The organism is Ruegeria sp. BC8 (genome assembly GCF_056535705.1).
Map to the genome: position 1 here is coordinate 229,781 of NZ_JBQFIV010000002.1, position 57,671 is coordinate 287,451.

Below are 57,671 nucleotides of genomic sequence, written 5' to 3' on the forward strand. Positions count from 1 at the left end.
TGATCATCGTACGGCCCAGCCGGTGCAGGGTCAGGCCCAGAAAGCCGAGGATCGACATGGTGTCGCGCCCGGCGCCCACCGTTGATTGGCCCAGGCTCTCAAGCCAAGGCATGAAGCCTTTTGGTGGGGCTTCGGCGGGAATGTCCTTGGGAATGTTGTCCGAGACGGTTTCCAGCAGCGCGGAATGTGCCGGTTTCAACCCGTCGAAAGCCACGGTCGCCCCCATGGCTGCGCAGCGGTTTTTCAGGTCCGCGATCAGCCACGCGCCGCCGGTGTCCAGCGCATCGATTTCGGACATGTCGACCGTCACATGCGCCGCATCCGGGCGGGTGGCGCGAAAGGCGTCTTCGACGGCGCTCAACGACTGTGTCAGCATTTCGCCAGACACAATCACGCGCGCTGTACCGCCTTCCTGTTCGACTGCGATCGAGGGTTTCGTCATGCCGGTATCAGACGGGAAACCGTTCCGGGCCGCAATGGCTTTGTTCAACCGGGCGGCGATTTGGGTGCGGGGGTTACCGGTTTGCACGGCCCGGGTCGCCCAAGGGGCGAGAATTGGCGCAAAACCGGTTGCCTGCCCGAGGGAACCCCGACACAGTCCGCACCGTCGAACACCAGTTTTTCAATGGGAATCACGGCATGAGCCAAGCAGGAAACGTTCTTTTCATCATCATCGACCAATTGCGGGCCGATTGTCTGCGCGGTGCTCTGGCTGATCATGTCAACCTGCCCAATCTGCGCGCCTTCATGGACGAGGCCGTTTCGTTCGACCGGCATTTTTCCGTAACCAATCCCTGCGGGCCGTCCCGGGCCTCGATCCTGACCGGGCAATATGCGATGAACCATCGTTCGGTCCGCAATGGCACGCCGCTGCGCCATGACACGCCAAACATCGCGACCGAGATGCGAAAAGCCGGCTATCTGCCGATGCTGTTCGGCTATACGGACACCTCGGCCGATCCACGGGTTCATCATCCGAATGATCCGTCGGTGAAGACCTACGAAAACCCGATGCACGGGTTTCACGAAGTGCTCGAAATGCGCCTTGAGGAGTCCTATCCTTGGCGGTCCTACTTGATGCGCCGGGGATACGAGTTTGAAGACTACTGGGATCTCTACAAGCCGGTTTCGCCGGATGGGTCGGCCCCAAAATTGAACGACCCGGCCCTCTACAAGGCCGAGGACAGCGACACCGCATTTCTGACCAACGGTTTTCTGGACGGAATTGCCGCCTATCGGAACTCGGGATGGTTCGCGCATTTGACGTATATCCGTCCGCATCCGCCACTGGTGGCCCCCGCGCCCTACAACCGGATGTACGATCCCAACGCGTTGCCTTTGCCAACCCGTCTGCCCGGCCCCGAGGACGAAAAGGCCATACACCCGTTCTTTGGACCCGCTCTGGACTCGAATACTCCAAACGACTGCGTGCAAGGTTTTGCCGAGGTGGAGCCGAGGGATGAGAACACGCAGACCCTGCGGGCCGTCTATCTTGGATTGGCAACTGAGGTTGACCATCATATCGGCCGGGTCATCCGCTTTCTCAAGGACAGTGGCCAGTACGATGACACACTGTTGGTGATCACCGCGGATCATGGCGAGATGCTGGGCGATCATTTTTCCTGGGGCAAAATGTCGGTATATGACGCGGCTTACCACACGCCGCTGATCATTCGCATGCCTGGCAACGCTCAGATGGCCGGCCAGCGTGTCGAAGTGCCGACCGAGTCAATTGATGTCGCACCCACGATCCTGGACTGGGTTGGGAAAGAGATCCCGAACTCGATGGATGGTCGATCCTTGTTGCCGCTGCTGCGTGGTGCCGTGCCACAGGACTGGCGCCGGTATTCCTTCAGTGAGCTGGACTTTGCCGATCCGCTGACGCCCACTCAGTTTCAGAGGGAACTAGGGACGGGTAACAGCGACTCGTGTCTGGGCATCCTGCGTGACGAACGCTTTACCCTGGTCGAGTTTGCAGCCGACCTGCCGCCGTTGTTGTTCGACCACCATGGTCGGGGCGAGGCCGAGAATGTCGCCGCAAACCCTGAATACGCAGCTGATTTGGCGCGGCTTGGTCGTGAAATGCTGCGCCACCGGATGCGGAACATGGATCATTCCCTGTCCCTGCATTCCGTGACATCGCAGGGGCCGAAATCAGTGCGGAGGTTCGATTGATCCAGGCGGTTGCCGACGATTTTACTAACCTGTGCCGCCGCTGGCGGACACAGTTCCGCGCGGCTCGGACGCCAAACAAATTCAGATAATTCAATGGACAAACGGTTTCCGTGGGGTATCGTGACCTTGGAAATTCCCGCGCTGATCGCACTCGTCCGGGCCTCCGGACAACTGACGTTCAGGGTGGACTGAGCGACGCAACAAACCCGAAAGGCGCAGTATGGTCGATTGGCTGGTGAATATCCTGCAAACCTATCCGGAACTGGCTGTCTTCCTCGCCATCGGCATCGGGTTTTTGGTCGGACCAATCAAGGTCATGGGGTTCAGTCTGGGTTCGGTAACGGGCACCCTGTTGGCGGCCGTCGTGATCGGGCAGGCACAGATCAGTATTGATTCAGCGGTGAAGTCCACCTTCTTCATCCTGTTCATCTTCGCAGTTGGTTACGGCGTTGGGCCGCAGTTCATTCGCGGTCTCCAGGTCGACGGCGCGCGCGAGGTGCTTTTTGCGCTGAGCGTCCTCGCCCTGTGTCTGATCGTGCCGGTCGTGTCGGCCAAGATCGCCGGGCTCGAGCTTGGCTACGCCGCGGGCCTGTATGCCGGCTCGCAAACGATTTCGGCGGCGATCGGAGTGGCGACCGACCAGATCAACCAGTTGGGTTTGTCGGCCGAGCAGGCCAAAACCTATTCCAACCAGATCCCAGTCGCCTATGCGGTGACTTATATCTACGGCACGATCGGGTCGGCGATCATTCTGGCCAAGATCGGCCCGCGCCTGATCGGTGTCGATCTGGTGGCAGCTTGCAAGGAATACGAGGCCAAGCTGAGTGGCGGCGAGGATGTCGAGACCGGAGGCGGCATCGTTTCGGCCTATCGCGCGATCGAGGCGCGCGCCTTTGAAATTCCCGAAGGCAGCGAATTGCTCGGCCAGCCGGTCAAGGACCTGTTGCCCGGCGTCCGCGTCTATGCCGAACGCCTCAGCCGCGGCGGCAAGATCGTCGAGGTTGACGCGGACACGGTGCTGCAAGCGGGTGATGTCGTGATGTTCTCAGGCCGGCGCGGTGATCTTGTCGGAGCACTGGAACCCAGCCTCAAAGAAGCGGATGCACCCGAGCTGCTGAGTATCCCATCGGAAAAACTGGATGTTTTGATCACAAGCAAGGACGTGCACGGCAAGACATTGGATGACCTCAGCAAGATGCCTCAGGCCCGTGGCGTGTATGTGTCGAAGCTGACGCGCAACATGATTGATCTGCCGCTGCTGCCGGGCACGGTTCTGCATCGCGGTGACATTCTGACCATTCTGGGCAGCAAGCGACATGTCGAGGCGGCCATCGCCGAAATCGGGTACGCCGACCGGCCCGTTGACACGACCGATCTGGCCTTTGTGGGATGGGGGATTTTCATCGGGGGTGTCATCGGCACGCTTGCAATTACAATGGGCGGTTTTCCGATCAGCCTGTCGACCACTGGTGGCGCGTTGCTGGCCGGGCTGCTGCTGGGGTGGTTGCGCACCGTTCACCCGACCTTCGGTCGCATTCCCGCACCGTCGCTGTGGTTGATGAATACGCTGGGCTTGAATGTCTTCATCGCGGTCATCGGGATATCGGCCGGGCCCGGTTTCGTGGCCGGTTTGCAGCAGGCAGGCATCGCGCTGTTGTTATGGGGTATCGTGGCCACGTCTTTGCCGATGATTTTCTCGGTTTATGTCGGGCATTACATATTCAAGTTTCACCCCGCCATCCTGTTTGGCGCCTGCGCGGGCGCCCGCACCACGACGGCTGCGCTCGGCATGATCCAGGAGGCCGCGCAAAGCCGGATTCCGGCCCTGGGCTACGGCATGCCCTACGCGATCGGAAACACCCTGCTGACGATATTCGGGATGGTCGTCGTTTTGATCCTGAGTTGATTTGGAAAGGTCTTGAGACATGGACAGATTGAAGCTGCACGATTACGAAGCCCTCAGCCCCTTTCAGATCAAGGACGAGCTGATCAAGCTGGCCTCGGTCGAGGCGCGCAAATCCAACAGCGCCTTTTTGAATGCCGGCCGGGGCAATCCCAATTGGGTCGCCACCCGCCCGCGTGAAGCGTTCTTTGCGCTTGGCCAGTTTGCGGTGACCGAGTCGCGCCGCGTCATGAATCATCCGGCGGGTCTGGGGGGGATGCCGGCAATGGCAGGTTGCCATGACCGTCTGTTGGAGTGGGGCCGGGCCAATTCCGAGATGCCGGGCGCCGACACGCTTTTGGATGTGGTCGACCACGCCATCCGGGCCTTTGGTTTCGACGCTGACGAATTCGTGCACGAACTGACGGACTCGATCATCGGCGACAACTACCCTGTTCCCGACCGTATTCTTAAGCACAACGCCGCCATCGCCCATGAATACCTGATGTGGGCCATGTGTGCCGGGCACCGTCCCGATGCGCAGTTCGACCTGTTTGCGGTGGAAGGCGGCACGGCGGCCATGTGCTATATCTTCAAATCGCTCAAGGCCAACCGGCTGTTGAACCCGGGCGACACGATCGCCCTGTGCACGCCGATCTTCACGCCCTACCTCGAAATGCCCGAACTTGAGGATTACAGCCTCGAGTCCGTTCACGTGGAAACAGACGAGGAAGATGGGTTCCAACTGACCGATGCTGCAGTCGAAAAGCTGAAGGACCCCAAGGTCAAGGCCTTCTTTCTGGTCAATCCGGGCAATCCGTCGTCGGTGGCCCTTAACGATGCTTGTCTGCGCAAACTCGCGGATTTGGTCGAGAACCACAGGCCGGACCTGATTATCCTGACCGATGATGTGTACGGCACTTTCGTACATGATTTCACCTCGGTCATGGGCTACATGCCCCGCAACACGATCGGTGTTTATTCCTATTCGAAATATTTCGGCTGCACCGGTTGGCGGCTCGGCGTGATCGCCGTCGCGCAGGATAATATCTTTGACGAAAAGCTCGCCGCGCACCCGGCCGAGATCAAGCAGAAGCTCGAGAAGCGTTACGGCACGCTCAGCCTGCACCCCAGCGAGATCAAATTCGTCGACAGGCTGGTGGCCGACAGCCGGGATGTGGCTCTGAACCACACTGCCGGATTGTCCCTGCCGCAGCAGGTCATGATGACGTTGTTCTCGCTCTGCGAGCTGGTCGACACAAAGAAAGCCTATCAGACCGCCTGTATCGAACTGGTGCATCGACGGTTCCACCTGCTGACCGAAGCATTGGGGATCGAGGTCCAGCCGGGCGATCACTACGATGCCTACTACGGCATCATCGACTTCGAATTCTGGCTGCGCAAATACGTCGGCGAAGAGGTCGTGGACTGGATCAAGAAGAACGTCCACCCGTTGGACATCGCGTTCAAACTGGCCGAGGACTACGGGATCGTGCTGCTGAACGGCAGCGGTTTCGATGCGCCGAACTGGTCCGCGCGGGTATCGTTCGCCAATTTGCCGGACGAGGCGTACACCCAGATCGGCCGCGCTGTCCGTTCGGTCGCGCGCGGTTATGTGCAGGCCTATCGGGCAGCGAACAACAAGCCACTTCACGGTTGAATCACCGTTAGCGGTCACGGTCATTTTCTGCGCCTGTGACATCGCGGATGTTGCGTTTTTCGGCTTTATTGATAAACCCGGGTAAATCTGAATCATCGGGAAAAATTATCTATAAAATGTCGGCTACATCGAACACCTGGACCCGCGAAACCGCTCAGGCCATCTATGACCTGCCGCTGATGGATCTTCTGTATCGGGCGCAGACCGTACATCGCGAGAATTTTGACCCCAACAAGGTGCAGATGTCGCGGCTTCTGTCGATCAAGACCGGCGGCTGCGCCGAGGATTGCGCCTATTGCTCGCAATCCGCGCGCAACGGCTCCAAGCTGAGCGCCTCGAAACTGATTGAGGTCGAGCGCGTTCTGGCCGAGGCCCGCAAGGCGCGCGAGTCCGGCTCGACCCGGTTCTGCATGGGCGCCGCCTGGCGTGAGCCGAAGGCGCGCGACATGGATGCGCTGGTGGCGATGATTCAGGGCGTCAAGGCGATGGGCATGGAAACCTGCATGACGCTGGGCATGCTGGACGACACCCAGGTGGTGCAGCTGCGTGATGCCGGGCTGGATTATTACAACCACAACATCGACACGTCCGAGCGTTACTACCCCGAGGTCATCACGACACGTACCTTCGCTGACCGGATCGACACGCTGAACCGCGTGCGCGAGGCGGGGATGAAGGTCTGCTCGGGCGGGATTCTGGGCATGGGCGAAAACGGCGAGGACCGGATCGACATGCTGGTGACGCTGGCCAACCTGCCCGAGGCGCCGGACTCGGTTCCGATCAACATGCTGATGCCGCAGGCCGACACCCCGCTGGCTGACGCCAAGCCGATCGACCCGATCGATTTCGTGCGCATCATCGCGCTGGCTCGGATCATGATGCCGAAATCCCATGTCCGCCTGTCCGCTGGCCGCAGCGACATGAGCGACGAGATGCAGGCCATGTGCTTCTTTGCCGGTGCCAACTCGATCTTTGCTGGCGACACGCTGCTGACCGCCGAGAACCCCGAGGAAAGCAAGGACGCGATCCTGTTCGCCAAGCTGGGCATCCAGCCGATGGAGGCGGAGTCCGAGGCCCGCGTGGACGCGGCCGAATGACAGCGACCGCAAGGCTGGGCAATGCGCTGAAGGTGCTGGAAACGCGCCATCGGCTGCGCAGGCTTGCGCCCCGCACGGGGCTGGATTTCGCGTCCAACGACTATCTGGGTCTGGCCGGGTCCGACGTTCTGAAACGTGCGGCGCAGGACGCGCTGGACCGGGGCGTTCCGCTGGGCTCGGGCGGGTCGCGCTTGCTGCGCGGCAACCACCCCGAGCACGAGGCGCTGGAAGCCGAGGCCGCCGCCTTTTTCGGCGCCGAGGCGGCGCTGTACATGGGCGGCGGGTTTCAGGCCAATCAAGCCATTTTCTCGGCTCTTCCCGCGGCCGGGGATCTGATCCTGCATGACGAGTTGGTCCACGCCAGCGCGCATGAAGGGATGCGCCTGGGTCGGGCCGAGACCCGTGGTTTTGCGCATAACGACATTTCGACGGCGCGCGCGGTGCTGGCCGACTGGCGCGCGCAAGGCGGCACGGGCCAGGTCTGGATCGCGGTCGAAAGCGTCTATTCAATGGAGGGCGATCTGGCCCCGTTGACCGCCCTGGCCGAACTGGCCCGAGCCGAGCAGGCAGTACTGGTGGTGGACGAGGCCCACGCCACGGGCGTCTTCGGCCCGAACGGGCAGGGACTGGCCCATGGGTTGGACGCCGAGACGTTGACCCTGCACACCTGCGGCAAGGGGCTGGGCGCCAGCGGCGGGCTGATCTGCGGACCGCGTGAAATGATCGACACCCTGATCAACCGGGCACGGCCGTTCATCTTTGCGACGGCCCCGTCGCCGTTGGACGCCGCAATCGTGCGGGGCGCGCTGCGGGCCGTCGGACAGGACCCAGGCCTGACTTTGGCCGCGCGCGACCGGATGGCTCATGCCCACGCCGAGGCCGCGCGCCTGTGCGGTCTGACCGGATTTCTCAGCCAGATCATGCCCGTCATCGTGGGCGAGGACGCGGCCACGATGGATCGCGCGGCGAAGCTCCAACAGATGGGGTTTGACGTGCGCGGCATCCGCCCGCCCACCGTGCCGCGCGGCAGCTCGCGGCTGCGGGTCTCGATCACCGGCAACGTGGACGCACAGGACATCACGGCGGTGTTTCAGGCCATCGCCGAACAACAGGCAGGACCCGCATGACCACAGTGATCGTGACCGGAACCGACACCGGCGTCGGCAAAACCGTGTTTTCCGCCGGGCTGACCGCGGCCCTTGGGGCGCAGTACTGGAAACCCGTGCAATCGGGGCTTGAGGAGGAGACCGACAGCCAGATCGTGGCGCGCCTGTCCGGCCAACCGGTCCTGCCCGAGGCCTATCTGCTGGATCTGCCCGCCTCGCCGCACCTGTCGGCCGAGGCCGAGGGGGTCGAGATCGACCTCGATCGGCTGACCCTGCCGCAGACCGATGGCCCGCTGGTGGTCGAAGGGGCAGGGGGCGTCATGGTGCCTTTGACCCGGCAGGCCTATTACCTTGACCTGTTTGCCCGCTGGCAGGCGCCGGTGATCCTGGTGGCCCGGACGGCCCTGGGCACGATCAACCACACGACCCTGTCTCTGATGGCGCTGCGCGGCGCCGGTTGCCCGGTGGTGGGCGTGGCGTTCATCGGAGACGCGGAATCCGATGTTGAACAGACCATCATCCAAATGTCGGACGTTCCCCATCTGGGTCGTTTGGGTCGGATAGAAGACCTAAATCGCGACACCCTGCGCCACGCCTTCAAAGAGATCGACATGGACACGATCCGAGGTGCCCTGTGACCCCGCTGGAATTTGACGCCCGCCACCTGTGGCACCCCTACACGAACGTGGCCGATCCGGGCCCGATGCACCTGATCGACCGGGCCGAGGGCGTGTATCTGTACCGCGAGGACGGGGTGGAGATGATCGACGCCATGTCCTCGTGGTGGTGCGCCATCCATGGACACCGTCACCCGGCGATCACCGCCGCCATGCAGCAACAGCTGGACCGGATGCCCCATGTCATGTTCGGCGGTCTGACCCACCGGCCCGCCATTGATTTGGGCCGCAAGATGGTGGCCCTGCTGCCCGACGGGCTGGACCGGATCTTCTATTGCGACAGCGGCTCGGTCTCGATCGAGGTGGCGATGAAGATGGCGGTGCAGTTCCAGATGGCCCATGGCCGCACCGACAAGGTCGAGTTCGCCACGATCCGCGGTGGCTATCACGGCGACACCTGGAAGGCGATGAGCGTCTGCGACCCCGTCAACGGCATGCACGGGCTGTTCCGCGGCGCGCTGTCGATCCAGCACTTTCTGTCGCGCCCGTCCGTTCGCCTGAGCTGCGATTGGTCCGAAAACCCGGCGCAGAACGGGCTCGACGCTCTGGAACAGTTGCTGCGGGACAAAGCGCACCGGCTGGCTGCGCTGGTGCTTGAACCGGTCGTGCAGGGCGCGGGCGGCATGTATTTCTATCACCCCGAGTGGCTGCGCCGGGCCAAAGCTCTGTGTCAGGCCCATGACGTTCTGGTGATCTTCGATGAAATCGCCACCGGATTCGGCCGTACCGGAGAGCTGTTTGCCACCACCCATGCGGGCGTGACGCCGGACATCATCTGCCTGGGCAAGGCGTTGACGGGGGGGCACATCTCGTTCGCCGCAACGGTAACCACCGAACAGGTCGCCCATGGCATCGGCAACAGCGAGGCTGGCGTGTTCATGCATGGGCCCACCTACATGGCCAATCCGCTGGCCTGCGCTGCCGGCATCGCCAGCCTGGGGCTGCTGGAAGACGGCGGCTGGCAGGCTCGAGTGCGGGCCATCGAGGCGCAGATGAAGGCCGAGCTGGCACCGGCGCGCGGCCTGCCCGGCGTCGCCGATGTGCGGGTGCTGGGCGCCATAGGCGTGATCGAGATGGAGCACACGGTCGATCCGCGCATCGCGCATCGGCGGGCGCCGGAAACCGGTGTCTGGCTGCGTCCCTTCGCGCGCAACATCTACTGTATGCCGCCCTATGTGATCTCGGGCGACGAGCTGAGCCGGGTGACGGCGGCCATGGTCGAACTGGCGCGGGGCGACGCATGAGGCGGCACTGGTTAACCCGTGACGGTGGAGCGCAGTTGACGCTGGTCTTCGGCGGGTGGGCGCTGGGGCCTGCGCCGTTTGCGCGCCTGATCGGGGCGGCGGATGTTCTTGTGGTTGACGACTATCGCAGCCTTGACGATGCGCTGCCCGAAACCGGCGGCTATGATGCGGTCCGATTGCTGGCCTATTCCTTCGGGGTCGCGTCGGCGGCGCATTGGCTGGCGGGTCATGGGCTGACCTGCGTCCGCAAGGTTGCGGTCAACGGCACGCTGTTTCCGGCGGATGCCGACCGGGGCATCGCACCCGAGACGGTGGCAGCCACGGCAGATGGCCTGAGCGCGGCCAGCTTTGCCCGGTTCTGCCGCCGGGCCGGGTTGCAAGGCCCCGCGCCCGGGATCGATTTTGCCGCCGCGGCCGAGGAACTGCGGGCCATCGCCGCGCGCGGGCCTGCGCCCGATCCCGGGTTCGACCGTGTCTGGATTTCCGCCTCGGACCGCGTGGTGCCGACGGCTGCGCAGGAAATGGCCTGGGGCCAATCGGACACCGTGCGCCGCATCCCTGGCCCGCACCAGCCTTTCGCGGCGGAGCAGACCTGGGCGGAGTGGTTCGCATGAACGCCATGCCCACCGACCGCATCCGGCGCAGTTTCAGCCGCAGCTTCGGCAGCTATCACTGCGCCGCTGGCCCGCAGGCCCGGATCGCCCGCGCATTGGCGCAGCGGCTGGTCGATCTCGGGGCGCCCAGCCATTTTGGCACCCTGTTCGAAATCGGCTGCGGCACCGGCCATCTGACCGAGGCGCTGCACCAGCAGTTTTCGTTCACCCGGTCCACGCTCAACGACCTGATGGCCGAGGCCCAGGAAACTGCGCGGCGATGGGGCGCGGATTTCCTGCAAGGCGATATCCGAAATGTGACATGGCCCGCGCGGCCCGACCTGATCGCCTCGGCCTCGACGGTCCAATGGCTGGATGATCCGGCGGCCGTGGTCCGCCGCGCCATGCATCAGGTCGCACCCGGTGGCTGGGTGACCATTTCGGGATTCGGCCCCGACCAGTACGCCGAGCTTTCCGCGCTGGGGTCGGCGGCCCGCGCGCCCGGCTTGCGCGCCCCCGATGATCTGGCCGCAGGCATCGGCCCCGATGTTGAAATCCTTGACCTGTGGCAGGACCGGCAACCGCTGTGGTTCGACACGCCTTTGGACGTGCTGCGCCACCTGCGTCAGACCGGGGTGAACGGCCGCGCGGCGCAGGTCTGGACCCGCGCCGATCTGACCGACTTCAGCACGCGCTATCGCGCCGCGTTTTCCGGCCCCGAAGGCGTGCGCCTGACCTATCACCCCGTCTGGATCATCGCCCGCAAACCTGGCTAGGGGCCAACCGGTCGCATCCGGCCCCCCTACACCTGCCCGAAAACTGGTGATAGGCCTGTGCCCAGGGGAGGATCGGCGTGGACATATCCGAACAGCGCATCAAAGAGATGACCACCGCAGGGCTGAACCTGATTGGTCAGGCCCTGTCGATCTATGACGACCAGTTGCGCCTTGTGGTCAGCAACAAGCGTTTTCAGGAAATGTTCGACCTGCCCGAACGCCTGGTGCAGCCGGGCGCGCTGTTCAGCGACACGATCCATTTTCTGGCCAGCCGCGGGGAATATGGTCACGACCAATCGGTCGAGGATCTGGTCAGTGTCCGGGTCGAACAGGCCTTGGCGTTCGAGCCGCACTACATGGAACGCGTGCGCCCCAACGGGCAGGTGATCGCGATCGAGGGTGCACCCCTGCCCACCGGTGGCTGGGTTGCCGTCTATACCGACATAACCAGCACCAAACGGGTCGAAGAGCTTCTGCGCAGCCGGTCCGAAGAACTGTCGGACCAGTTGCTGAGCCATGCCGAAGAGCTTTCGGCCACTAACCGGCAACTGGCCGCCACGATCAGCGCGCTGGAAGAGGCCAAGCGCCAGCTGACCGAGATCGAAGCGCGCACCCGCATGACAACCGAGATGATGCCTGCCCATATCGCGCATCTGGATGCCGAAGGGCGGTACGACTATTCCAACCGGCGGCTCAGTTCGGTCCTGCCGGGGCGGCCGTCGGACATCCTGGGTCTGCACATCTCGCAGGCGCTCGGCGCGCACGCCTACGAGCGGGTCCGGCCGCATCTGCAACAGGCCTATGACGGTCAGGCCTCGGTGTTCGAATTCACCGAGGATCAAGATTCGCGCCGTATCCGTGTCTCGTTCACGCCCGATGGCACGGGCGGCGTCTATATCATGTCGGTGGACATCACCGAGGAAACACAGGCCCGCGTGGCCCTGCAGCAGACCCGACGCCGGGCGATGGCCGCGCAGATGACCAGCGGGCTGGCGCATGATTTCTCGAACCTGTTGACCATCATCCTGGGCATGCAGGCCAAACTGGAAAAGATGGACCTACCCGAAGACGCCGCCGAGCTTGTTGCAGCAACCCAGCAGACCGCGCGGCGCGGCGGGCAACTTCTGAACCGCATCGCGGACATGACTGGCAACCGCACCCCGCAACCACAGGCCACCGACATGCGCGGCCTGCTCGAGGATCTGCGGGTGCTGGCCTCGCCTTCCTTGCCGCGTGGGGTGGGGCTGTCGGTGGTCAACACCCTGCCGGACGAGGCGCTGATGCTGGACCCGGGCATGGTTCAGGACGCGTTGTTGAACCTTGTGCTGAACGCCCGCGACGCCTGCGGCAGCAGCGGTCAGATCACCATCAGTGCTCATGCGATCGGCCGGATCTGGGTGGAAATCACCGTATCCGATACCGGTCCGGGGTTTTCGCCGGATGCGCTGGACAAGGCGTTGAACCCGTTCTTCACCACCAAGGGCAGCAAGGGGTCGGGGCTGGGCCTGCCGATGGTCTATGACACGGTGAAGCTGGCTGGCGGAGACCTGCAACTGCGCAACACGCCCTCGGGCGCATCCGTAATGCTGCGGCTGCCTTACCGGCCCGCTCCGCCTGTCCAGTCGGGCCTGGCGCTGCTGGTCGAAGACAGCGACGATCTGCGCCACCAGTTCCGCGACATGCTGGTTGATCTGGGTCTGTCGGTGATCGAGGCGACCTCGGCGGATGAGGCGCTGGTCCTGGCCACCAGCCTGGACGGCATCTCGCTGATCCTGTCGGACATCCGGCTGGAGGGAGCTGCCACCGGCATTGATCTGATCGAACGTCTTGCACTACCAATTCCGGTGATTCTGATGACCTCGTTGCCCTATGATGATCCGCTGCACCGTCAGGCTCTTGCCAAGGCGCCGGTCCTGCGCAAACCCTTCACCCGCGCGCAATTGTCCGCGCTGATCCGAACCGAGGCCGCCTGATGACCCAACCCCTGGTGACCATTCTGGACGACGAACCCGAAATCCGCCGGATTCTGACTGAGGCCTTGGAGGATGCCGGGTTTAGAACGCAGAGCTTTGCCCGCGCTCGCGAATTCGAGGCGTCGCTGAAACGGGTCACGCCCGATGTCTGCCTGGTGGACCTGTCACTGCCCGATACAGACGGGCTGGCGCTGGTGCATCGGCTGGCGCTGGAACAAGGGGCGGCGGTCATCATCATTTCGGGTCGGGCGCAGGTGCAGGACCGGGTGACGGGGCTGGAGTTGGGGGCCGATGACTACATCACCAAACCCTTTGACCCGGCTGAGGTGGTGGCCCGCATCCGCGCCCGTCTGCGTGCGCCCAAGGCGCAGCACCACCATTCGGATGTGGCTCGGTTCAACGGCTGGACTGCCTATTTCGATCGCTATGTGTTGCTGTCCGATACCGGCGCTGAAACACCGTTTAGCCATGCCGAAGGCGAAGTGTTGCGGTTGTTCCTGGAAAGCCCCAAACGCCTGATCAGCCGCGCGCAGATGCAGGAAACACTGGGTGGCGCAGCCGGTGAAAGCTTTGACAGGGCGATGGACGTGCGTATTTCGCGCCTGCGCACGAAGCTTGGTGAAGACCCGAAAAACCCGCGCCTTATCAAGACGATATACGGCGCGGGGTATATTTTTCTGGGGGATGTCGCATGGGATTGACCAATTCCGCCGGTTGAATTCGACTTGCACGACGCCGAACCAGACCACTGGTGACGCGGTCTGGTTTCTTGGGCTGCCTCTGGAAATCCGGCTGAAGTGACCTTAATTTCTGCCGGCTACACTTTGCGGTGCGGTATTGAAGCGCGTAACTATGGCAGCTTGCAAACTCTGCGCTGACGCGCAAGAAAGCGTCAGCTTGATTTGGAGACCCTTATGATCAGGAAAACCTGGGCCAAGTGGCGATCCGGCCATATCGGTCGGCTGGTGGGCGACAGCCTGCGGGCACAAGGCAAGAAATATGCGGTTGCCATGTTTGCCATGATGATCGTCGCCGCGACCACCGCAGGGACGGCTTGGATGATGGAAAACATCGTCGATGCCATGACGTCGCCTGACATGCGGTCTCAGGTTCATATCATCGCGTCGGCAGTAATCGTGCTGTTCCTGGTCAAGGCGCTGGCATCTTACGTCCAGTCCGTGTTTCTGGCTCGCGCTGGCAACCGCATCATCGCCGAGCAGCAGGAGAAGCTGTACAAAAAACTGCTTCGGCGTGGGGTGGATTTCTTTTCCAAAAGCGAGTCTTCGGACCTTCTGATGCGTGTGACCCGGGGCGCGGGGGCAGCGCGGACGCTGGTCGACGTGATCGTGACCACGTTCGTTCGGGATGCGCTGACGCTCGTGGGTCTCATTTTTGTGATGGTCTACCAGCAGCCTGTGCTTTCGGGGCTGTTTTTCATTGTTGGGCCGGTCGCGCTGCTGAGCGTGCGCTATCTTTTGAAAAGCGTCCGCTCGATCATGCAATCCGAGCTCAAATCACTGGCCGAAATCATCCGGGTTCTGCAGGAAACATCGGCCGGGATTAAAATCATCAAGGTCTTCGCACTAGAAGATCGAATGACCGAGCGGATGAACTCTGCCATAAGAAGCGTTGAAAAACGCTCGAACGAAATTGCCAAGCTGCAGTCCATCGCCAGCCCAATGATGGAATTTCTGGCCGGTGTAGCAGTTGCCGGCGTGTTGGTCGTCAGCACAATGGGAATTGCCGGAACTGAACCGCCGACCGCGGGTCAGCTGATGTCCTTCATCACGGCGCTTCTGATGGCCTATGAACCGGCCAAGCGGCTGTCCCGGATGCGGGTGACCATCGAATCCACGTTGGTTCCGATCGAGATGATGTTCGAACTGCTGGATCAGGAAGACCCAATGCGCGAAAGCCCGCAACCGCAAGAGCTGCGGTCCGGTCCGGGCGAGGTACGCCTTCGGAACGTCACCTTTGGCTACAGCGGTGGTATGCCGGTGATCAATGGAATGAACCTGACCTTCGAGGCTGGAAAGACAACCGCTCTGGTGGGGCAGTCGGGTGGCGGCAAGTCCACGATCTTTGGCCTCATCATGCGGTTCTACGATCCTGACCAAGGCTATGTCGAGATCGACGGACAGAATTTGCAGGATGTCAGCTTTGCCTCCCTACGGCGCAAGATTTCTTATGTTGGCCAGGATACGTTTTTGTTCTCCGCGACGGTCATGGAAAATCTGCGATATGCCCGTCCCGATGCGACCGAAGACGAGATTCGCGATGCGGCCAAAGCCGCGCACGCGCATGACTTCATTATGTCGCTGCCCAAGGGATACGACACCGAAGTCGGAGAGAACGGTGCGTTTCTGTCAGGAGGGCAGAAACAGCGTCTGGCCATTGCCCGCGCCATTCTTCGGAAGGCTGAAATTCTGCTGCTCGACGAAGCGACCAGCGCGCTGGATGCCGAGTCCGAGGCTCTGGTGAAGCAGGCGTTGGATAAGCTGACGGAGAACGTGACCACGATCGTCATCGCTCACCGGCTGTCGACCGTGCTTGAGGCAGACAAGATCATGGTTGTCCAGGATGGTCAGGTGATCGAACAGGGCAAGTTGGATGAGTTGATGGAACAGAATGGCAGCTTCCGCCGCCTGTTCGATCAGCAATTCAAGACACCGGCTGCATAATCAATCCCGCAAAGCCTGGTTCTTTACCTTGAGAACAGGCTGGATGAGATAGTCGAGAATGGTCTTCCTGCCGGCCAGAATGTCAACTTGTGCGATCATCCCCGGAATGATCTCTACCGCCAAGCCATCGGCGTCCAACAAGGTTCCGCTGGTTCGGATTTCGACGACGAAGACTTCCTCGTCCTGCCGCTCTGACCTTGTAATCGTATCCGCACCGATGCGAACAATTTCGCCATCCAGCGCGCCGTATCTGGCAAAATCATAGGCGGTGATCTTGACCTTGACCTGCTGACCCGCGCGCAGGAATGCGATGTCGTCAGGGCGGACATAGGCTTCGACCAGCAGGTTGTCGTCCAGCGGAACGATTTCGACAAGATCCTCGCCGCTGCGGGCCAAACCGCCCAAGGTCGTGCGGTGGATTCGGTTTACGATGCCTCGGACTGGCGCACGAACCTGCGCGCGCGCCGCGCGGTTCTCCAACGCGGGCAGGGCGGGCTCAAGCGCCGCAAGCTGCGCAGTGGCAATGGCAAGATCGGTCAGTGCCGCGCTGCGAAACCGGCTTTTGGTAGCCGTGATGCGGTCATCGATTTCACTCAGCCCGGTTTCCAGACGGTTTGCAGCGGCCTCGGCTCTTACCTTGCGCCCCTTCCATTCCGCCTCGCTGCGTCGCAGGGCCAGCAGAGTTGTCGCAGGTTCCATCTTGCGGCGGACCAGAGGCTCTATCAAAGCGCGCTCTTCGGACAGGACCTTGAGTGTTTCTTCTGCAGTGACCCGGTTCACCAACCCCTCTTCCAATTCGCGCTGCCTCTGCTCACGTTGGCGTTCCAGAATGGCGATCTCGTCGGCCAACTCCGATCTTCGGCCGAGATAAAGAGCCGTTTCCGAGCGAACGACGTCCGGTGCTTGTTGCACAAGCTCGGGCTCGAACCGCAAATCGGATCCGTCAATTTCGGCCTGCAATCGCTTAATACGCGCCCTTAGTCCCAATGCCCTTTGCCGCTCGGCGTCCAACTCGCTGCCGACTTGTGTCGCGTCCAATTCCATCAGCAAAGCGTTTTTGTCGACGATCTGACCCTCTTGAACATGAACAGCCTGAAGAACCCCGGGTTCGGTTGCTTCGATCACCTGAACGTCGCCAGACGGCACAACACGACCGTCCGCGCGAACCACATCGTCCAGTTCGGTGACGTAAGCCCATACGCCGGCGGTCAGCATGCAGCCCAACACGGCCAGCAGCAATACCGAACCGTGAAACCCCGAGCCGCCGTTAATCTCGCGGGCCAATTTTTCAAGGTCAGGATGCTGCGACATTCATGTGCCTCCGCGCGTCTTTGGCTCGTTTGGTGAGAACTGACTTGACGGCGTCAACGCCCACTTTGCCGTTTTCGATCACGATGACCCGGTCGACCAGTTCCAGCAGACTGGCCCGATGGGTAACGATGACCATAGTCGTATCCGCGGCCGCTGCCTTCAGCCGCTGAATGATGATTGCCTCGTTCTTGAGATCCGTCGCGCTGGTGGGTTCGTCCAGCAACAGGACGGGCGGCTGCCCGATCAGTGCCCGGGCTAGGGCGATGGTCTGACGTTGCCCGCCCGAGAGCCCCTCGCCACGTTCGGCCAGCATCAGATCGTACCCGCTGGGATGCCGCGATACAAAGTCTTCGACGCCCGAAATGCGCCCGGCCCGGATTAGATCTTCGTCGCGCGGGCGGACCGCACCGGCCATAATGTTTTCGCGGACCGAGCCCGAAAACAGCCAAATATCCTGCAGGACCGACCCAATGTTGCGCCGAAGGTCCCCCGGATCAATCTGGCGGATGTCAATCCCATCCAAAAGAACCGAACCGATACGGGGCTGGTACAATCCCAGAAGCAGTCTTGCGATGGTGCTTTTTCCTGATCCGATCCGCCCGAGAATCGCTACTTTTTCCCCCGGTTTGATGTCGAAGGACACGCCTTTCAGTGTGTCCTCATCCTGGTCTGGGTAGGCGAAATACACGTTGTTGAACGTGATACGCCCTTTGAAGTTGGAGCGGCTGATCCAGGTGCGCCCCGACGGCCGCTCACTGTCGGCTTGCATCAACGCGTCTAGGTTCCGGTATGCACTGCGCGCCTGGTTGAACCGAGTCAGTGTTTGAGACAGCTGACCAAGAGGTGCCAAAGCCCGTCCGGTCAGCATCACTGAGGCGACCAAAGCGCCCATGCTGGTCAGGCCGTCCGCTATCAGAAAAACACCATAAAATACGATCAGGACCTGGGCCGCCTGCTGAGTGAAACCGGTCAGGTTCAATGCGAATTGAGTGATGGCACGCGACCGAACACTGTTGCCGGATTGTCGTTCGATCGCCTCTTCCCAGCGTCGCCGCATCGTGCCGGCCGCAGTGGTCGTCTTGATCGTTTCCAGACCGGCCAGAGTTTCGATCAGCACGGATTGCTTTGACTGGCCATCCAAAAAACTGCGTTCCGCCAAGCGGGACAAAAGCGGCTGAATGGCGAGCCCGGCGATCAGCACGACTGGTACGGCGAGAGCTGGGATCAGAACCAGCGGTCCGCCGACCATGTAGATCGTAAGCAAAAACAGACCGATGAACGGCAAATCAACCACCATGACCAGCGTAGCCGACGTGAAGAACTCGCGGAGTGTTTCGAACTCACGCACCGTGTTCGCCATGGCGCCGGTTGATCCGGTTCGGGACTTCATCTGGATATTCAAAAGTTGATCGAAAACACGCCGACCCATCAACATGTCCGCATTCTGTCCTGCCCTGTCGATGAAACTGGCGCGCAGGATCTTCAGCACAAAATCAAAAAACAGCGCGATGCCGACACCGATGGTCAATGCGACCAGAGATTCCACGGCTTCATTTGGCAGAACCCGGTCATAAACGGTCATGATGAAAACCGAGGTTGAAAGCCCCAGAATATTCGTCAGAGCCGCGGCCAGAGCAACCTGCAAGTACGACCACCGATTGGCCACAAGCGCTGATCGGAACCAGTGACGGCTTGGTTGGCTTGGGTTGTTTTTGATTTCCTCGGAGTATGCTCGACGAAACAACATCGCATAGCCGGAATAGACGGCGTCGAGCTGGCATTCATCCATCTCACCAATGCTGTCTCCAAGCTCTGGGTCGTGGATCAACAGACGGCCAGACTTCGAACGGCCATGGTAGACCACGGCCCGCTGGTCCTCGAGCAACAGTATCGCCGGTGCGAGGCTGGGATCAAACTCCGACAGCCGGCGCGGCCCGAAGCCCGCCTGCAATCCATGGTCATGGGCCAGTGCGATCGCGTCCTGCACCTTCAACCCACCAGAGACCGAGGATTGGGCCGCCAAAAGGCTGGCTTTGGTCAATGGCCGGCCAAGCTCTGCCGCCACATGCAGCAGACATTCCTCAAAGTTGGTGAGGGGCAGGGATGTAGGAGGCTGGCTGCGTTGGGTCATGGTCAGTTGCCCCATGTTCTGAGCTGGATGCCGAGCAGATCAATGATGTCGCCCGTAAGGCTGAGCGCGGCGTAGTTCGTTAGGAAGAAATTCTGCTCCGCCAGGATCAGTCGCTCTTGGGCGTTCACAAAATCGCGCTGCGCATCCAGTATTTCGATTAGGCTGCTGCGCCCGATCTGGAATTGCTCTTGAGTGGCGGCAACGCTGTCGGCATTTGCGGCAACTGCGATGCGGGCCTCGCGCAGACGCTGGGCGCCGGCCTTTTGGTCGGATCGAATGAAACCTAGCTCGCGCTGGATTTCCCGAACAAGAACCTCACGGGCATATTCCGCTTGTTTGACCCGCGCTTCGGCGGCGGCAATTGCAGCCCGCCGTTGACCGGTGCTGTCCAGCTCGTAGTTGACCGAGAGGTCTACGCCGAAATTAGCGTCCCTGCTGTCGTCCTGGTTGGCAAATGCCGAAACCCGCACGTCCGGCTGACGCCTCGCAGTTGCGGCAGAGCGGTCTGCCTGTGCCGCCAGAACCGCAGCGTCTGCGCGTCGAACCTGCGGGCTGTCCATCACGATGACGGCGTCGCTTCTCGACAGGTTGGGCGCTGGGACAGGGGGATCCAGTTTGCCTGGTGGGATACCGAACACCTCTTGGAATCGCGCATTGGCACGATCAGCCTGAGCCCGGGCATCCGCCAACTTGGTCCTGGCATCCGCGACCCGAGAACGCGCCGTCAGAACGTCGGCAGCGGAACCGGCCCCTTGCGCGGCGCGGTCGGAGATCTGCTTCTCGATCTCCTCATGGCGGCGGACGTTTTCCCAAGCGATTTCAACGATTTTCCGCCGGTCGATGACCAACACATAGGTTTCAATTGCGGCAAGGGCCGTCGCGGCTGCGGTTTGAAGCTGATCGCCGCGGCTTTCGAGGACACGGGCCCGCGCCGCTGCCAAGTCTCCGGCGGCAGCTCCCCCGTCGTATACAAGCTGTGAAACCCGCAGATATGGCGATACATCCGCAATATCCGAGTCCACCCGTTCCGATCGGGCATTTACGCCAAGTGACACCTGCGGAAGAAAGGCTCCTTTTGCCGCGTCCATATCGGCAAAGGCGGCGTCAACGCCGGTCTCGCTCTGCGCCAGGTTCGGGCTGGTTTCTACCGCGCGCCGTATTCTCTGGCCAAATGAACTGCGAGTCAGATGGCCCGACGGCTTAGTCGCGCCAGCACCCGTTGATCCCTCTGAAAAAGCCATCTCAACCGGGGCAAGATCCGGAACCGGCTCACAAGCCGCAGTGAGCACGGCCACCAAACCGATCAGCAGAGGCAAGATGAGTCGATCAGATGTAGGCATATTTGGCCTCCGCATCCGACAAGTCTCGTTCCGTGGCAATGGCATCCAAGAATCTCACAAGGTCGGAGTCCCTGCCGTTTGCGGGAGTGCTGATCACCTTGGGAGAATGCGTCTGGCAGTGGTGCATCCACAGAAGATGGTTGAGCGAGACTTGATGAGCGTAAATCAACTGCATCGCTCCGCTAGATTGCAGAACCGCTGTCTGCGCCGGCCCAAGTTGGTTGAAGCGTCGAAAGTCCACGCTCATCCAACCGTCGGGCAACTCCGCATCCTTAAAACGGGTCAATTCGACGAATAGGCCCAATTCCTTTATCAGCGCGCAGGCACGTCGGGTTGCGTTGCGATCGGCCAGAAAGCTCTTCAAGAAGCCCTTCAGGGTTTCCAGTTCAGAGGAGATCGAGCCGTCCTTTGCGAAGAACGGGCTGCCGGATTGGTCACAGGACACGAGTCCGGTGGTTTCATCTACAACAAGCTTGCCTGAGTTGGTGCGCGATCCTGCTTCGCCACCGACCATTTCGATTGAGAACGGATGGCATCTCAGCAAGGAAGGAACATAGGTGGCCCGCCAGCGTCCTTGGTCCGAAACAAATGGTGTTTCCGGAGAAGCTGCGGTCGCCAGAATAGCATGCGGCGATACCCCGCCCCCCGAGGATCGAAAAGCAATTGGAAAAGAGGCGGCTGCTTCTGAGACTTCCGCACTTACGATCTCGCACTCCAATCTGCAGCGCGCGAAATCGTAGGATGTAGATCTGTGCCACGAGCGATCGGAATGTCTGTCGAAAGTGACGGGTACTGGGCCGTTCTGTGCCATTGATGTCTCCGCTGGTCCGTTAAGAAAGGGCCGGGGCGGCCCCACCTTTTCATGCTTGTCAGGATCAACTTGACGCGCCGGTCGGATCGGTATGCAGGATGTTGTCGCTGCTCAGAGCGCTCAGATCACCCAGGCCGTCAAACTGCGCGACCGTGCTGACCGTGGCAGAGGTTGGGGCGGAATAGTCCACCTTGACCAGCACACTGTCAGTTCCATCGCTGGCCAGCAGATAGATCTCATCTCCGGCTTGAGCACCGCTAAGCGTTTCGGCGGCGGCTTCCAGAGTATCAGTTGTCAGATCTGTGAGTGTGGTTGTCAGCCCTACAAAACCTGTGTCGGTCGCAATCATGTCGCCAAGCGCCAGTGTTTCGACACCTGTTCCATCACCGCGAAGCGATGAAACATCCAACCCGCTGAACACAATGGCGTCGGCCATGTCGGCTGCAGGCCCCAGGGTGAAACCCGTTACGATGTCGGTGCCGTTGGCCGTCGGGTCAGCTTCGAAAACGATAAGATCCCGGCCAGCGCCGGACAGATCGATCACATCGTCACCGTCGCCACCGCGGATGACATCGTCGATACCCGTGGCCGCCAATGTGTCTGCGCCGTCTGTTCCCAATACCCAATGGGTCGGGCCACCGTCGGGCGTGTTGATCGTCAACTCGATCGGCTTCGTGGGGTCCAGCACCGTCATCGTGAACGTGACGACAGGCTGGGTCAGGTCGCTAAAGCTTGTCGCGGCCCCGCCAAAACTGATTTCCGCCGCCCCGTTCGGGTTTGCCAGAAACAGATCAAAATCGGAGTTTTCGACCTCGGATCCCGTGTCATAGGTCACGACCGCGGGGTCAAAACCCAAGTTGGCCGTGAAAGCCATCCCGCTGGATGTGTCCCGGTCGGCATCGGCATGTATTTCGAAAGTTATCGTCGACCCGCTCCGGCCTGCCTCGGAAATGAAATAGGCCGCTGGAACGTGAGCCGTCGCCTGGTCTGTCGCGGGTAGGGGGTTCGGCCCTCCGGCAACCGTCGCTGAAACCGAAAAATCCAAAAGGTCACCCGCCGTTGTACCCGAAAACGCCGTGGCAGGTACGTTCAGGCTCCACGTGCCGTTGGCCGCGACCGTGGCTGTTCCAACAGAGACCGAGTTCAGCATCACCTCAACGGTTTGTCCTGCGCCGAGACCTATGGATGAACCGCTGACCGTCAGGCCGCTGGATTGCGCGTCACTCAGCAAAACCGCGTCGTTGGTACCGACCTCATTCAAGGTCAGGATGGGTCGGTAGTCAGTGGTCACCGAGTCTGCCGCCTGAGGAGCGGGGTTGCCAGCCAAGTCCGAAACCGATGCGGTGATAGAATAAGTTGCTCCGTCAGAAAGAGCGTTCAGATCAGCCGTAGGAATGGTGGTCGACCAGACCCCACCCAAAGCGGTGGCAGTATAGGTCTGCCCGTTCAGCCCGACAGTAATGGTTTGCCCGTCTTCGGCAGTTGTTGTCCCCGATACTGTCAGGTCGCTGTCCTTCTCGGTGACGTCTAGAACCGATCCAGTTCCCAGAGGGTTCAGTGAGATAGTCGGGGCGCTGAAATCGGTGTTGAACCCAGTCGAAGTCGTCTGTGTATTTCCGGCTGCGTCGCTGACTGACGCGGAAATCGTGTAGGATTCGGCATCTTGCAGGCCGCTAAGGTCGAGGGGTGAAGCGGTGTAGGTCCACGCGCCACTCGTCACTGTAGCGGTGCTTGAGACATCCACAGTCCCGTCCGCTCGTTGAACCTGGATCGAGACGATCGTGCCATCAGGCGCGTCGGAAATGCCAGAGACGGTCATTCCGCCGGATTGCTCTGCCAGGTTCATGGTGCCCCCGGCCGATACCGTCGAGATTGACAGAGTGGGGGCCGTAAAGTCCGTGTCGAAGCTACCAGTGGCCTGTGCGGCCGGGTTCCCAGCAAGGTCCGAAACATCGGCGGTCACGGTGACGGTGGCTCCGTCGGAGAGGCCGGCTAGATCGGTTGCGGGAACGCTGACACTCCAGTTTCCACCTGAAACGGTGGCGCTGTAGGTTTGGCCGTTCATTCCTATGGTCACGGTCTGGCCGTCTTCGGCGGTCGTCGTTCCGGATATGCTGAGGTTGGTTCCCTGTTCGACCGCGTTCATGACCACGCCGTCCGAAAACGTGTCGATGCTGATCGTTGGGGCGGTTGCGTCTTTGGAAACTCCTGCACTCGCCTGCGGGGCCACGAGGCCATCGGCATCCGTCACGTCGGCGGTGATGGTGAAAGTTGCGCCGTCGGCCAAGGCAATCAAATCCGCGCTCGGCACGGTCACGCTCCACGTCCCTCCGGACACAGGGCCCGTGTAGGTCTGCCCGTCCAAAGTTACGGTGACTGTCTGGCCATCGGTGACATTTCCGGTCGTGCCGCTGATCGTCAGATCCGCCCCGACTTCGACTGCGTTCAACACCGCACCGACGGATAGAGGCGAAATCGAGATGGACGGTCCGCTCAGATCCACGGGTACCGAAACCGCAACAGGCGTGGCCGGGTTTCCGGCGGCATCGCTGATCGCGGCACTGATGCTGATGGGGCTGCCACTGACCAGAACGCCGAGGTCGGCTGCGGGAACGGTCACACTCCAAGCACCGCCTGAGGCGATGCCGCTGTAAGTCTGGCCATTGAAGGTCAGCACAACCGGTTGGCCATCTTCGCCGGTCGTCGTGCCGGTAATCGTCAGGTCCGATCCGACGTCTACAAGGTCGATCTGGCCGCCTGCGACAGCGTCTATTGTTATGGCTGGGGCGGAAAAGTCAGTATCAAAGCTGTTGGTGGCTTGAGCCGCCGGATTGCCTGCCCGATCCACCACATCAGCGGTCACAGTGACGGTCGCGCCATCGGGCAGAGACGCCAGATCGGCGGCCGGAACCGTGACGCTCCAAGTGCCGCCGGACACGGTTGCGGTATAGATCTGACCGTTCAACCCCACAGTCACCATCTGACCTTTTTCCGCATCGGTCGTACCACTGATTTCCAGATCTGACGCGCTCTCGGCCCCATTCATGACCGCCCCGTGGGAAAATCCTGTTACCGCGATGGTCGGAGCGATGGTGTCGATGTTGTACGTGGCTGTTTCGACACCGATCTCACCTCCGGCTCCATCCAGGTGTCGGATCGTCACGGATGTGACCCCCTGAGGCAACCCTGCCGCCTCGACTTGGCTAAGCGAAACGCTCCAACTGCCGTCCGGCCCCGCTGAAACGGTTTTGGTGACCGACCCGATGGTTACTTCGACCGAAACGGTGCCGTCAGGTGCTGACGCCTTGGCGGTGGTGCTGTTGAGCGAATTTCCCTGCAACTGTGACAGGTTCAGACTGGGCGGGCGCGGAGATTCCTCGGGCGTCGCGGCATCTTCGCCGCCACCGCCGCCAGCGGCGGCCGCACCGGCCAGACCCAGACCACCCAGCACCGCGCCTGCGGCTCCCATGCCGCCACCACCAGCTGCCGCTGCTCCGGCGGCTTCAGCGGCCACTGCAAGCTGCGCGACTTCAACGGCCACGTCTTCGGCAATCATGATCGAACCGTTTTCCAGAACGTGCACGTTTTCCGCGGAAACCAGGACTGTGCGACCGTCCAATAGCTTCAGTTGAACGTCGCCGTTGAGCAGCAGTTTGACCGACTGGACACCGGGCAGGACATCGGCAAACTGAAATGTGCTCAACTCCTCCTCAGTGGCTTGGGCCAGCGCGGGCAAGGCCAGAAGGGCAGAGGCCAAACCACCGCCGACTCCCGATCCGGCCCATCGGCGCAGACGCGCTTTGATCCATTTGCGGACATGCTTCTCATGCCCTGCATCTGGTGAGTTCTTCTGGATGGAGACTTCGTGCGAAACAGGTTTCATCGTCATCATGTCCTCACAATCGGTGGCCGCGGATACCCGCGCGACAAGAACGAAGAAGCCAAGTTCTGTTCTTCTTTCCTGCTGCCGAGTTATTCATGCGGTCGGACCTTGAAAAATTGAGTTAATCTGGAGCCGAATTCCTCGTTTTCACCACAATTTCGTTCTCGTCTTTGCCTTGGCACCGCGTCACCCTCGAAAGGACTGCCAGCGATGGCATTGGGGGTGATCTGAATTGATGCTTCAGTTCGAAAGAGTGGTTGCAACGGGGAGTCCGGCGCTCGATTCAGGTATCGGCGATACGGCTTTAAAAACGTTTAACGGTGTTACGTATCTGTACAGCACGACCCGGGCTGGCGGCGGCATCGTTGTCTGGCAGCTTGTGGACGGCGGGGCTCCGCAATTCCACGACGATCAGTATTTCAGCGGCACCATATCGTTGCAGGTCGGCAGCCTTGGTGCTCTGGTCGCATTGGGCGCAAGCGATCTGTTGGCACTGGACGTCGATACCGCCACAGGCCTTGTCGGATACGAGTTGAATACGGATGGCACGATCGGGGCGCTGCAAGAAACGGCGGCGATTCCCGGAGGCGGTGATGTCACAGCATTGGTCCAATACTCGGTGGGTGCGGTCGACTACCTGACGGTGGCCCATCAGGACAGCGGGCTCATCGGCACCTACGTGGTGAACTCGAATGGTGCACTCAGTCATGTCGGCTCGGTCGCGGGCAATGCCGGGACGATGCAGACCGCGGCCGTGGGCAGCAACCAGTATGTCGTCACTGCCAATGCCACTGACAATACGATCCGGGTGTTCAACGCCGATCAGGGAAGCGGGACGCTGATCGAAGTTGACAACACGACAACCCAAACGCTTGGGATCAGTTCTCCGACAGCGTTGGAAACCGTTGATGCGTATGGACACACCTGGGTTCTAGTGGCCGGGTCCAGCAGCAACTCCATCAGTGTGATAGAGCTGCGCGCAGACGGAACACTGGTTCCAAAGGATCATGCGTTGGACACGTTGGGTACCCGTTTTGGCGCAGTTCAGGACATGAAGGTCGTCGAAGTCGATGGACGCGTCTTTGTCATCGCCGGCGGCGGAGATAACGGAGTGACCCTGCTGACAATGACCCCTGATGGCAAGCTGATCTACTTGGACAGCTTTGCGGATACGCTGGATAGCGGTCTTCAGAATGTTGAGACCATCGAGGTGGCCCAAGTTGGGGACGACCTTCAGATCTTTGTGGCATCGCAGCAGGATGCAGGGCTAACCCAGCTGACAGTGTCTTTGGACTCCTTGGGCAATGTCATCGAGGGGAATGGAATCGTAACCGGGACCGCTCAGGACGACATGCTGAGCGCCGGCGTTCTGGACACTAATCTGCAGGGCGGTGCCGGTGACGACATTCTGATTGCCGGTCGCAGTGAAACCACCATGCAGGGTGGTTCCGGCGCGGACATCTTCGTTATGCGGTTCGGCAGTGGATTGACGACGATCACGGATTTCGAGGCCGGAACCGATCAGTTGGATCTGTTCGACTACCCGATGTTGCGCAACCCCGGGCAGCTGACCGTGACGTCAACGGCACAAGGGGCTCGGATTGAGTTCATGGATGAGACTGTTGAGCTTTTTTCGGCCGACGGCGGCACACTCACTAGCGCCGAAATCTTCGGGTCCGGTTTCGAGGGGCCGGATCACATCCCTGTTGACTTTGGCGTGCTCACGGGTCCCGGGGCCTCGGCCGGTGTGACGGGTCCAGTCACGGTAGATTCTTCCGGTTCAAACCCCGCGCTGAGCGCTGCTGAGATCGTGTTCACGCCAGTTGGAAACAGCCCGATATCGGTACAGGCCGACGATCAGGGCCAATTCGATCTTGGCCTGCCATTAGGTTCGTTGCCGGGTCATGTGGACATCATCAAATCCTATTCCCATGCCAGCGGAGAGATAACGGCCCTGGATGCGCTGCAGGTTCTGCGGATAGCGGTCGGTTTGGGACCAACCTGGGGACCCGCAGCCCCCGAAAACCTGATCGCGGCCGATATCACCCGGGATGGCACCGTCAATGCACTGGATGCCCTGGCGATCCTGCAGGTTGCCGTTGGGTTGCCCACCGCACACGAGCCGGAATGGGTCTATCTGGACCAGAACGCCGATCTTTCCTCAATCACGCCCACGAATGTCGACTATCAAACCGGCGCTGCGGTTACCGCCCTGGATGGGATGCTCAGTGTGGACATGACGTCGATCCTGCTTGGGAATCTCGAAGCGGTGTAGGCTGGCTATTCGCGGAACGCAAAAGATATCGTGCTTCCGCGCAGACGTAGGCTAATCTTAGCAGAACAGCCTAGCCCGGTTTTTTAGAGATTGCCCAATGGCTACCAAGCAGATGCGGCATTTCCAACCAAAATCCGGCGCACAGGCGATGGTTCGTTCGTCACGCCTCGTGGCTGCGGAAGATCCGTGTGGTCGAGAAATAGCGCTCCAACTCCTCGATACGCTCCTTGCTTTCTTCCCAGCGCGCCTCCTGAACCTCCGCAATCAAGGTTTCCGAAATGAGTTGAAGGGCGATCGTCGAATCCCAGCTTGATGGAGCTTCGACCAGAGCGTGAAAGGTATAGTTGGCCGATTTGCCGATGGGCGACCCCCATTGGTCGGTGAACAGCACGACGGTCACCCCGCGATCGGACGCAACTTGCGCCAGCTTTTCCAGATGCGCCTCGTAGCGGCGGATGTCGAAGATGACCAGAACCGAGCTTTCGTCCATGTCCAGCAGGTATTGCGGCCATACGTTGGCCGAGTTGCCCAGCATCGTCACGTTGGGCCGGATGATCTGCATGTGGTTGAACAGATAGTCGGCGTTCGAGCGGGTGATGCGGCCGCCCACGACATACAGATGGCGCTCGGTATCGGCCAGCAACTGGGCTACCGCGTCGAACATCGACTTGTCCAGCCGCTCTAGTGTGTGGCGCATGTTGGTCCAAACGGCTTGGGCAAAACGCGTGATCGGATGCTCGGTTTCATCATCCACGATCCAGGCGTCGCGTTTCGAGATCGGCTTTTGGATCTGTGCCGCAACTTCTTCGCGCAACGCCTCCTGCAGCGCCGGAAACCCATCGAAACCCAGTTTCCGCGCCATGCGAATGACCGTCGGGGTGGACACTTGGGCCGCCGCGGCCAGCTTGGTGATCGATTGCAGCCCACCCATCGGATAATCCTGCAACAGGACCGATCCCAGCTGCCGTTCCGAGCGGGTCAGGCCTTCAAGTTCGTCCTGAATGCGTTGTTTGACCGTTTTGGCGACAGAGGCCATCGGTGCCCTCATATTATTCAATTTGCTACAGGATATTAGCGATTGTAATTTTGTCTACAGAAATTTTCTTGACAGGCCCAAGGCCGCTGTAACAAATGTTACGCATGCAGTCCAAGACCGAGTCATCCCTGTTATCCCTGCTGGAAGCGCCCGCCGCACGCGTTTTGAACGCGCGTGGCGAAGCACGCGCGGTTCTGGTGTGCGAACACGCAAGCCGGTTCATTCCTGCGGCTTTGGATGGGCTGGGGCTGGACGACGTGGCGGCCTGTTCACACGCGGCCTGGGATATAGGGGCACTGGAGGTTGCGGTTGAACTGGCCGGCGCCCTGGATGCGCCTCTCGTACACTCGCGGGTCAGTCGGCTGGTCTATGACTGCAATCGTCCGCCTGAACGGGAAGATTCGATGCCTCCGCGCAGCGAGGTGTTTGCGGTGCCCGGCAATCAGGGTCTGACGGCGGAACAGCGCGCCCAGCGAGTTCGCGACATTTATGAACCGTTCCGGGGTCTCTTGTCGCAAACGCTGGACCGCCGCCCAGAACCGCCTGTTCTGATTACGATCCACAGTTTCACACCAATCTACAACGGCAAGACCCGGGCGGTCGAACTGGGGATTTTGCATGACTCTGATGACCGTGCGGCTCAGGCCATGCTGAATCATGCGGCGCATTGCAGGCTGAGAGTGGCGTTGAACGAACCCTATTCGCCAGAGGATGGTGTCACGCACACCCTGCGCGAGCACGGTATCGCGCGGGGCTTGCCCAACGTGATGATCGAGATCCGCAATGATCTGATCGACACGCCGACCGGGGTCAATCGGATCTTGGGGCTGTTGACGCCAATTTTGGCCGCCACGGTCGAAACCTTTTCCGACGCAGGGCAGGACACATGAGGACAGGGGTGCAGGTATGAGCTTCATGCGGGGATATATTGCGGTCATCAACCGCATGAACCGCTGGATCGGGCGGGTCGTGATGTACGGTATCTTCGTGATGATGGGCATCCTGCTGTGGTCGTCCATCTCAAAGACCTTTTTCCTTCCGTCGCTCTGGACGCTCGAAGTCGCGCAGTTTGCGATGGTCGCCTATTACATCTTGGGCGGGCCGTATTCGATCCAGATGGGCTCGAACGTGCGGATGGACCTTCTGTACAGCGAATGGTCGCACCGGCGGCGCGCCTGGACCGACGCCATCACCGTTCTATTCCTGATCTTCTACTTGGGCGTGATGATCTATGGCGGGTACGATTCGCTCAGTTATTCCCTGCAATATGGCGAGCGCAGCCCGACCGCCTGGCGACCCTATCTGTGGCCGATCAAGGTGATCATGGTCGTGGGGCTGATCCTGATGCTGCTGCAGGCTATTTCCGAACTGTTCAAAGATATTCTGCGCCTCAAGGGCGATGACATCCCGCGCGAGGTGATCTGATGTCGTATGAGTTGATCGCCATTCTGATGTTCTCGACCATGATGCTGATGCTGCTGACCGGTCAGCGCGTGTTTGGTGCCATCGGTTTCGTCGCCGTGGTGGCGGCGCTTCTGCTGTGGGGTGACCGCGGTGGCTATGACATCGGATTTTCGGCCGCGATGAAGCTGATGAAATGGTACCCGCTGCTGACGCTGCCGATGTTCATCTTCATGGGCTATGTTCTGGCCGAGTCCAAAATCGCTGACGACCTGTACAAGATGTTTCATGTCTGGATGGGTGGACTGAATGGCGGGCTGGCCATTGGCACGATCGGCTTGATGGTGCTGATTTCGGCGATGAACGGGCTCAGCGTAGCAGGCATGGCGATCGGCGCCACGATTGCGCTGCCCGAACTGCTCAAGCGCGGCTATGACAAGAAGATGGTGACCGGGGTGATCCAGGCCGGGTCATCGCTGGGCATCCTGGTGCCGCCGTCGGTGGTGCTGGTTCTTTATGCGATGATCGCGCGTCAGCCGGTGGGTCAGCTGTGGCTGGCGGGCATCCTGCCGGGTTTGATGATGGCGGGGATGTTCATCCTGTACATCGTGATCCGCTGCCGGATAAACCCGGAACTCGGCCCGGCCCTGTCGAAGGAAGAGCGCGACGTGCCGATGGCGGAAAAGCTGCGGCTGCTGCGCGCGGGGCTGCTGCCGCTGGCGATTTTCGCGGCTATGATGGTGCCCTTCGTCAATGGCTGGACCTCGCTGGTCGAAAGCTCGGCCATCGGGGCGCTGACGGCTTTTGCCGCCGCCGTGCTGAAGGGGCGGATGACGCGGCAGGTGTTCGAGGTCTCGGTCCGCTCGACCCTGGGCATCACCTGCATGTTCATGTGGATCATCCTGGCCGCGCTGGCCTTTGGTGCGGTGTTCGATGGGCTGGGCGCCGTGCGCGCGATCGAGACGCTGTTCACCGAGCGGCTGGGCCTGAACCCCTGGGTGATCCTGATCCTGATGCAGCTGAGCTTCATCGTGATGGGCACCTTCCTGGACGACACCGCGATGCTGGTGATCGTGGCGCCGCTATACGTGCCGTTGGTTGGGGAACTGGGCTTTGACCTGATCTGGTACGGGGTACTGTACACGATCACCACGCAGATCGCGTACATGACACCGCCCTTCGGCTATAACCTGTTCCTGATGCGGGCCATGGCCCCGCCCGAGATTTCGCTGCGAGACATCTACGGCTCGATCCTGCCCTTCGTGATGGTGATGACGCTGGCGCTGGCCATCATCATGAACTTTCCGCAGATCGCGCTGTGGCTGCCCGACTACATCTACAACAAATGACCCCGGACATACCGGGGCACATGCGAGAGGTTGGTCTCTCGCCCATCGAAACCGACAACGGAGAGAGAAGATGACGAACAGACGCACATTCCTGAAAGGGGCCGCCGCGGCCCCGGCAGCCGCGCTGGCCACCCCGGCGCTGGCGCAATCCACGATCCGCTGGCGCATGCAGACCTATGCCGGCCCCGCGCTGGCCGAGCATGTGATCGACCCGGCCATCAAGATGTTCAACCAGATCGCCGGCGACCGGATGCAGATTGAGCTGTTCTATGCCGACCAGCTGGTGCCCACGGGCGAGTTGTTCCGCGCCATGCAGCGCGGCACGATCGACGCGGTGCAGTCGGATGACGACTCGATGGCCTCGCCCACCGAGGTGACCGTGTTCGGCGGCTATTTCCCGTTTGCCTCGCGCTATTCGCTGGACGTGCCGGTCCTGTTCAACCAATACGGTCTGAACGAGATCTGGGACGAAGAATATTCCAAGGTGGGCGTCAAGCACATCTCGGCCGGCGCCTGGGACCCGTGCCATTTCGCCACCAAGGACCCGATCAACAGCCTGGCGGACCTTCAGGGCAAGCGGGTGTTCACCTTCCCGACGGCGGGCCGGTTCCTGTCTCAGTTTGGTGTGGTCCCCGTGACCCTGCCTTGGGAAGACATCGAGGTCGCCGTGCAGACCGGCGAGTTGGACGGCATCGCCTGGTCGGGCATCACCGAGGACTACACCGTCGGCTGGGCGGATGTGACCAACTACTTCCTGACCAACAACATCTCGGGCGCTTGGGCCGGGTCGTTCTTCGCCAACATGGACCGTTGGAACGAACTGCCCGAAGATCTGCAGACCCTGTTCCGCGTCTGCACCGACCAGTCGCATTACTACCGTCAGTGGTGGTATTGGGGCGGCGAGGCATCGCTGCGCGTGAATGGCGACAAGATGAAGCTGACTTCGATCCCCGATGAAGAATGGGCGCAGGTCGAAGCCGCCGCAGTGGCCTTCTGGGATGAGATTGCAGCCGAGTCCGAGACCAAGGCCAGGGTTGTCGAGATCATCAAGAAGTACAATGCCGACATGCAAAAGGCTGGCCGTCCCTACCGGTACGGCTAAGGTGAAACCGGCCTGCCCTCATACCGGGGGCAGGCCGTTGAAAACGTCAGTCCGGCAGGTGGCGCCGGCGCAGAAATAGGTGGCTCATGCTCAACTTCGACACGCTCAAGACCCAGGTTGCCGAAGGCTCGGTCGATACGGTTCTGGTCTGCATGGTGGACATGCAGGGCCGCTTGATGGGCAAACGATTCCACGCGGGTCATTTCGTGGCCGGGGCCTGGGAAGAAACCCATTGCTGCAACTACCTGCTGGCCACCGATCTCGAGATGGCGACGCCGGACGGCTATGCCTCGACCAGCTGGGAGCGCGGCTATGGCGACTATGTCATGAAGCCCGACCTCAGCACCCTGCGCCCGGTGCCGTGGCTGGAGGGCACGGTGATGGTGATGTGCGACGTGCTGGATCACCACACGCACGAGGAGGTGCCGCACGCGCCTCGGTCAATTTTAAAGGAGCAGGTCAACCGGCTGAAGGCCATGGGCTATGACGCGATGTGCGCCACCGAGCTGGAGTTTTTCCTCTTTGAGAAGAGCTTTGACCAGATACGCAAGGAAGGTTTCCGCGGTCTGGAACCGATCTCGGGCTATAACGAGGATTACCACATCCTGCAGACCACCAAAGAAGAGCATGTGATGCGGCCGATCCGCAATCACCTGTGGGATGCGGGCATTCCGGTCGAAAATTCCAAGGGCGAGGCCGAGGCCGGGCAGGAAGAACTGAACATCAAATATGCCCCGGCCATGCAAACGGCCGAGTATCACTCGATCGCCAAGAACGCGGTCAAGGAGATCGCGTGGCAGTACGGCCATGCAGCGACCTTCCTGCCGAAATGGCATCATGACCGGGTCGGGAGTTCGTCACATGTGCATCAGTCGCTGTGGACGGACGGGCAACCGGCCTTCTATGACCCGGCCGATCCGCTGGGCATGTCGGACCTGATGAAAAACTACATGGCGGGCCTGTTGAAATACGCGCCCGACTATACCTGTTTCATGGCACCCTACATCAACAGCTACAAGCGGTTCATGAAGGGCACCTTTGCGCCGACGCGGATCATCTGGTCGGTGGACAACCGCACCGCGGGGTTCCGGCTGTGCGGGGATGGCACCAAGGCGGTGCGGGTGGAGTGCCGGATTCCGGGTTCGGACATGAACCCCTATCTGGCCATCGCGGGCATGCTGGCCGCAGGGATCGCGGGCATCGAGGAGGGGCTCGAGCTGCAGCCGCCGACCAAGGGCGATGTCTATCAGGGGGATACGGGCATGATTCCGGGCAACCTGCGCGCGGCGCGGGATGCGTTGCATGGGTCGTCCATGCTGAGGGCGGCCATGGGCGATGACGTGGTGGATCACTATGTCCGCGCCGCCGAGGTCGAGATCGAGGAATTCGAGCGCGTGGTGACCGATTGGGAGATTGCCCGCGGGTTCGAGCGGGCGTAGAGGGCGGATGTGAGGGGCCAGCCCCTCACGCTCCCCGGAATATTTTTGGCCAGATGAAGCAGCGGGTCTGCTTTGCTTGAGGATGGAGTGACCAATGGGTCAGGTGTTGAAATGTATCTCGCCGATCGACGGATCGGTGTTTGCCGAGCGGAACACGCTGGATCGTGACGCGGCATTTGCCGCAGCGGGCCAGGCGCGGGCGGCGCAGGCGGATTGGGCAGCGCGGCCCTTGCAGGAGCGCATCGATCTGGTGATGGCCGGCGTTGCCGCCGTGGGCGCGATGAATGACGAGATCGTGCCGGAACTGGCCCGGATGATGGGGCGGCCGGTGCGTTATGGCGGCGAGTTCGGCGGTTTCAGCGAACGCGCGACCTATATGGCGGGCATCGCGCGCGATGCGCTGGCTGATATTGCCGTGGGCGAGGACGAGACGTTCAAGCGATACATCAAGCGCGTGCCGCATGGCGTGGTGTTCGTCGTGGCGCCCTGGAACTATCCGTACATGACGGCGATCAACACTGTGGCGCCGGCCTTGATCGCGGGCAATACGGTTGTGCTGAAACATGCCACGCAGACCTTGTTGGTGGGCGAGCGGATGGCGCGGGCCTTCCACTCGGCTGGCGTGCCCGAGGACGTGTTCCAGAACCTGTTCCTGAGCCATGACGTGACCAACGATCTGATTGCCGGCAAGGCGTTCGATTTCGTGAATTTCACCGGCTCGGTCGCCGGAGGGCAGGCGATGGAGCGGGCGGCGGCCGGTACCTTTACCCCCGTCAGCACCGAGTTGGGGGGCAAGGACCCGGGCTATGTCATGGATGACGCCGATCTGGATGCGGCGGTCGAGACGCTGATCGACGGGGCCATGTTCAACTCGGGCCAGTGCTGCTGCGGGATCGAGCGGATCTATGTGCATGAAAGCCTGTATGACGATTTCGTCGCCAAGGCGGTCGAGATCGTCAGGGGCTACAAGCTGGGCAACCCGCTGGATCCGGAGACGACGCTGGGGCCGATGGCCAACGTGCGTTTTGCCGACGAGGTGCGCGCCCAGATCGCCGAGGCCGTGGCCGCCGGTGCAGTGGCGCATATCGAGACCTTTGCCGGAGATGACGGCGGCGCCTATCTGACGCCGCAGATCCTGACCAACGTCACGCACGACATGCGCGTGATGCGCGACGAAAGCTTCGGCCCGGTCGTGGGGATCATGAAGGTGTCTTCGGATGACGAGGCCATTGCCTTGATGAACGACAGCGAATTTGGCCTGACCGCCTCGCTGTGGACGCGCGATGTGGCGCGGGCCGAACGCATCGGCGACCGGATCGAGACCGGAACCGTATTCATGAACCGGGCCGACTATCTGGACCCGGGTCTGTGCTGGACCGGGTGCAAGAATACCGGACGCGGCGGCGGCCTTTCGATCATCGGATATCACAACCTGACACGTCCCAAATCCTACCACCTGAAGAAGGTGACGGGCTGAGGACGATTTGCCTGCCCCGGACCGACCCCCTCGCCGGGGCAGGCCTTAGACACAAGGAAAGCTGACATGAGTCTTGTTGGAAACTGGTCCTATCCGACCACGATCAAATTCGGCGCGGGCCGCATCAAGGAACTGCCCGAGGCCTGCCGGGCGGCCGGGATCAAGCGCCCGCTGCTGGTGACCGACCGCGGCCTGGCCGATCTGCCGATCACCGCCGCGACGCTGGATATTCTCGAGGCCGCAGGGCTGGGCCGGGGCCTGTTCGGCGAGGTCGATCCCAACCCGAATGAAAAGAACCTCGAGGCCGGTGTGGCCGCCTACAAGGCGGGGAAACATGACGGTGTGATCGCGTTCGGCGGTGGCTCGGGCCTGGATCTGGGCAAGATGGTCGCCTTTATGGCCGGTCAGACCCGCCCGGTCTGGGATTTCGAGGACATTGGCGATTGGTGGACCCGTGCGGATGCCGAAGCGATCGCGCCGATCATCGCGGTGCCGACGACGGCCGGCACCGGCTCGGAAGTCGGCCGCGCCAGCGTCATCACCAACTCGGAAACCCATGCCAAGAAGATCATCTTCCACCCCAAGGTGCTGCCGACCGTGGTGATCTGCGACCCTGAACTGACCGTGGGCATGCCGAAATTCATCTCCGCCGGGACCGGGCTGGATGCCTTTGCGCATTGCGTTGAGGCCTATTCCAGCCCCCATTACCACCCGATGAGCCAAGGCATCGCGCTGGAAGGGATGCGGCTGGTCAAGGAGTACCTGCCGCGCGCCTATGCGGACGGCACCGACATCGAAGCCCGCGCCCAGATGATGAGTGCGGCCGCCATGGGTGCGACGGCTTTCCAGAAGGGGCTGGGCGCGATCCACGCCATGAGCCACCCGATCGGCGCGGTGTTCAACACCCATCACGGCACCACCAACGCGGTCTGCATGCCTGCGGTTCTGGAGTTCAATGCGCCTGTAATCGCCGACCGGTTCGAAGCAGCCGCAGCCTATCTGGGCATTTCGGGCGGGTTCGACGGGTTCAGGGCCTTCGTGCAGGAATTCAACGACTCGCTGGGTATCCCGCGCAAGCTGTCCGATCTGGGCGTGACCGAGGATGCGATCCCGGAGCTGGTCAAGGGTGCGATCATCGACCCCTCGTGCGGTGGCAACCCAATCGAGTTGACCGAGGAAAACCTGACCGGATTGTTCAGGGTCGCTCTTTAAGTATTGGTAGGATCCGGGGAATTCATAGGCTCCGGGTCCGATCTCATTCCGCGGGTTGTGGTCCCGCTACCTGTGCACTTGTGAATGTTGCTGGAAATTGAGCGGCGAAAGCATGTTCTGGCTCATTGCGGATCTCGGACCAGGTCGGCGCCCGCTGGAAGCCTGGCGATCTGAGGGCCAGGGACAGCACGGATTTGTCCTCGACATAAATCAGCCCAAGCTTCTCAAGGCGGTCCATCGCGGCTTCAAAAGCGTCCACCCCGCATAAGTCGGATACCTGATCACCAAGAAGCGCCCTGCCGATGATCACTGGGCTCAGGTCAAGGATGGCCCGAGCCGCCTGGTCCAATTGGTGAACAACGCGTTTGCCTGACGCTCGCCGGTCGATCACCGTGTCGCCCTCGATGTAGAGGGCTGACGTGCCGGCCTCGTTCTGCCATGCAGAAAGAGCATCCAACGTCGACGCCGCGCGCTGCGCTGGCGGGCTTGGACCGTTGTCGACGATGTCGAAATGGTAGGCGAAATTCCAGACTTCTTCGGGCGGCAGGTCGAATATGAATGAATACGGCTTCGCTGGTTCGACCTCGACCCCAAATGCCTCGGGGTGTTCAAAATAAGGGCTGAACCGGTCCGCTCGCACCGGGCCAATCGAGCCGGGTGGTTGCAGGTGATGCAGCAGCGGAATGAGCTTTGCCATCCGTTCGAAGGCCTTGGGGCTTTCACCGGGAAACCCGTAGAGGAAACACCACTCGACAAAAACTCCGGCCTCGGCACACAGCTTCAGCGTCTGGATGTTCTGAATTCCGCTGACCCCTTTCCTCATATGCACAAGGGTCGGAGTATCGAAGGTCTCGATCCCCGGCTGGATCTTTCGAACGCCGGCGTCGGCCAGACGGGCGATCACGGTCGGCGAGAGGTTTGATTTGACCTCGTAGTGCATCAGGAATGGTCTGGTGTCCTGCGCAAGTTTCGGGATCAGGGTCTTGAGGTAGCGGTGATCCAGAATGTTGTCGACCACGACAAGATCCGGGCCATAGAGATCGGCAAGCGTGCAGAATTCGGCATAAGCCCGCTCGGCTGACTTGCTCCGGTAGGTCATCGATTGACCGTTCAATCCGCAGAAAGTGCAATGGTGTTTCGCTCCCCACCAGCAGCCACGCGATGTTTCGATCGTCGCCGATGGCACAAGGCGCGCTGATAGCCCCGTAGTGTTTTGAAATTGTTCAAAGAAGGCGTTGAAATCCGGGATGGGCAGCATGTCCAGATCCGTGGTCAGGCGCGGTCGAGACTCGTCCAGCGGGTAGTCCAATTGGCTCCGGTTCAAAAACCCCTCGACCACGGGCAAGGGTCTGCTGGGCCCCAGGGCTTTCAGAAACTCGGGAAAGGCATGGTCGCCCTCGCCAATGCAAACCGCGTCCAGTTCAGGATGCGCCTGCAAAAGCGCGCGCCCGAGCGGCCCCTCGCAGTTGGCGCCGCCCATGACGATGATCACGTCGGCTGACCGTTTCCGCACAGCCCGGGCCAGTGCGATCGAGGCCATAACCTGTTGGAACGAAGACGTAATCCCGATCACGGTCGGGTTCTGTTCCATCACCGCATCGGCGCAACGTTCGACGAATGCTCCGGCCTGCTTTCGGGCGGCAATGGCGTTTTGCATGAACGTCAGCCACTCGACACCCGACACATAGTCACCAAGCACCGTGGTCAGGTAGTCCATCGCGTCCAGATCGCTGCGCGGATAGATCAGATCGCTGAATATCCATTCACCCAGCAGCGCCTGATAGCAGCGGCCATCAGACAGCATGAAATACTCATCGAGGCCGATCGCCTCGGCATAGTCGAAGCTGAAGTACTTCTCGGTCGTCGCAAAGCCGTTGTCCCGCGCCAGCTGCGCAAGAAGAGACATCCCAAGCCCGGGATGTTGCAGCGAAGAAAACGGCATGGACACCAGACACAGCTTATGCAGAGCTGCGCCTTGGTCCTGACTGGAGACGACCGCGCTTTCGCTCATGCGAAGTTACGCGCAGCGGGGCCGGATCACACCGTCGGACGTATCTTCGTAGGCATTCTTGATGTCTTGCATCGCCGACTTCAGGTCGGATTCACCGGAAAAGACGTTCCCAATCGCGGCCAACAGCTTGCGCGCCTCGCCATCCTGATCGAGCGAGATTCCCAAGCGGTTTACTACGCCTTCGGGGTTGTCGATGAATTCTTTTCGAAAGGCCTCGTCAAGGATGCCGCGGCCAATGATCTGCTGAACATCTTCCAGGGTCAAACCCCGAGTATGGTGGTCACTCATAATTGTTCCTTTCGCAATACAAGGCCAATTGTTAATAGTTTTTTTACTCAATATCAATGCCGTGGATGGTCCGCGCCACCCTTGCGTGGTGTCTGGAAAAAGGCCTTGATCAGCGACATACTGAACTCGGGCAGTCGGGGGGCGCTTGAACATGAGGAAACAGGTCCAGATCGAACCGACCGAGCGCAGAATGTGCACGGTTCTGTTCGCCGACATTGTTCGTTCGACCATGATGATCGGCAGTTTGGATCCCGAAGACGCCGTCAGCCATCTGGGCCCTGCCATCGAACTGATCATGTCGATCTGCGAAAAGTTTGGCGCAACGACGTTGTTCACCGGCGATGGCGCGCTCGCGGTTTTTGGATCACCGAACGCGGACGAGGATCACGCGGTCAAGGCAATAGCAAGCGCCCAGCGGATCATCGACCGCATCGGCAAGCTGGACGATCGGCAGTTGGATGTGCGGGTTGGCGTTCATTCCGGCGAACTACTGGTGGGCCAGTTGCAACACACCCTCGGGGAAGAGCAGGCCTTTCTAGGGCCAGTCATGAACATCGCCAGCAAGATCGAGGCCGCCGCCAGAAAGAACGTGGTCACGGTTTCCGGTCAGGTTTTGGAGAATGCCGGTGATCTGTTCGACCATACACATGTGGGCGATCTCGAGCTGGACGGGGGTGCGGGGCCGATCCAGCTGTTCGAAATCACCGGCCGCAAAGAACAGGTGTCGCGCTGGATGGCGCGGGCGCGTCGCGAACGTTCGCCATTTGTCGGACGCGAAAGGGAACTGGCCGAGCTTGTTGCGGCGTGGAACCAGGCGCGTGACGGCAAAGGCAACTCGGTTCTGTTGCTGGGGGCGGCCGGCGTAGGCAAATCCCGGCTGCTGCATGAGCTGGTCGAGAACTGGCCCCTGGGCACGCACCAGGTTCTGGAGTTCAATTGCTTTTCGCTGGATCAGGAAGCTGCGTATCTGCCGATCACCCGCGTGATCAATGCCCGGTTGGGACTGGCGGACACCAAATCCGATGCCGAACTGGACCAAAAGCTGTCCGAGGGTCTGGGCGGGACCAAGTTCCTCGATGTGCATACCCGATCGGCCTTGTATTCGCTGTTCAGCCGTTTCCAAACGGAACCGGCGCTTTCGGCTGTAGATCCGTCTCGCCGACGGAGGCAGTTGAACCAGATGCTGTCGCGGCTGGTTCTGTCGATGAAACAGGACAAGCCCCTGCTTCTGTTGTTCGAGGATTTGCATTGGGCCGACCAGGGAACTCTGGACGTCATCGACAACCTGCTGGGTCAGGTGCGGGGAACGAATGTTCTGATCCTCCTGACATCGCGCAACGCGAACCTGTTCACGAACGACCCGATGGGCTTGCTCAAGGTCGTTCCGGTCGCCCCGCTGGGCGAGGCGGCTTGCAAGGACCTGATCACGCGCTTGCTGGGCCAGAGCGACATCGATGGTCAGTTGGGCTCATACATCGAAGCCATGAGCGGCCGCACGCCGCTTTTCGTTGAAGAATTTGCCCACCACATGCGGGACCGCATGTCGCAAGCCGGGTTCAAGGACGGAGCGATGGACAGCCTGGGCGACATCGAGATCCCCGCCAGGGTTCAACCGTTGATCGCATCCCGGATTGATGCCCTGCAAAGCGAGGACCGCAAAGCTCTGCAGCTGGTTGCCGTCGGCGGGTTGCAGTGGACGTGGAGCGTTCTGGCCGACACGCTTCAACGGCTGGGCTTCGACGCCAAAACCCGGATTTCGACCTTGGTTGAGCGCGGTTTTCTTGAGCTGCCGGAATCTCAGGACGGCCAGCAGCTGCGGTTCAGCCATGCGTTGGTGCAGAAGGTCGGGTATCGCAGTATTCCACGCCAGCGCCGCGCAAGGCTGCACCGTGCGATCTATGAAACTCTGCTGAGCCGCGGCACATCCGACGATCTGGACGTGGCACAGTCCATCGCCCGTCACGCGGACAAGGGCGAGTTATGGCTGGAGGCCGCCGAGGCTTATACGCGGTGCGGCGAGATGTCGATCAAGCTGTTTTCGTTTGAGGCCGCCGTCTCATATTTCGAAAACGCCCTGCGGTGCATCGACCAAGTTCAAAAGCGGACCGGTACCCAGGTGGCTGTTGACCTCGGGCTACGCGCCCGACGCGGTCTGCGCGTTTCGCTGGTCGCCAGCGGCAACTTCAACCGCATCCTGACCATCTCACGCGAGGCGGAAGCCTTGTCCGACGCGTTGGGGGACACATCCGCGCGCGTTGCGTTTCAGGTCGACCAGGCGATCATGCTGACGATCTTGGCGGATGTGCGGCAAGCAATGGAGGTGTCTGAGCGCGCGCTGCGAACCGCAACCGACGCCGAAGATCCGCGCCTGCAGGCAAACGCGGCCTTTGCGCTGGCCCAGGCTGCGTGGTTTCACGGCAACTTCGCGGCCGCACGGTCGGCGATCGATCAACATGCGGATCTGTTCCAGACGGTGTTCCGTGTGGCCGAAGCGGGCACCACCGGGTCGATTTCGGTGCTTGGGCTTGCGACCCGTGCCAACGCCAACAGCATGATGCATCGGTTTGACGAAGCGGATGCAGGTATCCGCGAGGTGCTGTCGATCGCCGAAGAAACCGGCAAGGCCTATGACCTGAGTTTTGCGCTGATCGCGCGGGGGATCTGGTGCTGGCAGCGAAATGAACCGGCTGACGCCGCCATTGCGTTGCGCCGCGCCTTGCGCGTGTCTGACGATGCTGGAATCGATGTTCTGTGCTGTTTCGCAGCGGCTCCCCTGGCTCGGGTGCAGTCGGTGTTGGGTGAACTTCCGGACGCCCGGCTGGTCCTGAACCGAGGTCTCGAACTGGCGCGGGACATGGAAATGGAAGCCTTCGTCGCCTGGCTGCTGTCGGCCGAAGTGCAGGTTCTGGCGCAGGAAGGCAGAACGAAAGAGGCCAAGGAACTGCAATCCGATTTGAACGACCTGTGTGACCGCAACGGGTATTTCCAGCACGAGCAATCCAAGGCATTGAGGGCGTTTAAGATTTGAACACCCCAAAAAGCCTCGGCTGAAAATACTGCGCATTCTGGCGCTCGACCTCAGTCTTGCAGGTTCAGCATCAGCCGGCCAAGTCCGGCCGGCGGCGTGGTGATCCCGGCCATTTGCATTGCCTGAAATGCCATCGCCTGATTTGAAGTGACGACGGGTTTGCCAACAGTTTTTTCAAGCCGGTCGATGATTTCCACGCTGCGCATGTCCGTACAGGACAAAACCAACACCTCGGCCTCGGGGCAGTCTGCAGCCAACCCCAGGTCAAACACCGCCTGCGGGGTCAGGGCGCCTTGGCCGTAATTGTCCAGCTGGCCTGTCACTTCGGACCGCGACACGGTTGAAATGCCAGTCTCGGCTAGGAACCGGATTGCCAAGTCATTGATGTCCGCGACATAGGGAGAGGCAAAGCCGATGCGTGTCGCCTCCAGCGTATGCAGTGCATGCACCAAGGCGCCCGCGGCCGTAACGGTCTGCGCCCCGCTGCTGGTCCTGATACGGTCGGCAAGTTCGCGATCGAAGGCCGGGCCATGGGTCAGCGTTGCCGAGGTACACCCATAAAGAATGACATCCGGCCGGACACCATGCAAAAGCCTGAGCGGCTCATCCAGATCGGCGGCGCCAAGACCGTGCATTTGGGCAGCATCGGGTATTTCTTCCTGATCATAGCCACCCATTCGGGCAAAGTGCAGTGAAACGCCCTCGGGCCGCAGCATCGTCATGTCGGGTTCGAGATTGGTGTTCGTGAACGGCACGAGAATACCGAAACGGGACCGGCCTCTGGATGGGTGGAAATTTCTCTGCGTCATGGCTGAAACTCCTCGGCCCAACGTTCCAGAACCGCGGCCATGAGTTCGAGGTCTGCAGTCTGACCGATGGTGGCACGTAGGCAATTGGCCAGTCCCGCGCCGGATTGCGGTCTCAGGAATATGCCTTTTTCCCTTAGGGCTTTGTCGGCTCTGGTCGCGGTGGATTGGTCCGCAAAGCGGATCAGAAGAAAGTTGGTATGACTTTTGGGAACGTCGAACCCGGCGGACCGAAGGCGATTGGCGAACCGGTCGCGCAGCTCGGCAGTGAGGGCACATGTCTCGCGCATGTAGCTCTGATCGTTCAGAGCGGCCAAGGCAGCCGCCTGTCCGCACACCGACACATTGTTTGGGTTCATCACCTTGCGTATCTGGACCGCGATCTGCGGTGGGAACAGGCCCCAGCCCACGCGAAATCCGGCCAGCCCGTAGGCCTTGGACAGAGTTCGAAGAACGACCGTGTCCCCCCGCGCGACAAGGTCGAACATCGGCTCGTTCAGATCATCGGCGAACTCGCCATAGGCCTCGTCGATCACAAGCAGGGTGTTTTCACGCAACCCTTCACGAAGCCGCAGCAGATCGCGGCGGGAGATACGGGTGCCTGTCGGGTTGCCGGGATTGGCCACAAATACCAACCTAGTATCCGGCTGCACGGCTGCCAGCAGCGCGTCGAAGGATACGCATCCGTCCACCTCGGCGGCGGTGTCGAAACGGGCGCGGGCCAACTGCGCCACGGTACGAAAAAACGGGTATGCGTTCGCAGGAGCAAGAACGGCGGCGTCTGGCCCGGCAAAGGCCTGCGCCAGACCCGCAATCAACTCCATCGACCCGTTCCCGCACAACAGACCTTGCTCGGGCAGATCATGAAGCTCGGCCAGTCGCGCACACAATGCCGTCCAGTCCGGGTCCGGGTAGAGGTGCCCGTTCGCGGCCGCCTCTGCGACGGCCTGTCCGACTAAGGGACTTGGCGGGCGCAGGCTTTCGTTCTGCGACAGCGAAACAAGGCGCTGTCCTGCCGGCGGATCCAGCTGAGCCAACGCATAAGGTGACATGGCAGCGACATGGGAAACGGGACGGATCATGGCTTTACCCCATAGACATGCTGCGCGGCCCGGGCGCTCACAAGCTCGTCCCGCACATCCTGTCGAACAGCCACGGGTGACCTTTCATCGGGTGGCCCAAATCCGCCGCCGCCCGGAGTTTGGAAGATCAGCGTTTCGCCGCCGCCAATTCGCACCTCGCCCTTGCCCGGCAAGTCCGGGCCGTCGGGGCCGAGACGGATGCGACCGGGCGCGCCCGCCAGTCCGCCGTGCCGTCCCTTGGCTGGGTTTGCGATGCGTTCGACCGAAAGGAACAGCATGAAATCCTCGCCGGTGGAGGAGCGTATTTCGATGTCCTGCCCCAATCCGCCGCGGAGGCGACCGGGGCCACCGCTGTCCTGGCGCAATTCGCGACGCGTGATCAGGACAGGCGCGACAGCCTCGGTTGTCTCGACCTGGCTGCCCCAGACACCCGAGGGGAAGGCCGTCGCCGACAGGCCATCCAGGCTTGGCCTTGCGCCGGTTCCGCCGCTGAACACCAATTCCAGAGCAAACTGCGTGCCACCGCGGGAAACCGCCTCGGGTGCGTGGCGCAGAGGCAGGTCGTACATGCACGATGCACCTTCGGCCGGCACGGCGTCCGGTAGAGCCTGCGACAGGCAGCCATAGACCAGATCCGGGGTCATCTGTCCCAAGGTATGACGCATGGCCACCGGAGCGGGTGGCTGCGCATTCAGAATGCAATCCGCCGGTCCCGTCACGTGGAATGGCGCCAAAGAGCCTGCGTTGTTGGGGATGTCTGGGCCGATGATGCAGCGCAGGGCAAATACCGTGTAAGCCGTTGCATAGTTGAGCGGGACATTGATGCCTTTGCGCGACAGGCCCGACGTGCCCGAAAAGTCGACCAGAACCCGGTCATCCGTGATGGTCAGGGCCGCGTGCAAATCAATCTCGCACTCGTACCCATCGACGGTCAGCACATTGTGCCACGTGCCCTTCGGAAGCGCCGAAATGGCCTCGATCGTGCCGCGGCGCGAGGTTTCGATGATGTAATCGGCCAGACTGTCCAAAGTGTCGATGCCAAACTCGACCATCATGTCGGCCAGACGCGCTGCGCCCGTTTCGCAACATGCGATCAATGCGTAGATGTCGCCCTCATTGGCGATGGGCTCGCGCGAGTTGGCTTTGACGATATCCATCAGCAGCGCGTTCAACTGACCTTGGTCGACCAGTTTGCACGGTGGGATTCGAAGCCCCTCATCAAAGATATCCGAGCCTTCGGGACCCATGCCCAAACCGCCGAGGTCGACCAGATGCGAGGTGCAGGCCGTAAACCCAACCACGTTGCCACGATGAAAAACCGGCATCATCAGCAGGAAATCGTTCAAATGGCCGGATGCGATCCAAGGATCATTGGTCAGAAAAATATCGCCCGGCTTCATTTCGGAGCTGGAGTATCGCCCGCACAGGGTCTTAACCGCTTCGGCCATCGTGTTGATGTGGCCCGGCGTTCCGGTAACGGCCTGGGCCAGCATACGGCCGCGTACATCAAAAATGCCGGCGGATATGTCGCCGCATTCACGAACGATCGGAGAAAAGGCGGCGCGGATCAGCGCCTGGCCCTGTTCTTCGACCACCGCTAGCAGCCGGTTCCACATGACCTGCAGACGGGTATTCGTCGTGTTCATTCGGCGTCCTCCTGTATCCGGTTGAGCCAGAGATTGCCGCCGCCATCGACGCTGGCCTGAAAATCCGCGCTGACGAATGTGGTGGTTTGAGGCTCGGTAATCAGCGCCGGTCCGCGCAGCCAATCGCCGGGTTCAAGACCGGATCGATCGTAGATACTGGCGTCGCACCAATGCCCGCTGACATCACAAAGAATGCGTCGATGGTCGCACGGCCGCGCCGTTCGCTGTTGGGCTACGTCAGGAACCCGGCTGAGGGCAGGGGCGGGTGACGACACCTCGACGGACCAGTTGAGAATCTCGATCGCCATTCCCGGTACAGCGCGGCGGAACAACCGGCTGTACTCGGATTCGAAATCCCGGCGCAGGATTTCGATGTCTGCAGGCCCAAGTGCCCGATCCGGAAGCGCGATCTCGATCTCATGACCCTGGCCGTGGTACCGCATGAAGGCCTGTTTTCGGATCGACAACTCGGCTTCAGGTGCACCGGCGCGGACCACGGCCAGCGCCTCGGCTGTCATTTCGTCAAAAAAGGCGTTGAGGCCGTCGAGATCCGGCTGGTCCAGCGTGGCATAGCGCGACCGGACGATTTCGAAGGCGACCGGGGCATACAGAAATCCGACCGCTGACCCTACGCCCGGGTTCTTCGGGATCACGATTTGGTCGACCTGACACCGCCGGGCTACTCGCGTTGCGTGCAATGGCCCATTGCCGCCAAAGGCGATCATCACTCGGGTTGCCAACTCTTTTCCGGACTCGACCGCGTGCATCCGACCTGCGGCGGCCATGCTTTCGTCGACGATTTCGCTGAGACCACGTGCGGCCAGGTCCGGTGGCAGGTCCAGCGCGCTCCCGATTTCCACGGTGATGGCCTGTTCGGCGGCAGCTGTGTCAATCGTCAGTCGGCCTTCGGCAAACCGGCCGGGTTCGATCAGGCCCTGCACCACATCGGCGTCTGTCACGGTCGCCGCCCTGCCGCCATTGCCGAAGGCGGCAGGGCCTGGCTGTGCGCCGGCACTTTCGGGGCCAACCTGCAGGCGGCCCAGCCGATCGACCCTGGCAATCGAGCCGCCGCCTGCGCCGATTTCGATCATCTCGATCACGGGGATGCGCACCGGCATGCCTGAGCCTTTGATGAAGCGCGCGGCCCTTGCGATTTCGAACCTGCGCGCGGTCTGCGGGCGGAAAGCATCAATCAGGCACAGCTTGGCCGTCGTCCCCCCCATGTCAAAGCTGGTTACGGCGCGCGCACCGGTTTCAGCCGCGATCCGTGCGGCAAGGATGGCCCCGCCGGCCGGGCCGGATTCGACCAACCGGATTGGCAGGCGGGCGGCCGTTTCCAGGGTTGTCATGCCACCGCCGGCCGTCATCATGAGAATGGGACAGGTCAGCCCCTCTGCGGCGAAGCGGGATTGGAACTCGGCCAGATACCCGGCCATCTGGGGCTGGATATAGGCGTTGGCGATGGTGGTGCACAGGCGGTCAAATTCGCGCGCCTCGGGGCTGACTTCGTGCGAGAGCGAGATGGCCAGGTCGGGGAGCGCCTTGAGCAACTGGTCCCGCAGGGCGAGCTCGTGCTTTGGGTTGGCATAGGAATGCATCAGGCATACCGCCACGGACTGGGCGTCGCTATCCGCAATCTGGCGCACCAGATCGCTCATACCGGCGACATCCAGCGGTGTCAGTTCGTCACCACGTGCATCCATTCGCCCGCCGATCGTGAAGGCACGAGCGCGTGGGACCAGCAGGTTGGGCTTGACCAGATTGATGTCATACTGGCTGTAGCGACGTTCATAACCAATCTCGAGTATGTCCCGAAACCCGTCGGTGGTTATTGTCGCAACCGGGGCACCGCGCCGCTCGATCAGGGCATTGGTGGCCAGCGTGGTGCCGTGAATGAACCCGGAAACCTGCGAGAAACTGGCGTTGGCGTCATCCAGAACGCGCTTTGCACCAGTCACGGCACCGACGGTTGGGTTGTCCGGTGTCGTCGGAGTTTTTGTCGTTGCGAGGATATTGGATTGCCCGTCCATCAGAACGGTATCGGTAAATGTGCCGCCAATATCGACGGCCAGCCGAAGCCCAGCGTGATTGTGCATAAAACGAAGCCATGGGCAGAAGTTTCAGATCGTTCCGGGCTGTTGGTTCAGCATCCAGAGACTGCGAAAAAGATCCGCCTCTAGTCAGACGACGAGGTCGCAACCGGTTGCCCGGCGGCCTTGGGTATCTTTGGTGCAGTCAATCACGGCTTGATCACTCTGGTTGTCGATACGATGGAAAAATGCTGCCCATAGCGGGATCACCTGTCAACAGAAATGCGACAGGGTTAGGCGACGCCTCCCTGCAATTGACGGCTTAGGTTGTCCGCGGCATCCGGGGAATACCGGTCGATCAGGGCACCCAATTCAGGCCGGCAAGACCCGCAATTTGTTCCGGCGCTCAACGCCGCGCCGATAGCGTCGACACTGATCGCTTTCCCGCACGAGATCGCGTCAACGATCGTCTTCAACCCGACGCCAAAACAGGCGCAGATGATCGGTCCGGTGTCCTTGGCATCTGCGGGTGCGCGGCCGGTCAGAAACTGTGCGGGTGGTATGTCCGGCATCGACGCAAGATAGTCCCGCATCAGGGGCAGCGGGCGCGGCGACACGAACAGTGCCGCTTGCAGGCATCCGTTCTGCGACAACGCAATGCGAAATGAACCGCGGGCGGGGTCACCTGCCGTGACCGCGTCCGCATCGGTCAGCGCAAACCATTCGCGGGCGGTTTTTTCCCAATTCAGTATCCGGGCATGATCAGCCAGCTCTGTCCTGTAACCGTTGTCCGTTCGGACCGTCGCCCGGTAAGAGACCGAGGGGGTCAGGGGTCTCCTGGAGACGGCAAAGGCGTACCACGCCGCCTGCATGACAGAGATCGAAACGGGTGTTGCCTTGCTTTCGGGTTGTCCGGAAATCGGATCAGTAGTGCCGGGAACCAGCATGTCCACCCGGCCCGAAGGGGCCGTTTCCGCAGTCCAATGGATGGGGGCAAAGACGTGACCGATGCGAACATCTTGGGTGATGCGCGCGCGAAAAATACCACGCCCAATGCGGCTGGTGACCTCGACAAGATCTGCGCTGGATATCCCCTCGCGGGCGGCGTCCTGGGGATGAATGTCCACAAACGGCTCGGCCAGATGGGCGGACAGGCGGGCTGAAAGACCGGTCCGGGTCATGGTGTGCCATTGATCCCGTGTGCGTCCGGTGTTCATCACAAAGGGATATTTCGGTCCGGGCAGGGCTGCCGGACGCCGATGAGCAACGGGAACGATCCGGGCCTTCCTGTCGGAGTGAAAGAAGTGTCCGTCATCAAAAAATCTCCCACCTGCACCCTTGCGACCCAATGGCCAGCGGGTGGGTTCCAATTCGGCATAGCCCGTCTCGTCAATTTCGGAGAAGCCCGAAATGTCGAAGTCTTTCCCGAACTGCGCGGCGATTTGGGACATTGCGGCGTATTCCCGGAATATCTCGGCCGGTGAAGCGTAGTCGAACGCGGTTTTCCATCCCATGCGGCGGCCAACTTCGGCCAGGATGTCCCAATCCGGGCGCGCTTGGCCCGGTGACTGCAAAACGGCGCGTTGCCGGCTGATGGTTCGGTCCGAATTCGTGACAGTTCCGTTCTTTTCGGCCCACCCAGCGGCCGGCAACACAACGTCGGCCAGACGCGCCGTATCGGTATTCAACGTCAGATCACTGACGACCGTGAACGAGCAGGCGGCGATTGCGCGGCTGACCCTGTCAGCTTCGGGCATGGTTGCCGCCGGGTTGGTGTGGATGATCCAAAGGGCCTTGATCTGCCCATCTTCGACCGCACGGAACATGTCCACGGCCTTCAGCCCCGGAGACTGCGGTATTGCAGGCGCCTGCCAATACGCCTGAACCGCGGCGCGATGATCGGCGTTTTCGATGTCCAGATGGCAAGCCAGCGTGGTGGCCAGACCACCCACTTCGCGCCCACCCATCGCGTTGGGTTGGCCGGTGACCGAGAACGGGCCCATTCCCGGCCGCCCGATCCGACCGGTGGCCAGATGGCAGTTCAGGATGGCGTTTACCTTGTCAGTCCCGCTGGAGGATTGGTTCACTCCCTGGCTGAAGACCGTCACGACGCGCGGGGTATTGATCCATAGATCGAAAAATGCGGCGAGTTTTTCGGCAGGCAGGCCGGTTTCCGAGATCTGGTCGTTTCCGGCCGTTTCCAGTGCGGCTTCCAGACCCGAGGTTAGCCTCACGAAGTCCGGGTCCACGGCCCCGCGCCGATGAATCTCGGTCAGCAGCCCGTTGAACAGCGCCACGTCGCTGCCCGGATTCAGCGCCAGATGCAGATCGGCCTGATCGCAGCTGGCGGTGCGGCGCGGGTCGATCACCACGATCCGGGTGCCGCGCGCCTGCCGTGCCGCCAGAACGCGCTGGTACAGAACCGGGTGGCACCACGCCAGGTTCGACCCGACCAGTACCACCAGATCGGCCTGGTCCAGATCCTCGTAGGTGCCGGGCACGGTGTCGGTGCCAAAGGCCCGCTTGTGCCCGGCCACGGTCGAGGCCATGCACAGCCGCGAATTGGTGTCGATATTGGCCGATCCGATGAAGCCCTTCATCAGCTTGTTGGCCACATAGTAATCCTCGGTCAGCAACTGCCCCGAGACATAGAAGGCCACGCTGTCGGGACCATGCGCCGCGATCGTTTCGCGGAACCGGTCGGCCACCAGTTGCAGTGCGTCGTCCCAGCCCACATCCCGGCCAAAGGCGCGCGGTGTCAGCAGGCGGTGGCCCAGCCCGACCGTTTCACCCAAAGCTGTGCCCTTGGAACACAACCGTCCGAAATTCGCCGGGTGGTCCGGGTCGCCCCGCACGGTCAGACCGCCGGCCCCGTCCGGGCGCAGCAGCACGCCGCAGCCCACGCCGCAATAGGCGCAGGTGGATCGCACCTCGGGCAGGTTCGAGCCGTCCATCACGCGGCGCTCCGCTCGGTGACGGCGCGGGCGTCCAGCAGGATGCGCCCGCCCTCCAGCCGAACCGGATAGGTGGTGATCCGGCCTTCATCCGCGCCTTGAGCCTCGCCCGTATTCAGGTCGAACACCCAGTTGTGCAGCGGGCAGGTCACCGACTGGCCATGCACGATGCCTTCGGACAGCGGGCCGCCCTTGTGTGGGCAGGCATTGCTGGCCGCGAACAGTTCCGCCTCGGCCGTGCGGAAGATGGCGATGCAGCCAAGACGGGTTTTCACCAGACGTGCGCCCCGCAGCGGCACGTCGTCGATATGTCCGATGTCGATCCAGCTCATTCCGCGGCCTCCAGGGTGAAATCTGCAATCGGGGCATAGCTCGGCGCCTTGTCGCGCACATGCTCGGCCCAGGGGTCCTTGCGATAGATGCTCTGCGACAGTTCGAACCGCTCGACCAATGCCCGCCGGTTTTCGAGGTCGTCGACCACATTGGCCCTGACCCAGTCCATGCCGACCTTGGCCAGCCATTTGTACAGCCGGTCCAGATACTTGCCGCCCTCGCGATAGGCCTGGGTGACGGCCATCACAACCTCGATCGCCTCGTCCTCGGTCGGGACCTGGCAGAGCAGCTCGGTTTCCTTGACGTCCATTCCGGCCGCCCCGCCGATACCGATCTGATAGCCCGAGTCCACGCAGACTACGCCGATATCCTTGCAGGTCGCCTCGGCACAGTTGCGCGGGCAACCCGAGACCGCGAGCTTGAGCTTGTGCGGTGTCCACGAGCCCCACAGGATCTGTTCCAGCTTGATGCCAAGGCCGGTGCTGTCCTGGGTTCCGAAGCGGCAGTGATCGGTGCCGACACAGGTTTTGACCGTACGCAAACCCTTGGAATAAGCGTGCCCCGAGACCAGGCCGGCCTTGTTCAGGTCGGCCCAGATGGCGGGCAGGTCCTCGCCCTTGACGCCCAGCAGGTCGATGCGCTGACCGCCGGTGACCTTGACGGTGGGCACGTCATATTTCTCGGCCGCGTCGGCGATGGCGCGCAGCTCGGCCGGGTTGGTGATGCCGCCCCACATGCGGGGCACGACGCTGAAGGTGCCGTCCTTCTGGATGTTGGCGTGTTTGCGTTCGTTGACGAACCGGCTTTGCGGGTCATCACGGTATTCCAGCGGCCAGTCGGCCAGCAGATAATAGTTGATCGCCGGCCGGCAGACATGGCAGCCATTGGGCGTTTCCCAGCCCAGCTCCTGCCAGACTGCGGCCTGGCTTTTCAGCTCTTGCGCCTTGATCAGGCGGCGCACGTCCTCGTGGGTCAGGTCAGTGCACCCGCAGATCGGTTGCGCCGCCGGCATCTGGAACTCATCGCCAAGCGTGACCCGCAGGACCTGTTCGACCAGACCCGTGCACGTTCCGCAGGATGCGCTGGCCTTGGTGCTGGCGCGCACGGCGGCCAGATCGGTGGCCCCGGCGGCGATCGCCTCGACGATGGTGCCCTTGCATACGCCGTTGCAGCCGCAGATCTCCGCCTCAGGCGGCAATGCTGCAACGGCTGACAGAGGGTCCGCGGTGTCGCCCCCCTGGTAGGCCGGGCCAAAGATCAGCGTGTCACGCATCTCGTCGATGTCGGTGCCGTCCTTGATCAGGCCGAAAAACCAGCTGCCATCGGCGGTGTCGCCATACATGACCGCGCCGATCAGGCGGTCGTCTTCGATCACCAGCCGCTTGTAGACCCCGCGCGCCGGATCGCGGAACACGATGTCCTCGCGTCCCTCGCCCTCGGCGAAGTCTCCGGCGCTGAACAGATCGCAGCCGGTGACCTTCAGCTTGGTGGCCAGTTCCTTGACCACGAAGGCATCGGGCTGGCCCAGCAGGGTATTGGCCACGACCTTGGCCTGATCGAAAAGCGGCGCCACCAGGCCGAACAGGTGGCCGTCGAATTCGACGCATTCGCCCACGGCCAGCACATCCGGGTCCGAGCTCTGCATCTGCGCGTTCACCTCGATCCCGCGGGCAACGTCCAGCTCGGCATCGGTGGCCAGCCGGGTTTCGGGGCGGATGCCGACGGCCATCACCACCAGGTCGGCGGGCAGCGTCTCGCCGCTTTCCAGCAGCACCGCCTCGGCGCGACCCTCGCCCAGAATGGCCTTGGTCGAGGCCTGGGTTCGCACGGTGATCCCCCGCCTTTCCAGATCCTTGCGCAGCAGGTATCCGGCGGCCTCATCCAGCTGCCGTTCCATCAGATGGCCCATCAGGTGCACCACGGTGACGGTCATGCCGCGCTCGGCCAGCCCCGCCGCGGCCTCGAGCCCCAGAAGCCCGCCGCCGATCACCACCGCGTTGCCACCCTTGGCGGCCGCGTCGATCATCGCGTTGGTGTCGTCCAGATCGCGATAGGAGATGACGCCGGGCAGGTCCTTGCCCGGAACCGGAATGATGAACGGGGCAGAGCCGGTGGCAATCAGCAGCTTGTCATAAGGGACATGACCGTTTTCGCCCTCGACCACCTTCATCTCGCGGTCGATCTTCACCACATGCTCGCCAAAGCGGCAGGCGATGCCCCGTTGCGCGTACCAGTCGCCGTCATGGGTGACGATGTCCTCATAGGTCTTCTCGCCCGACAGAACCGGGCTGAGCATGATGCGGTTGTAGTTTCCGCGCGGTTCGGCGTTGAAAAGCGTGATGTCGAACACATCTGGCGCGGTCTCGGTCAGATGTTCAAGCACGCGGCCCGACGCCATCCCGGCACCGATCACGACAAGTTTCTGTTTCATGGGGTCACTCCGCTGCAATGGCCTTGGGGGCGGGCGATTTCGGCTTGGCGCCGTGTTCGTATTCTTCGAGGAAATCCAGAACTTCCTGCCGGTAGGCGTAGTAGTCGGGATGTTCGAGCAGCGCCTTGCGGGTGCGCGGGCGCGGCAGGTCCACGCGGGTGATCTTGCCGATCGTAGCCTGCGGGCCGTTGGTCATCATCACCACCCGGTCGGCCAGCAGGATCGCCTCGTCCACGTCATGGGTGACGCAGATCGCGGTGACCTTGGTGCGCGACCAGACCTCCATCAGAACCTCCTGCAGCTCCCAGCGGGTCAGGCTGTCGAGCATCCCGAAAGGTTCATCCAGCAGCAGCAGCTTGGGCGACAGGGCAAAGGCGCGGGCGATGCCGACGCGCTGTCTCATGCCGTTCGACAGGTCGCTGGCCTGCTTGTCCATCGCATCGGCCAGGCCGACGCGTTCCAGGTAGTATTCCACCACGTCCTGCCGTTCGGCCTGGCTGGCGTTCGGATAGACCTTGTCGACCCCGATCGCCACGTTCTCTTTCGCGGACAGCCACGGGAACAGGTTGGGTGACTGGAACACCACCGCGCGTTCAGGGTCGGCGCCTTCGACGTGGCGGCCATCCAGCTTGATCGCGCCCTTGGAAATCTCGTTCAGCCCCGCCGCCATGGTCAGCACCGTGGATTTGCCGCAGCCCGAATGGCCGATCAGCGAGATGAACTCGCCCTTGTCGATCTTCAGATCGAAGTCCTCGACCACGGTCAGCGGCCCCTTGGGCGTGGGATAGACCTTGTGCAGTTGCGAGAAATCCAGGAACCGGCTGTCGATCATGCCCTTCTGCGCCTCGGTCACGGCGGCGGGCACGCCGTGGATCGGCGTGACCTCGGGCAGGATGCGGGTGCCTTCGACCTTGGCCTCGATCCCCACATCCATCAGGTATTTGGTGACCTCGGCGCGCAGGCGCTTGAAGGTTTCGTCAGTGTTCATCGCCGCCCGGTCGCGCGGGCGCGGGATCGAGACGCGGAACTCGTGCCCCAGCGTGCCGTCGGGGTTCAGGGCGATGATCCGGTCGGCCAGAATGATCGCCTCGTCCACGTCATTGGTGATCAGCACGCAGGTCTTGCGGTCGGCTTCCCAGATGCGCTCGATCTCGTCGGCCAGGTTGGCGCGGGTCAGAGCGTCCAGTGCCGACAGCGGCTCGTCCAGCAACAAGACCTCGGGGTTCATGGCCAGCGCCCGGGCCACGTTGACCCGCTGGCGCATTCCGCCCGACAATTCGGCCGGACGGCGCGTCGCCGCGTGGCTGAGGCCGACCATCTTGACGTAATGGGCCACCTTCGCGGCCTTCTCGGCCTTGGGCAGGCCCGGAAAGACCGTATCGACCGCCAGTCCGACATTGCCGCTGACCGTCAGCCACGGCATCAGCGAGTAGTTCTGAAAGATCACGCCGCGTTCCGGCCCCGGCCCCTTGATCGGCGCGCCCTTGAAGGTGACCTGCCCGCGGCTGGGCATGTCCAGTCCGGCCATCAGGTTGATCAGCGTGGTCTTGCCGGTGCCGGAAAAGCCCAGGATCACCAGGAACTCGCCCTCCTGCACCTGCAGGTCGATGTCGTTCAGAACATCGGTGCGCCCGGTGCCTTCACCGAAGGATTTCGAGACGTTTTCGAAGCTGAGGATGCTCATCACGCTCACCGGTTGTTGGTAAAGGTAAACAGGGACTGCAGCGCGTACATCACCCGGTCCAGCAGGAAGCCGATGATGCCGATGGTGAAGACTGCCACCATGATCCGGGCCAGCGAGCTGGACGAGCCGTTCTGGAACTCGTCCCAGACGAATTTGCCCAGGCCCGGGTTCTGCGCCAACATCTCGGCCGCGATCAGAACCATCCAGCCCACGCCCAGCGACAGGCGCAGGCCGGTGAAGATCAGCGGCAGCGCCGAGGGCAGCACCAGCTTGGTGATCTTGGTCCAGGTGTTCATCTTCAGAACCTTGGACACGTTCACCAGATCCTTGTCGATCGAGGCCACGCCCAACGAGGTGTTGATCAGCGTGGGCCACAGCGAACACAGCGTCACCGTGATGGCCGAGATCAGGAAGGATTTCGCGAACCAGCCGTCATTGGTGACATAGACGGCCGAGACGATCATCGTCACGATCGGCAGCCAGGCCAGCGGCGATACCGGTTTGAACACCTGGATCAGCGGGTTCAGCGCCGCGTTTGCGGTGGGCGACAGCCCCGCCGCGATGCCCAGCGGCACCGCCACGACCGTGGCGATCAGGAACCCGAAGAACACGGTTTTGATCGAGGTCCAGATCTGCTGGTAGTAAGACGGCGCGCCGGTATAGGCGACCTGCTTGACCTCGTCTGCGCGGCCGGCCTCGATTAGCTTCTGGTTCCGCTTTTCGACCATCGCCTCGAACTTGGCGCGTTTGGCGGCCTTGGCCTGAGCGTCCTGATTCAGGTTGACCATTTCCTCCCAGACCTGCGCCGGGCCGGGCACCGCCCCAAGCGAGGTCTGTACCTTGGGGGCCAGCGTCGCCCACAGCAGCAGGAAGGCGCAAATCGACAGGATCGGTACGATCAGCAGCCGCCAGATCTCGGCCATCTGGGCGCGGGGATTGTCGCCGGCGGCGGCCTTCAGAACCGGGGTGGCCCAGCTGAGGCCCAGCACCTGGAACCATTTGTCGGCGGCGTTGATGCGGGTGAATAGACGGGCGCGGCGCGCGTCCCGTGCGGCGTCTGCGTTGAATTCCGGATCGACCGTTGTCATCTGATGCGTCCTTGCGATGGCGGGGCGTTTCAGGGGTCCTGCCCGACCGCAGCCGGGCAGGGCGGTTCGGGGTCAGCCTTGGATTTCGGTCCCGACGACCTTCTGGTCGCCCTTCAGGCCGATCGGCAGGCTTTCGAGATAGGCGTTCGGCGCGCGGCCATCGAAGGGAATGCCGTCGATGATGTCCTCGGCTGGGGTGGGCGCCTTGTAGCCGTCGCTGTCCCAGGGGAAATCGGCCTCGTCCGCCAGGTCTTCTTCGACCAGAAGGCGCGCGGCCTGCAGATAGATCTCGGGCTTGTAGACCGACTTGGCGACCTCGTCATACCAGCTGTCTGCCTTGGCTTCGGGAATCTGCCCCCAGCGGCGCATCTGGGTCAGGTACCAGACCGCGTCGGAATAGAACGGATAGGTCGCGTTGTAGCGGAAGAACACGTTGAAATCGGGCACCTCGCGCTTGTCGCCCTTTTCGTATTCGAACGTGCCGGTCATCGAGTTGGCGATCACCTCGTAATCGGCCCCTACATATTCCGGGCGGCTGAGGATCTCGACCGCCTCGGGACGGTTGGCATTGTCGTTCTCGTCCAGCCACATCGCCGCACGGATCAGCGCCTTGGTCACGGCCAAGGTGGTGTTCGGGTATTCCTCGGCGAATTCGGCGGTGATGCCGAACACCTTTTCAGGGTTGTTCTTCCACAGCTCGTAGTCGGTGATGACCGGAACGCCGATGCCCTTGAACACCGCCTGCTGGTTCCAAGGCTCGCCCACGCAATAGCCATGGATCGTGCCGGCCTCGAGCGTCGCGGGCATCTGCGGTGGCGGGGTGACCGACAGGAACACGTCCGCGCCGATCTGACCGGTCACGTTTTCAGGGCTGTAATAGCCCGGGTTCAGCCCCCCGGCGGCCAGCCAGTAGCGCAGTTCGTAATTGTGGGTCGAAACCGGGAACACCATGCCCATGTTGAAAGGCTTGCCCTCGGCCTTGTACTTCTCGACCACCGGAGCCAGTGCCTCGGCGCTGATCGGATGCTGCGGGCGGCCGTCGTCCATCACCGGGATGTTGGGTTTCATCTCCGCCCAGACCTCGTTGGATACCGTGATGCCGTTGCCGTTCAGGTCCATCGAGAAGGGCGTGATGATATGCGCCTCGGTTCCATAACCAATGGTCGCCGCCAGCGGTTGACCGGCCAGCATATGCGCACCGTCCAGCTGGCCGCCGATCACGCCGTCCAGCAGAACCTTCCAGTTGGCCTGCGCCTCGAGCGTCACGAACAGGCCCTCGTCCAGGAAATACCCCTGCTCATAGGCAACGGCCAGCGGCGCCATGTCGGTCAGCTTGATGAAGCCGAAGGTCAGTTCGTCCTTTTCCAGCTCCAGCATTTCTGCGGTGGCCGGCGCAACAAGGGCTGTCGTCGCAACAAGACTCAGAATGAGTTTTTTCATCTTTGTTCCTTTCGGTCCGGCCCAAACCGGGCTGGGTGGCGACCCGAGCAACGTTCGGGCCAAAAAAAAGCCGCCGACACACACCGCCGGAAGGAGAAGGCGGTTGGTCGAGCGGCTTTGCTCAGAAGTTTTGCCCAAGACATCGGGCGAATTCCTACGGTGGGCGACGTTGCCTGCCGTTGTCCTGATAAAGGCACCGGTGAGCAGATGAGTCATCCG

At 61.6% G+C, this 57,671-nt stretch carries 40 protein-coding genes (1 of these 40 cut by a window edge); 21 read left to right on the plus strand and 19 right to left on the minus strand.

The window, feature by feature from the left end:
• On the minus strand, positions 1 to 442 hold the beginning of the coding sequence (locus ACR3EK_RS18300) for an MlaE family lipid ABC transporter permease subunit (RefSeq protein ID WP_480634176.1). It extends 683 nt beyond the left edge of the window; 442 of the gene's 1,125 nt are visible here — the first part of the coding sequence; its start codon is at positions 440 to 442; its stop codon lies off the left edge, out of view.
• Between the two features lie 197 nt (positions 443 to 639).
• On the opposite strand from ACR3EK_RS18300, the gene ACR3EK_RS18305 reads away from it, so the two are divergent.
• The 12 genes from ACR3EK_RS18305 (at position 640) to ACR3EK_RS18360 (ending at position 15,864) form a co-directional block, all read left to right on the plus strand.
• Positions 640 to 2,175, plus strand: coding sequence for a sulfatase-like hydrolase/transferase (locus tag ACR3EK_RS18305; protein WP_480634177.1), 1,536 nt, complete (start codon positions 640 to 642; stop codon positions 2,173 to 2,175).
• Between the two features lie 220 nt (positions 2,176 to 2,395).
• Positions 2,396 to 4,081: an aspartate-alanine antiporter gene (aspT, locus tag ACR3EK_RS18310; RefSeq protein ID WP_480634178.1), complete on the plus strand. Its 1,686-nt coding sequence runs from the start codon at positions 2,396 to 2,398 to the stop codon at positions 4,079 to 4,081.
• 19 nt (positions 4,082 to 4,100) lie between these two features.
• Positions 4,101 to 5,717 (plus strand): bifunctional aspartate transaminase/aspartate 4-decarboxylase, encoded by a 1,617-nt coding sequence (locus ACR3EK_RS18315; RefSeq protein ID WP_480634179.1) that lies wholly within the window; start codon positions 4,101 to 4,103, stop codon positions 5,715 to 5,717.
• A gap of 116 nt (positions 5,718 to 5,833) precedes the next feature.
• Positions 5,834 to 6,814, plus strand: a complete 981-nt coding sequence (bioB, locus tag ACR3EK_RS18320) for a biotin synthase BioB (protein ID WP_170407507.1) — start codon at positions 5,834 to 5,836, stop codon at positions 6,812 to 6,814.
• Positions 6,811 to 7,941: an 8-amino-7-oxononanoate synthase gene (locus tag ACR3EK_RS18325; RefSeq protein WP_480634180.1), complete on the plus strand. Its 1,131-nt coding sequence runs from the start codon at positions 6,811 to 6,813 to the stop codon at positions 7,939 to 7,941. The genes bioB and ACR3EK_RS18325 overlap by 4 nt, the downstream gene beginning before the upstream one ends.
• Complete coding sequence (gene bioD, locus ACR3EK_RS18330) at positions 7,938 to 8,558, plus strand: dethiobiotin synthase (RefSeq protein WP_480634181.1); 621 nt, start codon at positions 7,938 to 7,940, stop codon at positions 8,556 to 8,558. Before ACR3EK_RS18325 ends, bioD begins: the two co-directional genes overlap by 4 nt.
• Positions 8,555 to 9,841 carry an adenosylmethionine--8-amino-7-oxononanoate transaminase gene (gene bioA, locus ACR3EK_RS18335; RefSeq protein ID WP_480634182.1) on the plus strand — a complete coding sequence of 429 codons (1,287 nt, stop codon included), beginning with the start codon at positions 8,555 to 8,557 and terminating at the stop codon, positions 9,839 to 9,841. Before bioD ends, bioA begins: the two co-directional genes overlap by 4 nt.
• On the plus strand, positions 9,838 to 10,455 hold the full coding sequence (locus ACR3EK_RS18340) for a pimeloyl-ACP methyl esterase BioG family protein (RefSeq protein ID WP_480634183.1): 618 nt from the start codon (positions 9,838 to 9,840) through the stop codon (positions 10,453 to 10,455). The genes bioA and ACR3EK_RS18340 overlap by 4 nt, the downstream gene beginning before the upstream one ends.
• The gene (locus ACR3EK_RS18345) at positions 10,452 to 11,210 is read left to right on the plus strand and encodes a methyltransferase domain-containing protein (protein ID WP_480634184.1); all 759 of its coding nucleotides are present in this window, start codon (positions 10,452 to 10,454) and stop codon (positions 11,208 to 11,210) included. Before ACR3EK_RS18340 ends, ACR3EK_RS18345 begins: the two co-directional genes overlap by 4 nt.
• Before the next feature lie 107 nt (positions 11,211 to 11,317).
• Positions 11,318 to 13,183, plus strand: a complete 1,866-nt coding sequence (locus ACR3EK_RS18350; protein WP_480634264.1) for a PAS-domain containing protein — start codon at positions 11,318 to 11,320, stop codon at positions 13,181 to 13,183.
• Positions 13,183 to 13,884 (plus strand): response regulator transcription factor, encoded by a 702-nt coding sequence (locus ACR3EK_RS18355; RefSeq protein ID WP_480634185.1) that lies wholly within the window; start codon positions 13,183 to 13,185, stop codon positions 13,882 to 13,884. Before ACR3EK_RS18350 ends, ACR3EK_RS18355 begins: the two co-directional genes overlap by 1 nt.
• A 213-nt stretch (positions 13,885 to 14,097) precedes the next feature.
• Complete coding sequence (locus ACR3EK_RS18360; RefSeq protein WP_170365910.1) at positions 14,098 to 15,864, plus strand: ABC transporter ATP-binding protein; 1,767 nt, start codon at positions 14,098 to 14,100, stop codon at positions 15,862 to 15,864.
• On the opposite strand, the gene ACR3EK_RS18365 is transcribed toward ACR3EK_RS18360, so the two are convergent.
• The 5 genes from ACR3EK_RS18365 to ACR3EK_RS18385 all read right to left on the minus strand — a co-directional run bounded on the left by ACR3EK_RS18365 (position 15,865) and on the right by ACR3EK_RS18385 (position 25,346).
• Entirely contained in the window at positions 15,865 to 17,175 is a 1,311-nt protein-coding gene (locus ACR3EK_RS18365; RefSeq protein WP_480634186.1) for an HlyD family type I secretion periplasmic adaptor subunit, read from the minus strand.
• Entirely contained in the window at positions 17,159 to 19,321 is a 2,163-nt protein-coding gene (locus ACR3EK_RS18370; protein WP_480634187.1) for a type I secretion system permease/ATPase, read from the minus strand. The genes ACR3EK_RS18365 and ACR3EK_RS18370 overlap by 17 nt, the downstream gene beginning before the upstream one ends.
• On the minus strand, positions 19,309 to 20,646 hold the full coding sequence (locus ACR3EK_RS18375) for a TolC family protein (RefSeq protein ID WP_480634188.1): 1,338 nt from the start codon (positions 20,644 to 20,646) through the stop codon (positions 19,309 to 19,311). The genes ACR3EK_RS18370 and ACR3EK_RS18375 overlap by 13 nt, the downstream gene beginning before the upstream one ends.
• Positions 20,633 to 21,457: a SapC family protein gene (locus tag ACR3EK_RS18380; RefSeq protein ID WP_480634189.1), complete on the minus strand. Its 825-nt coding sequence runs from the start codon at positions 21,455 to 21,457 to the stop codon at positions 20,633 to 20,635. Before ACR3EK_RS18380 ends, ACR3EK_RS18375 begins: the two co-directional genes overlap by 14 nt.
• A gap of 64 nt (positions 21,458 to 21,521) precedes the next feature.
• Positions 21,522 to 25,346 (minus strand): Ig-like domain-containing protein, encoded by a 3,825-nt coding sequence (locus ACR3EK_RS18385; RefSeq protein ID WP_480634190.1) that lies wholly within the window; start codon positions 25,344 to 25,346, stop codon positions 21,522 to 21,524.
• 229 nt (positions 25,347 to 25,575) lie between these two features.
• On the opposite strand from ACR3EK_RS18385, the gene ACR3EK_RS18390 reads away from it, so the two are divergent.
• A complete protein-coding gene (locus ACR3EK_RS18390; RefSeq protein WP_480634191.1) occupies positions 25,576 to 27,615 on the plus strand; it encodes a dockerin type I domain-containing protein in 2,040 nt (679 codons plus the stop codon).
• Between the two features lie 160 nt (positions 27,616 to 27,775).
• Here ACR3EK_RS18390 and ACR3EK_RS18395 read toward each other — a convergent pair whose 3' ends face one another.
• Complete coding sequence (locus tag ACR3EK_RS18395) at positions 27,776 to 28,651, minus strand: MurR/RpiR family transcriptional regulator (protein WP_093963099.1); 876 nt, start codon at positions 28,649 to 28,651, stop codon at positions 27,776 to 27,778.
• 104 nt (positions 28,652 to 28,755) lie between these two features.
• Here ACR3EK_RS18395 and ACR3EK_RS18400 point away from each other — a divergent pair, with 104 nt between their 5' ends.
• The 7 genes from ACR3EK_RS18400 (at position 28,756) to ACR3EK_RS18430 (ending at position 36,631) form a co-directional block, all read left to right on the plus strand.
• Positions 28,756 to 29,541 carry an N-formylglutamate amidohydrolase gene (locus ACR3EK_RS18400; protein ID WP_480634192.1) on the plus strand — a complete coding sequence of 262 codons (786 nt, stop codon included), beginning with the start codon at positions 28,756 to 28,758 and terminating at the stop codon, positions 29,539 to 29,541.
• 16 nt (positions 29,542 to 29,557) lie between these two features.
• Positions 29,558 to 30,076, plus strand: a complete 519-nt coding sequence (locus ACR3EK_RS18405; RefSeq protein ID WP_480634193.1) for a TRAP transporter small permease subunit — start codon at positions 29,558 to 29,560, stop codon at positions 30,074 to 30,076.
• Positions 30,076 to 31,401, plus strand: a complete 1,326-nt coding sequence (locus tag ACR3EK_RS18410; RefSeq protein ID WP_480634194.1) for a TRAP transporter large permease — start codon at positions 30,076 to 30,078, stop codon at positions 31,399 to 31,401. The genes ACR3EK_RS18405 and ACR3EK_RS18410 overlap by 1 nt, the downstream gene beginning before the upstream one ends.
• A gap of 70 nt (positions 31,402 to 31,471) precedes the next feature.
• Positions 31,472 to 32,503, plus strand: coding sequence for a TRAP transporter substrate-binding protein (locus tag ACR3EK_RS18415; protein WP_480634195.1), 1,032 nt, complete (start codon positions 31,472 to 31,474; stop codon positions 32,501 to 32,503).
• 86 nt (positions 32,504 to 32,589) lie between these two features.
• Positions 32,590 to 33,942 (plus strand): glutamine synthetase family protein, encoded by a 1,353-nt coding sequence (locus ACR3EK_RS18420; RefSeq protein WP_170372531.1) that lies wholly within the window; start codon positions 32,590 to 32,592, stop codon positions 33,940 to 33,942.
• Positions 33,943 to 34,036: 94 nt separating this feature from the next.
• Positions 34,037 to 35,419: an aldehyde dehydrogenase family protein gene (locus tag ACR3EK_RS18425; RefSeq protein ID WP_480634196.1), complete on the plus strand. Its 1,383-nt coding sequence runs from the start codon at positions 34,037 to 34,039 to the stop codon at positions 35,417 to 35,419.
• 66 nt (positions 35,420 to 35,485) lie between these two features.
• A complete protein-coding gene (locus tag ACR3EK_RS18430; RefSeq protein ID WP_480634197.1) occupies positions 35,486 to 36,631 on the plus strand; it encodes an iron-containing alcohol dehydrogenase in 1,146 nt (381 codons plus the stop codon).
• A 43-nt stretch (positions 36,632 to 36,674) separates the two neighbouring features.
• On the opposite strand, the gene ACR3EK_RS18435 is transcribed toward ACR3EK_RS18430, so the two are convergent.
• Together ACR3EK_RS18435 and ACR3EK_RS18440 are read right to left on the minus strand one after the other, a co-directional pair.
• Positions 36,675 to 38,642, minus strand: coding sequence for a RiPP maturation radical SAM C-methyltransferase (locus tag ACR3EK_RS18435; protein ID WP_480634198.1), 1,968 nt, complete (start codon positions 38,640 to 38,642; stop codon positions 36,675 to 36,677).
• Positions 38,643 to 38,648: 6 nt separating this feature from the next.
• Entirely contained in the window at positions 38,649 to 38,930 is a 282-nt protein-coding gene (locus ACR3EK_RS18440; protein ID WP_170341400.1) for an Os1348 family NHLP clan protein, read from the minus strand.
• 151 nt (positions 38,931 to 39,081) lie between these two features.
• Between ACR3EK_RS18440 and ACR3EK_RS18445 the strand changes: the two genes are divergently transcribed.
• The gene (locus tag ACR3EK_RS18445) at positions 39,082 to 41,958 is read left to right on the plus strand and encodes an ATP-binding protein (RefSeq protein WP_480634199.1); all 2,877 of its coding nucleotides are present in this window, start codon (positions 39,082 to 39,084) and stop codon (positions 41,956 to 41,958) included.
• A 50-nt stretch (positions 41,959 to 42,008) separates the two neighbouring features.
• Here ACR3EK_RS18445 and ACR3EK_RS18450 read toward each other — a convergent pair whose 3' ends face one another.
• From ACR3EK_RS18450 to ACR3EK_RS18495, 10 genes are all read right to left on the minus strand, one after another.
• The gene (locus ACR3EK_RS18450; RefSeq protein WP_480634200.1) at positions 42,009 to 42,767 is read right to left on the minus strand and encodes a maleate cis-trans isomerase family protein; all 759 of its coding nucleotides are present in this window, start codon (positions 42,765 to 42,767) and stop codon (positions 42,009 to 42,011) included.
• Positions 42,764 to 43,846 (minus strand): pyridoxal phosphate-dependent aminotransferase, encoded by a 1,083-nt coding sequence (locus ACR3EK_RS18455; protein WP_480634201.1) that lies wholly within the window; start codon positions 43,844 to 43,846, stop codon positions 42,764 to 42,766. The genes ACR3EK_RS18450 and ACR3EK_RS18455 overlap by 4 nt, the downstream gene beginning before the upstream one ends.
• Positions 43,843 to 45,492, minus strand: coding sequence for a hydantoinase B/oxoprolinase family protein (locus tag ACR3EK_RS18460; protein WP_480634202.1), 1,650 nt, complete (start codon positions 45,490 to 45,492; stop codon positions 43,843 to 43,845). Before ACR3EK_RS18460 ends, ACR3EK_RS18455 begins: the two co-directional genes overlap by 4 nt.
• The gene (locus ACR3EK_RS18465; protein ID WP_480634203.1) at positions 45,489 to 47,588 is read right to left on the minus strand and encodes a hydantoinase/oxoprolinase family protein; all 2,100 of its coding nucleotides are present in this window, start codon (positions 47,586 to 47,588) and stop codon (positions 45,489 to 45,491) included. Before ACR3EK_RS18465 ends, ACR3EK_RS18460 begins: the two co-directional genes overlap by 4 nt.
• Before the next feature lie 227 nt (positions 47,589 to 47,815).
• Positions 47,816 to 50,476, minus strand: coding sequence for a molybdopterin-dependent oxidoreductase (locus tag ACR3EK_RS18470; protein ID WP_480634204.1), 2,661 nt, complete (start codon positions 50,474 to 50,476; stop codon positions 47,816 to 47,818).
• Positions 50,476 to 50,808, minus strand: coding sequence for a nitrite reductase small subunit NirD (nirD, locus tag ACR3EK_RS18475; protein WP_093963084.1), 333 nt, complete (start codon positions 50,806 to 50,808; stop codon positions 50,476 to 50,478). Before nirD ends, ACR3EK_RS18470 begins: the two co-directional genes overlap by 1 nt.
• Positions 50,805 to 53,240 carry a nitrite reductase large subunit NirB gene (nirB, locus tag ACR3EK_RS18480; protein WP_480634205.1) on the minus strand — a complete coding sequence of 812 codons (2,436 nt, stop codon included), beginning with the start codon at positions 53,238 to 53,240 and terminating at the stop codon, positions 50,805 to 50,807. The genes nirD and nirB overlap by 4 nt, the downstream gene beginning before the upstream one ends.
• 4 nt (positions 53,241 to 53,244) lie before the next feature.
• Positions 53,245 to 54,924, minus strand: coding sequence for an ABC transporter ATP-binding protein (locus ACR3EK_RS18485; RefSeq protein WP_170525869.1), 1,680 nt, complete (start codon positions 54,922 to 54,924; stop codon positions 53,245 to 53,247).
• A 5-nt stretch (positions 54,925 to 54,929) separates the two neighbouring features.
• Positions 54,930 to 56,012, minus strand: a complete 1,083-nt coding sequence (locus tag ACR3EK_RS18490) for an ABC transporter permease (protein ID WP_068345377.1) — start codon at positions 56,010 to 56,012, stop codon at positions 54,930 to 54,932.
• Between the two features lie 72 nt (positions 56,013 to 56,084).
• Positions 56,085 to 57,452, minus strand: a complete 1,368-nt coding sequence (locus ACR3EK_RS18495; protein WP_480634206.1) for a CmpA/NrtA family ABC transporter substrate-binding protein — start codon at positions 57,450 to 57,452, stop codon at positions 56,085 to 56,087.
• Positions 57,453 to 57,671: the final 219 nt, after the last annotated feature.

What these genes read in the sequence shown, in the direction of transcription:
- ACR3EK_RS18375 (WP_480634188.1), bottom strand. Translation starts at nt 20,646, where the DNA reads ATGCCTACATCTGATCGACTCATCTTGCCTCTGCTGATCGGTTTGGTG.
- aspT (WP_480634178.1), top strand. Translation starts at nt 2,396, where the DNA reads ATGGTCGATTGGCTGGTGAATATCCTGCAAACCTATCCGGAACTGGCT.
- nirD (WP_093963084.1), bottom strand. Translation starts at nt 50,808, where the DNA reads ATGAGCTGGATCGACATCGGACATATCGACGACGTGCCGCTGCGGGGC.
- ACR3EK_RS18440 (WP_170341400.1), bottom strand. Translation starts at nt 38,930, where the DNA reads ATGAGTGACCACCATACTCGGGGTTTGACCCTGGAAGATGTTCAGCAG.
- ACR3EK_RS18415 (WP_480634195.1), top strand. Translation starts at nt 31,472, where the DNA reads ATGACGAACAGACGCACATTCCTGAAAGGGGCCGCCGCGGCCCCGGCA.
- ACR3EK_RS18385 (WP_480634190.1), bottom strand. Translation starts at nt 25,346, where the DNA reads ATGACGATGAAACCTGTTTCGCACGAAGTCTCCATCCAGAAGAACTCA.
- ACR3EK_RS18495 (WP_480634206.1), bottom strand. Translation starts at nt 57,452, where the DNA reads ATGAAAAAACTCATTCTGAGTCTTGTTGCGACGACAGCCCTTGTTGCG.
- bioB (WP_170407507.1), top strand. Translation starts at nt 5,834, where the DNA reads ATGTCGGCTACATCGAACACCTGGACCCGCGAAACCGCTCAGGCCATC.
- ACR3EK_RS18425 (WP_480634196.1), top strand. Translation starts at nt 34,037, where the DNA reads ATGGGTCAGGTGTTGAAATGTATCTCGCCGATCGACGGATCGGTGTTT.
- ACR3EK_RS18400 (WP_480634192.1), top strand. Translation starts at nt 28,756, where the DNA reads ATGCAGTCCAAGACCGAGTCATCCCTGTTATCCCTGCTGGAAGCGCCC.
- ACR3EK_RS18460 (WP_480634202.1), bottom strand. Translation starts at nt 45,492, where the DNA reads ATGAACACGACGAATACCCGTCTGCAGGTCATGTGGAACCGGCTGCTA.
- ACR3EK_RS18410 (WP_480634194.1), top strand. Translation starts at nt 30,076, where the DNA reads ATGTCGTATGAGTTGATCGCCATTCTGATGTTCTCGACCATGATGCTG.
- ACR3EK_RS18445 (WP_480634199.1), top strand. Translation starts at nt 39,082, where the DNA reads ATGAGGAAACAGGTCCAGATCGAACCGACCGAGCGCAGAATGTGCACG.
- ACR3EK_RS18315 (WP_480634179.1), top strand. Translation starts at nt 4,101, where the DNA reads ATGGACAGATTGAAGCTGCACGATTACGAAGCCCTCAGCCCCTTTCAG.
- ACR3EK_RS18365 (WP_480634186.1), bottom strand. Translation starts at nt 17,175, where the DNA reads ATGTCGCAGCATCCTGACCTTGAAAAATTGGCCCGCGAGATTAACGGC.
- nirB (WP_480634205.1), bottom strand. Translation starts at nt 53,240, where the DNA reads ATGAAACAGAAACTTGTCGTGATCGGTGCCGGGATGGCGTCGGGCCGC.
- ACR3EK_RS18420 (WP_170372531.1), top strand. Translation starts at nt 32,590, where the DNA reads ATGCTCAACTTCGACACGCTCAAGACCCAGGTTGCCGAAGGCTCGGTC.
- ACR3EK_RS18395 (WP_093963099.1), bottom strand. Translation starts at nt 28,651, where the DNA reads ATGGCCTCTGTCGCCAAAACGGTCAAACAACGCATTCAGGACGAACTT.
- ACR3EK_RS18370 (WP_480634187.1), bottom strand. Translation starts at nt 19,321, where the DNA reads ATGGGGCAACTGACCATGACCCAACGCAGCCAGCCTCCTACATCCCTG.
- ACR3EK_RS18355 (WP_480634185.1), top strand. Translation starts at nt 13,183, where the DNA reads ATGACCCAACCCCTGGTGACCATTCTGGACGACGAACCCGAAATCCGC.
- ACR3EK_RS18345 (WP_480634184.1), top strand. Translation starts at nt 10,452, where the DNA reads ATGAACGCCATGCCCACCGACCGCATCCGGCGCAGTTTCAGCCGCAGC.
- ACR3EK_RS18490 (WP_068345377.1), bottom strand. Translation starts at nt 56,012, where the DNA reads ATGACAACGGTCGATCCGGAATTCAACGCAGACGCCGCACGGGACGCG.
- ACR3EK_RS18455 (WP_480634201.1), bottom strand. Translation starts at nt 43,846, where the DNA reads ATGATCCGTCCCGTTTCCCATGTCGCTGCCATGTCACCTTATGCGTTG.
- ACR3EK_RS18435 (WP_480634198.1), bottom strand. Translation starts at nt 38,642, where the DNA reads ATGAGCGAAAGCGCGGTCGTCTCCAGTCAGGACCAAGGCGCAGCTCTG.
- ACR3EK_RS18485 (WP_170525869.1), bottom strand. Translation starts at nt 54,924, where the DNA reads ATGAGCATCCTCAGCTTCGAAAACGTCTCGAAATCCTTCGGTGAAGGC.
- ACR3EK_RS18405 (WP_480634193.1), top strand. Translation starts at nt 29,558, where the DNA reads ATGAGCTTCATGCGGGGATATATTGCGGTCATCAACCGCATGAACCGC.
- ACR3EK_RS18340 (WP_480634183.1), top strand. Translation starts at nt 9,838, where the DNA reads ATGAGGCGGCACTGGTTAACCCGTGACGGTGGAGCGCAGTTGACGCTG.
- ACR3EK_RS18380 (WP_480634189.1), bottom strand. Translation starts at nt 21,457, where the DNA reads ATGGCACAGAACGGCCCAGTACCCGTCACTTTCGACAGACATTCCGAT.
- ACR3EK_RS18450 (WP_480634200.1), bottom strand. Translation starts at nt 42,767, where the DNA reads ATGACGCAGAGAAATTTCCACCCATCCAGAGGCCGGTCCCGTTTCGGT.
- ACR3EK_RS18325 (WP_480634180.1), top strand. Translation starts at nt 6,811, where the DNA reads ATGACAGCGACCGCAAGGCTGGGCAATGCGCTGAAGGTGCTGGAAACG.
- ACR3EK_RS18390 (WP_480634191.1), top strand. Translation starts at nt 25,576, where the DNA reads ATGCTTCAGTTCGAAAGAGTGGTTGCAACGGGGAGTCCGGCGCTCGAT.
- ACR3EK_RS18465 (WP_480634203.1), bottom strand. Translation starts at nt 47,588, where the DNA reads ATGCACAATCACGCTGGGCTTCGGCTGGCCGTCGATATTGGCGGCACA.
- ACR3EK_RS18430 (WP_480634197.1), top strand. Translation starts at nt 35,486, where the DNA reads ATGAGTCTTGTTGGAAACTGGTCCTATCCGACCACGATCAAATTCGGC.
- ACR3EK_RS18470 (WP_480634204.1), bottom strand. Translation starts at nt 50,476, where the DNA reads ATGGACGGCTCGAACCTGCCCGAGGTGCGATCCACCTGCGCCTATTGC.
- ACR3EK_RS18350 (WP_480634264.1), top strand. Translation starts at nt 11,318, where the DNA reads ATGACCACCGCAGGGCTGAACCTGATTGGTCAGGCCCTGTCGATCTAT.
- bioD (WP_480634181.1), top strand. Translation starts at nt 7,938, where the DNA reads ATGACCACAGTGATCGTGACCGGAACCGACACCGGCGTCGGCAAAACC.
- ACR3EK_RS18305 (WP_480634177.1), top strand. Translation starts at nt 640, where the DNA reads ATGAGCCAAGCAGGAAACGTTCTTTTCATCATCATCGACCAATTGCGG.
- ACR3EK_RS18360 (WP_170365910.1), top strand. Translation starts at nt 14,098, where the DNA reads ATGATCAGGAAAACCTGGGCCAAGTGGCGATCCGGCCATATCGGTCGG.